A 56,790-nucleotide genomic window follows, 5' to 3' on the forward strand; every position below is an offset into this window, starting at 1 on the left:
TGGCACGCTGTTGAGTTCTCAAGGAACGGACGCTTCCTTTGTACTCACCCTCTCGGGCTTTCCTCCGGGCGCTTCCCTTCGGTGTTTCATTTTGTTTTGCTGTGTTTCGCTGTCTTGCGTTTCCGACTCTATCAGACTCTTTCGTGTCCGATTTCCTCGGTGCCTTTCCGGTTCCCGCTCCGGCCTTTCGGCTTTCGCGTTTCCCTTTCCGGCGAGTCCGACTTTATCAGAAGTTTTCGGCCGGTCTTACCGGCTGGAGTTTCCGATTTATCGGGTGCGGCTTCTTGGCTTATGAGAATCAAGAAGCAGGCAGATATTAACTGCCGCCGCTGGACTTGTCCAGCTCTAGGCAACTGTTCGAATCTACCTCCCCAGTCCTTCCGTGTCAACGGTTTTTCTGGGGCGTCGAGGACACTAGCAGCTCAGCAGGGCCGGACGCACATCAGGCTGCGACGGGGACCGTGGCGCTGCGTTCGGCGGGGTCCAGGTCGCCCGTGGCGCCGGCGCGGGCCGCCCTGCCGCCCAGTACGTAGACGTAGGCCAGGAAGGCCAGTTCAGCGGCTATGCCGATGCTGATGCGGGCCCAGGTCGGCAGGCCCGAGGGCGTGACGAAGCCTTCGATGGCGCCGGAGATGAACAGGACCAAGGCCAGACCCACCGCCATGCCGAGGGCGGCTCTTCCCTCTTCCGCGAGAGCGGTTCGGCGTGAGCGCGGGCCCGGGTCGATGACGGTCCAGCCGAGGCGCAGGCCCGTACCGGCGGCCACGAAGACCGCCGTCAGCTCCAGGAGACCGTGCGGGAGGACCAGGCCGAGGAAGGTGTCGAGGCGGCCGGCGTCGGACATCAGGCCGATGCCCACTCCCAGGTTCAGCATGTTCTGGAAGAGGATCCAGATGACGGGGAAGCAGAGGAAGGCGCCCAGGACCAGGCACATGGCGGCTGCCTGTGCGTTGTTCGTCCACACCTGGGCCGCGAATGATGCTGCTGGGTGGCTCGAGTAGTACGTCTCGTACTCGCCGCCGGGGCGGGTGAGCTCGCGCAGCTCTCCGGGGGCCGCGATGGATGCCTGGACCTCGGGGTGCGTGGCGATCCACCAGCCGATGACGGCCGCGAGGACCGTCGAGAGGAGGGCCGTGGGGACCCACCAGTGGCGGGAGCGGTAGACCGCTGCCGGGAAACCGTGACTCAGGAAGTGTGTGGCGTCGCGCCAGGAAGCTCGGCGGGTGCCTGTCACCGCACTACGCGCGCGTGCCACGAGGTGGGTGAGGCGGCCGGTGAGCTGTGGGTCCGGGGCGCTGGACTGGATGAGGGAGAGGTGGGTGGCGGTGCGCTGGTAGAGCGCGACGAGTTCGTCGGCCTCTGCTCCGTCGAGGCGGCGCCGGCGGCGCAGCAGGGCGTCGAGTCGGTCCCACTCTGCTCGGTGGGCGGAGACGAAGACGTCGAGGTCCATCAGGTGGCTGCTCCTCGTACTGCGGCGCGATGCTGCCTCAGCTTGGCAGACTGGCGGTTCCGACGGCAGGGCAGGGAAGGGCGGCTGGCGTGAGTGAGCTGGTGACGGGCGAGGCGGTGGCGCTTGAGCTGCGCCCGGCGAAGCTGCCGAGTCGTGGGCTCGCCGTACTGATCGACCTGGTGGTGGCCTGGGCGGTCTACCTGGCGGTGACGTTGGCGATTGTGGCCTCCACGTCCTCGTTGGACGACGCCGCGGCCGCTGCGGTCGCCGTGGCGAGCTTCGTGCTGATCCTGGTCGGCGGGCCGATCGCGGTCGAGACGCTCAGCCATGGGCGGTCGCTGGGGAAGATGGCGTGCGGGCTGCGGGTGGTGCGGGACGACGGGGGGCCGATTCGTTTCCGGCACGCGCTGGTGCGGGGTGCGGTGGGGGTCGTCGAGATTCTGCTGACGTTCGGGGTCGTCGCCTGCATTGCTTCGCTGGTGTCGGCGCGGGGGCGGCGGCTGGGGGATGTGTTCGCGGGGACGCTCGTCGTGCGGGAGCGGGTGCCGACCGGCCGGGCGCCCTTCATCCCTCCGCCGCCGCCTTGGCTCGCGGGGCGCTTTTCCGGGCTCGATCTGTCCGGGGTGCCTGAGGGGCTGTGGCTCGCCATCAGGCAGTACCTGACGCGCATGGGGCAGTTGGACCCGCAGGTGGGCTGGTCGATGGCTGAGCGGCTTGCCGGGGATCTCGCGGAACGTACGGGGGCGCCGGCTCCGCAGGGTGTGCCGCCGGCGGCGTACCTGGCGGCGGTCGTGCAGGAGCGGCAGGCGCGGGATGCCCGGCGGGCGTTCGGTGGTGGCATCGGGGGCGGGGGTGGAGTGCCTGCTGCCGAGTCTGCGTACGTGACGCCGCCCGCCCCGATTTCCCCTGCCCACCCGGCGTACCTGGACGTCGGTCCGCCGGTCCAGCCGGGGGCGCGTGATGTGCCGCCGGCCGTGCGGCAGGAGGGGGCGGAGGGCGCGCCTTCCGGCACCGGGTTCGTGCCGCCCGCGTAGGGCCGCCAGGGTCAGGCGAAGGTCGAGGGCGGGGATTCGAGGTTCTCGAGTTCTGTGCCGGGGGCGGAGAGGACTACGTCGCCGGCGATGTGGATGGCGTGCTGCTCGCCGGTGTCCAAGGCTGTGACCTGGTATTCGTCCACGATCAGCGGGCCGTTGTCAGTGGCGTGTGCTTCGCTTTTCAGCAGGGCCCAGGACTGGTCGAGGGTGCGGGGGGCGAGGACCGGGTCGGTGAAGGCGACGAGGCGGACGCGGGTCGCGGGGGAACCGGGGGTGAGGCGCAGCAGGCGTGTGGTGGCGACGAGGAAAGCGGGGGATGTGCCGGTGAAGGCGTGGGCGGGGGCGTTGTCTTCCGTGGCGTGGGTTCCGGTGGGGTCGGTGCGTACCCACGTGACGCCGTCGATCGCCGCGGCACGGATCTGCCAGTCCCCCGCGTGCAGTTCGAGGCGGATGGGCCGGCCCAGTTCGTCGAGGGCGAGGTCGACGGAGCCGGTGGGCTCGCCCGAGGGCGCGGTCCGCTGGGAGACGTAGCGCCAGCCGGAGGGGCCGGGGGCGCAGTGGAAGTGTTCTTCACCGAGGGGGGTGTGGTCGTGCGGATCGTGAAGCGAATAGTGGCCGCGGGGCATGGGGCTCGGTCCTTGTAGGGGGCGGGTGCTTGTCCCGGAGCCGGGGCAACTGTGGGTCAGTGCTGGGCCGGGTGGGCTGCTGTCGGCGGACTGCGGGCCGTGCCCCGTCGTCCGCAGGGAGAGTCTCTCGGCTCGCTCCGAGCCCCACGGTAGGTCAGTCGCGATGCTTGGCCCGCGGGTGCCGGGCGTCTGGGTGGCTTCGCCGACTACTCGAGGGGCGGCGCGAGGGGGGGCTAACGGTGGACAGACGTAATGCGCGTGCGCGTCATGAGGCGTTGGCGGAGCAAGGGGCAGGGGGGCGTTCAGGGGTGATGTCGAGTGGGGGCGCGAGGGCAGGAGGCCGCGGACGGTCGTCGCGAGCGGCACCTCGTTCCACGATGACCTGCTGATCCGGACGGATGGCGTTTGGGGGGGGCGCCTGTTTGCGAACCTGCCTTCCGCAGCTTCAAGACGCGAGCCTGACTGTCCCGTCGTAGGGGGGCGACGGCCGCCCCACGCGGCCCCCGCGTCCTGCGCGGTGCCGGTCCAAGGAGCCGTGCCCGGCCCGGTGGGAGGGCAGTGCTGAGCCGCGGCTGGTCTCCGTGACCTCTGCGGTGCCGGTTCCGGCGGCCGAGCTCAACCCCAGTGGGAGAGCAGAGGCCGGGCCTTGGACGGCCTCCGCGGCCTCCGCGGTGCCGGTTAGCCGTGCTCGGCCCGGTGGGATAGCAGAGCTGAGCTGCGGCTGGTGGCTGGCGCGGCTTCGGGGCATGGGGTCGGGACCGGCGCCGTGAGAGGGGTGGGGGCTGGGCTTGGTGGGCTCTGGGGGCCGACTTGGCTGGCTTATGGGCGCAGGCCCCCGCCGGGAGGGCGGGGGCCTGCGGTTGAGCGGGGGCCGGGGGTGTGGGCCGGCGGGGTGCTCAGTAGCGGTAGTGGTCCGGCTTGTACGGGCCCTCTACCTCTACGCCGATGTACGCGGCCTGCTCGGGGCGCAGCGTCGTGAGCTTGACGCCGAGCGAGTCCAGGTGGAGGCGGGCGACCTTCTCGTCGAGGTGCTTGGGGAGCACGTAGACGTCGGTCGGGTACTCCTCCTGCTTGGTGAACAGCTCGATCTGGGCCAGGGTCTGGTCCGCGAAGGAGTTGGACATCACGAAGGACGGGTGGCCCGTCGCGTTGCCCAGGTTCAGCAGGCGGCCCTCGGACAGGACGATGAGGACCTTGCCGTCGGGGAACGTCCACGTGTGGACCTGCGGCTTGACCTCGTCCTTGACGATGCCGGGGATCTTGGCGAGGCCGGCCATGTCGATCTCGTTGTCGAAGTGGCCGATGTTGCCGACGATCGCCTGGTGCTTCATCTTGGCCATGTCCGAGGCCATGATGATGTCCTTGTTGCCGGTCGTGGTGACGAAGATGTCGACCTTGTCGACGACCTCGTCCAGCGTCGTGACCTGGAAGCCGTCCATCGCCGCCTGCAGGGCGCAGATGGGGTCGACCTCGGTGATGATCACGCGCGCGCCCTGGCCGCGCAGGGACTCCGCGCAGCCCTTGCCGACATCGCCGTAACCGCAGACGAGGGCGGTCTTGCCGCCGATCAGGACGTCCGTGGCGCGGTTGATGCCGTCGATCAGGGAGTGGCGGCAGCCGTACTTGTTGTCGAACTTCGACTTCGTGACGGCGTCGTTCACGTTGATCGCCGGGAAGAGGAGGGTGCCGTCGCGGTGCATCTCGTACAGGCGGTGGACGCCCGTCGTGGTCTCCTCGGTCACGCCGCGGATCTCCGAGGCGAGCTGGGTCCACTTCTGCGAGCCCTCGGTGATGGTGCGGTTGAGGAGCTGCAGGATGACGCGGTGCTCGTCCGACTCGGCGGTGTCCTCGGAGGGGACCTTGCCGGCCTTCTCGTACTCGACGCCCTTGTGGACCAGGAGCGTGGCGTCGCCGCCGTCGTCCAGGATCATGTTCGGGCCGCCGGTGGGGGTGTTCGGCCAGGTCAGCGCCTGCTCCGTGCACCACCAGTACTCCTCCAGGGTCTCGCCCTTCCAGGCGAAGACCGGGATGCCCTGGGGGTCGTCCGGGGTGCCGTTCGGGCCGACGGCGATGGCCGCGGCCGCGTGGTCCTGGGTCGAGAAGATGTTGCAGGAGACCCAGCGGACCTCGGCGCCGAGGGCGACCAGGGTCTCGATGAGGACGGCGGTCTGCACGGTCATGTGCAGCGAGCCCATGATGCGGGCGCCGGCCAGCGGCTGAGTGGCGGCGAATTCCTTGCGGATCGACATCAGGCCGGGCATCTCGTGCTCGGCGAGGGTGATCTCCTTGCGGCCGAACTCGGCCAGGGAGAGATCGGCGACCTTGAAGTCCTGGCCGTTGATGAGAGTCGTCATGTGCGAGCTGCTCCTCGTGGGTTGATCGAGGGTGGGTGGGCATGGCTGGCTGACCTGCGACGACGGCACAGAGGTGTACCGGTGCGCAGCAGCGCAGTCCGTCGGAGGCCCTCTCTCCCTCGGACGGCGCCCGCAGAGGCACCGCCCGACCGCCATCAGCAGCGACGTCTGGCTCGGTCACAAAGCTACACCGATTGGCCCAGCGAGCCCCAGCCCGCCTCCCCGGGCGTCGGAGTGGGCGGGCCACCGCAGGCCGGGGCGTGAACAGGGCGACAGACCTGCGCATTCGGGACCTTTGCGCTTTTGACCCTGCGCGCATGTGTTGCAGGATGCCTTGAGATCGGGAACATTTGCGCGATCTTGTTTGACGAAGCCGTTGAAGCCGTTGAAGGCACTGAAGGCGCTGAAGGCGTTAGGAGATCCACGTGACCCACCCGGCCGATCCCCCCATAGGTGGTGACAGCGGCGAGCAGAGGAAGCTCAAGTTGCTCGCCGTGACCGCCTGTCCGACCGGTATCGCCCACACGTACATGGCGGCGGAGAAGCTCTCGCAGGCGGCGGAGAGCCTCGGCATCGACATGAAGGTGGAGACGCAAGGCTCCATCGGGGCCGAGAACGTCTTGACTGACAACGATGTCAGAGATGCTGACGGCATCATCATCGCCGCCGACAAGGACGTCGACCGCAGCCGTTTCGCGGGCAAGCGCGTACTGTCCGTCGGTGTTTCCGAGGGCATCAGCCACCCGGAGCGGCTGATCGAGCAGGTGCGGAGCGCGCCCGTGCACGGTGGTGGCGCCGGCGGTGGGACCGCCGATGCGACCTCCACCGGAGGCGGCGGGGGCGGGGGCGGGGGCGGCAAGGAGCGGAGTCTCGCGTACAAGGCGCTGATGAACGGCGTCTCGTACATGATTCCGTTCGTCGTGGTCGGCGGGCTGCTGATCGCGATCTCGCTGTCCCTCGGCGGGCACACCGACCCGCAGGGCGGGCTCGTCATCCCCGACGGCTCGTTCTGGAAGCACGTCAACGACATCGGTGTCATCGGCTTCACGCTGATGGTGCCGATCCTCTCCGGCTATATCGCGTACGCGATCGGGGACCGGCCCGCGCTGGTGCCGGGCATGATCGGCGGCTTCATCGCCAACACCGGCGAGCTGTACGACTCCAAGGCGGGCGCGGGCTTCATCGGCGCCATCGTGACCGGCTTCCTCGCCGGTTATCTGGTGCTGTGGATCAAGAAGGTCAAGGTCCCCAAGTTCGCCCAGCCGATCATGCCGATCATCGTGATCCCCATCGTCGCGACGACGGCACTCGGTCTTTTCTTCATCTACGTCATCGGCAAGCCGATCTCGTGGGTCTTCGAGCATCTGACCAGCTGGCTCAGCGGTATGACGGGAACCAGCGCGATCCTGCTCGGCGCAATTCTCGGGCTCATGATCGCGTTCGATATGGGCGGTCCCGTCAACAAGACGGCCTTCCTGTTCGGCACCGGTCTCATCGCGACCGGCAACCAGACCGTCATGGGCATGTGCGCCGCCGCGATCCCGGTCATGCCGCTCGGCCAAGGCCTCGCGACACTGATCCGCAAGCGGCTCTACAACGAGCAGGAGCGGGAGACCGGTCTCGCCGCCCTGTTCATGGGCTTCTTCGGGATCTCCGAGGGTGCGATTCCGTTCGCCGCGGCACGCCCCGCGCAGGTCATTCCCGCGAACATGCTCGGCGGTGCCGTCGCCGGTGCGATCGCCGGTCAGGCGGGCGTCGAGGACGCCGTGCCGCACGGCGGGCCGATCGTGGCGGTTCTGGGCGCCGTCGGCGGCGTACCGATGTTCTTCATCGCCATCGTCATCGGTGCCGTGGTCACCGCCCTCACGACGGTCACGCTCGTCGACATCAGCGAGCGCAAGCGCCGTGGGGCGCCCGTCGTCGATGTGCCGGGCGGTCCTGAGCCGGTGCTCGCCGGTGTGGGCGCGGGAGCCGTCGCCGCGGGCGGGACGAGCACCCCGCAGAAGGTGCCTGCGCCCGCCCCCACAGCGACAGCCGCCTCGGAGGAACCCGAAGTCCTCTCCGGCTATCTCACCGAGCAGACCGTGAAGGTCCGTCTCGACTCCGCCGACAAGGATTCCGCGATCCGCGAGATGGCGAACCTCCTCGCCGCCACCGGCAAGGTCAACGACGTCGAGGAGCTCGTGCAGACCGCCCTGCGCCGCGAGGCCCAGGGCACGACCGGGCTCGGCGAGGAGATCGCCATTCCGCACGCCAAGACCGATGCGGTGACCTCGCCGGTCGTCGGGTTCGCGCGGTCGGCCGAGGGCATCGAGTGGGGCGCGCTCGACGGTACGAAGGCCAAGCTGATCTTCATGATCTCCGTGCCGCAGGCCGCCGCGGGCGACGAGCACCTGCGGATTCTCGCGCTCCTCTCGCGCAAGCTGATGGACACCGGCTTCCGGGAGCGGCTCGAGGCCGCGCCCGACGAGGCGGCGGTCCTCGAGGTGCTGCGCGAGGTGCGGTGACCCATGGGTGAGTTACGCGATCGGGGCCCCGCACCTGCACGGTGCGGGGCCCCGACTGCGTACGGGAGTGGCGGAAGGTCAGTGGCCGCCGGGCGACTTCGCCGGGTTGGTGCCCTCGGCGGCCGCCGTCTCGCTGTAGATGTCCGGCTCCAGGTAGATCACGCGGGCGATCGGGACCGCGGCGCGGATGCGCTCCTCGGCGGCGTTGATCGCGTGGGCCACCTCGGTCGCCGTTTCGTCGTGGCGCACGGCGATCTTGGCGGCGACGAGCAGCTCCTCGGGGCCGAGGTGCAGGGTGCGCATGTGGATGACGCGGGTCACCGTGTCGCCGTCGACCAGGACCTTCTCGATCTTCTGGACCTCTTCCGTGCCCGCGGCCTCACCCAGGAGCAGGGACTTGGTCTCCGCGGCGAGGATGATCGCGATCAGGATGAGCAGGACGCCGATGCAGAGCGTGCCGATGCCGTCCCAGACGCCGTCGCCCGTCGCGAGGGCGAGGCTGACGCCGCCCAGGGCCAGGATCAGGCCGACCAGCGCGCCGAGGTCCTCCAGGAGCACGACCGGCAGCTCGGGGGCCTTCGCGCGGCGCACGAACTGCGTCCACGTGAGGTTGCCGCGCGTGAGGTTCGACTCCTTGATCGCCGTACGGAACGAGAAGGCCTCGGCGATGATCGCGAACACCAGGACGCCGACCGGCCAGTACCAGTGCTCGATCTCGTGCGGGTGCTTGATCTTCTCGTAGCCCTCGTAGATCGCGAACATGCCGCCGACCGAGAAGAGCACGATGGAGACCAGGAAGGCGTAGATGTAGCGCTCGCGCCCGTACCCGAAGGGGTGTTGGGGGGTCGCCTCGCGCTGCGCCTTCTTGCCGCCGAGGAGCAGGAGCCCCTGGTTGCCCGAGTCCGCGAGCGAGTGCACGCTCTCGGCGAGCATCGACGACGAACCACTGAAGATGAACGCGACGAACTTCGCCACCGCGATCGCGAGGTTCGCGGCGAGTGCCGCGACAATCGCCTTTGTTCCGCCTGACGCGCTCATGTGTGCCCGTTGTCCCTTCGCCTGCGTACGTACTTGTCCGTTGCCGCTTTGCCCGGCCTTTGCGGTGGGTCATTGTTGCAGCACGAGGCGCTGGTGGTGAGTCAGGCCACCACAGTGGCACGGAAGACCGTGCCGACTCCGGACACTTCGGCCTTTTCGTCCGCGGGGACGAACACGGACTGTCCGGGCGTGAGTTCCCCGGCGTCGCCCACGTGCACGGAGCCCGCGACGCAGAGCAGGATCTGCGGGGTGGCCGCGGTGAGGTCGTGCGGAGCCGCGCCCTCGGGCAGGACGAAGCGGGAGAGGCGGAACTCGTCGATCGGGGTGTCGTAGACCTCTTCGCCGTCGGGCGATGCCTCGGGGCGCAGGATGCCCGGGACGGTCGGCTCGAAGCGGACGATGCGCAGGAGTTCGGGGACGTCCACGTGCTTGGGCGTCAGGCCGCAGCGCAGCACGTTGTCCGAGTTGGCCATGATCTCGACGCCGAGACCGTCGAGGTAGGCGTGCGGGACGCCGGCGCCGAGGAACAGGGCCTCGCCGGGCTGCAGTCGGACGTGGTTGAGGAGCATCGCCGCGATGACGCCGGGGTCGCCGGGGTAGTGCCGCGCGATGCCCGCGTACGGGGCGTAGGCGCCGCCGAGCCGCTGGGCCGCCTCGGTGACCTCGGTGACCGTCGCCCGCATCTCGTCGGGGTCCGCGGTCAGGACGGCCGTCAGGACCTCGCGCAGCGCGCCGTCCTCGGGCTTGGCGTGCAGCAGGTCGACGTACGGCTTCAGGGAGTCGACACCGAGGCCGGCCAGCAGGTCGGCGGCCTCGACGGGGTCGCGGAAGCCGCAGAGGCCGTCGAACTCCGTGAGGGCGCAGATCAGTTCGGGCTTGTGGTTGGCGTCCTTGTAGTTGCGGTGCGGGGCGTCGATCGGGACGCCCCGCTTCTCCTCGTCCTCGTACCCCTCCCTCGCCTGCTGCAGGTCGGGGTGGACCTGGAGGGAGAGCGGGGCGCCCGCGGCGAGGAGCTTGAGGAGGAAGGGCAGGCGTGGGCCGAACCTGGCGACGGCCGCCCGGCCGAGCTCCCGTCCCGGGTTCTCGTCGATCACCTCGTCGAGCGGACCGCGCCCGGTGCGCGAGGGCGCGCCGGGGTGCGCGCCCATCCACATCTCGGCCTGCGGTTCACCGGTCGGCTCGACGCCGATGAGTTCCGCGATGGCGGTGGTGGAACCCCAGGCGTAGGGGCGGATGGTGTTGCTGAGGCGGTCCACGGAGGGGTTCTCCCTTACGTACGTACGCGGTGCGGGCGAGGCGGGGCCATGCGGTGTCGTGCTGCGTCCAGGGTCATGACCGGGCTGTGGTCATGATCGGTCCCTCGGGGCGAGCGCCAGGTAAACGGCGGCGAAATCCGTGACGGCGATCAGCTCCGCGAGGGTCTCCAGGTCGTCGCCGTCCTCCGGTTCGAGCTCGCTGATCGCGATGTCGTGGCCGTGGGCGAGTTCGCGGGCCGCGGGCGCCGCGCTGAGGCCTCCGGCGTCCACCGGGCGGTCGCGGAGCAGGACGACGCGGGCGCGCAGCTGCTGGGGTTCCTCGACGCGGTCGCGGAAGAAGTCGTCGCCGTCGTCCCCGCCGCCCGCTGCGAGGGTGCCCGCGAGCAGGGCGCCGTGCGCGGGCAGGGACTCGGGCAGCTCGCCCGCGACCGCGGGGTGCCCGGCGAGCTCGGCGAGGCCCGCGGCGAAGCGGCGGCCCACGGGGCCGGCGAGAGCGCCCTCGGTCCAGATCACCGGGAGGGTCTCGTCGAGCTCCGCGGCGAGCGTCTTGGCGGGGTTGCTGTATGTCGCCACGACCGGGCCGCAGCGTTCGGCGACGTGGTCGAGGCGGTCGGCGATCTTCTCCAGGGTCTCGGCCGGTGCGGTGATCAGGCCGGTGCGGTCCAGGAGGATGAGGAGCGGGGTGAGCAGGGCCCAGAGGGTGGCGGGGGCGGAGGCCGCGGCCTCGTCGTCCACGCGGCGTGCCTCGTAGGCCTCGGAGGCCCGCTCTCCGTCGTGCGGGGTCTCGTACTCCCCGTACGGGGAGGTGGCCATCGGGACCGTGAGGCCGTGCGAGCCCTCCACGCCCTCCGCGAGCGGGGAGCGGGCGGGGGCGACGGCGACGACCGTGCAGCCGCGTCGGTAGGCCTGGCCCGCGAGGAGTTCGAGGCCCGGTTCGGTGCCGTCCGGGGTGGCGATGAGCAGCAGGTCGAGCGGGCCCGCCCAGCCGGGGAGCGCCCAGCGCAGGGCGCCTGCCGCGGGGGCCACGCCGGTGGGGGCGAGGCGGACCACGGGACAGCCGGCGCCGGCGAGGGTGCCGAGCAGATCGGCCACGCAGGTGGCGGCCGTGCCGGGCCCGGCGATCAGGATGGCGCGGGGGCGGCCGTCCGGCTTGAGCTGGGTGAGCCCGGCCTCCGTCGCGTGCCGCACCGCCGTGCGGACGCGGGCGCCTGCCTCCGCGGCGCCGCGGAGGAGGCCGCGGCGGTCGGCCACGGCGAGGGCCTCGGGCGCGTCAAGGAGCGATTCGTCCAGCATGGGGTCGGGCCTCCGATTCGCCGGGCGGCGGGGCGGGGGCGCCGCCGCTCGCACTTCTTGTCGTTACGCGGGGCCGGGCGGGGCCTTGCGGGGCGCTGGCCCCGGACGGCCTTGCGGGGCCTTACGCGGGGCGGCGGGCCTCGTCGACGAGGAGTACGGGGATGCCGTCGCGGACGGGGTAGGCAAGGCCGCAGTCCTTCGCGGGCGCCGTGCAGACCAGCTCTGTGTCCGCCTCCTTGAGGGGGGCGTGGCAGGCCGGGCAGGCGAGGATCTCCAGGAGGCCGGCTTCGAGCGGCATGGGGTGGGTCCCTTCGAGCGGTGGGCGAGGAATGTCGCCTGGTCAGCCTACCGCCGGCCCCTGGGCCTGTGCTGGCCCCCGGGCCTTGCTGCGCGTGTACTGCCGGGGCTGCGCCCCAGGCCCCCTGGGTGGGGCCTGGGGCGAAGCCCGTGGCTCGACTGCGGGCCGGTGGGAGGGCAGGCGGGCGGGAGGCGCCTCAGCCTCGGATGATTCCCAGGGCCTCGTCGCGGGTCCGCGTCATCGTCGCCTCGTCGCGGGCCTCCACGTTCAGGCGCAGGAGCGGCTCCGTGTTGGAGGCGCGGACGTTGAACCACCAGTCCGCGGACGTCACCGTGAGGCCGTCCAGCTCGTCGAGGGTGACGCCCTCCTGGCCGGTGTACCTCGCCTTGATGGCGGCGAGGCGGGCCGTCTGGTCGTCGACCGTGGAGTTGATCTCGCCGGAGCCCGCATAGCGGTCGTACTGCGCGACGAGCGCCGAAAGGGGGCCGTCCTGGCCGCCGAGCGCCGCGAGGACGTGGAGCGCGGCCAGCATGCCCGTGTCCGCGTTCCAGAAGTCGCGGAAGTAGTAGTGCGCCGAGTGCTCGCCGCCGAAGATCGCGCCCGTCTTGGCCATCTCCTCCTTGATGAAGGAGTGCCCCACGCGGGTGCGGACCGGCGTGCCGCCGTTCTCCTTGACGACCTCGGGGACCGACCAGGAGGTGATGAGGTTGTGGATGACCGTGCCCTTGCCGCCGTTGCGCGCGAGCTCGCGCGAGGCGACCAGGGCGGTGATCGCCGACGGGGAGACCGGGGCGCCGTCCTGGTCGACGACGAAGCAGCGGTCCGCGTCGCCGTCGAAGGCGATGCCGAGGTCGGCGCCCTCCTCGCGCACCCGCTCCTGGAGGTCCACGATGTTCTTCGGGTCGAGGGGGTTGGCCTCGTGGTTGGGGAAGGTGCCGTCCAGCTCGAAGTACATCGGTACGAGCGTGAGGGGCAGGCCCTCGAAGACGGTCGGGACGGTGTGCCCGCCCATGCCGTTGCCCGCGTCGACGACGACCTTGAGGGGGCGGATGGACGTCAGGTCCACCAGGCCGCGCAGGTGCGCCGCGTAGTCCTTGAGGGTGTCCCGCTCGGTGAGCGTGCCGGGCGTGGCCGCCGGCTGCGGGGCGCCGGTCTTCGACCAGCCCTCCACGAGGGCGCGGATGTCGGCGAGGCCGGTGTCCTGGCCGACCGGGGCCGCGCCCGCACGGCACATCTTGATGCCGTTGTACTGCGCGGGGTTGTGCGAGGCCGTGAACATCGCGCCCGGCAGGTTCAACGCCCCCGACGCGTAGTAGAGCTGGTCCGTCGAGCAGAGGCCGATCTCCGTGACGTCGACGCCGAGCGCCGCGGCACCGCGCGCGAAGGCGCGGGAGAGGCCGGGCGACGAGGGCCGCATGTCGTGTCCGGTCACGATCGCGTCCGCGCCCGTCACCTTCGCGAAGGCCGCGCCGAACAGCTCGGCGAGCGACTCGTCCCACTGGTCCGGGACCACCCCGCGCACGTCGTACGCCTTCACGATCTGGGACAGATCAGCAGTCACGGCCAACCCTCTCTGCAGGTTCTGCGAGTTCAGCGGTCTCGGAAAACACCCGGTCGAGTGCTCGCCGGTGACCCCAAACTACCCGCAACAACTGACAACAGGCTGTGAGCGGCGTCAAGCTCCGTCAGTCGGAGGTCAGGCTCTCGTCACGGCAGCATCCAGCCGAGCACCACCGTGCTCTGTCCGACGACGATCAGGCACATCACCAGGAGCAGGCCGAGGCTCCAGGGCAGCACCTTGCGCAGCAGATCGCCCTCCTTGCCCGCGAGTCCGACCGCCGCGCACGCGATCGTCAGGTTCTGCGGGGAGATCATCTTGCCGAGCACGCCGCCGGAACTGTTGGCGGCCGCGAGCAGTTCGGGCGAGAGCCCGGACTGCTGAGCCGCCGTCACCTGGAGCGCGCCGAAGAGCGCGTTGGCCGAGGTGTCCGAGCCGGAGACCGCGACGCCGAACCAGCCGAGCACCGGCGACAGGAAGGCGAGCCCCGCGCCCGCCGCTGCCACGAAGTGGCCGATGGTGGCGGCCTGCCCGGACAGGTTCATCACGTACGCGAGGGCGAGCACGGACGTCACGGTGAGGATCGCGAACCGCAGTTCGTGCACGGTGGCGAGCCACTCCCGCACCGCCACGCGCGCGTGCACCCCGATGACGGCGGCCGTGCCGACGCCGGCGAGCAGCACGAGCGTCCCGCCCGTCGCCACGAGCGGCAGCGAGAAGAGGTTGCCGCTCACCGGGTCCCCGTCGGGTCCCGCGACGTTCAGGAAGGGCCAGTCGAAGGTCTGCGTCGCCTTGGCGAGAAGGTCCTTGACCGGCGGGATCTGGGCGACCGAGAAGATGGCGACGATCAGGGCGTACGGGGCGTAGGCGCGCAGGATCTCGGGGCGCGGGTCGTCCTGGTCCAGGTCCTCGCTGCGCGCGCCGGTCAGGACGGCGACCCGTACGGGCTCCGTGGCGGGCTTGCGCGCGCCGGGCACCGCCATCAGGGCGCCCGCGCCGGCCAGGGCCGCCCCGATGTCGGCCAGCTGGGCCGAGACGTAGTTGGACGCGGCGAACTGCGCGGCGGCGAAGGCGAATCCGCATACCAGGGCGGGCACCCAGGTCTCGCGCAGCCCGCGACGCCCGTCCACGAGGAAGACCAGGAGCAGCGGCACGACGAGGGCGAGCAGCGGCGTCTGGCGCCCGACGACCGTGGCGACGGTGTCCAGCGGGAGCCCGGTGACCTGCGCGAGCGTCACCACGGGGGTGCCCATGGCGCCGAAGGCGACGGGCGCGGTGTTGGCCACGAGGGCGACGACGGCGGCCTTGACGGGGTCGAAGCCGAGCGCCACCAGCATCACCGCGGAGATCGCGACGGGTGCCCCGAAGCCGGCGAGCGCCTCCAGGAGCGCCCCGAAGCAGAAGGCCACGACGAGCGCCTGGATGCGCGGATCGTCCGAGAGCCGTCCGAAGGAGCGGCGCAGGATGTCGAAGTGCCGGGTGCGGACCGTCATCCGGTACACCCACAGGGCGTTGACGACGATCCACAGGATGGGGAAAAGCCCGAAGAGGGCACCCTGTGCGGCGCCGGAGGCCGTCTGGCCGAGCGGCATCCCGTACGCGATCCAGGCGACGAGGGCGGCGACGGCGAGGCCGATGAGGCCCGCGTGGTGGGCCTTCATGCGGACGGCGCCGAGCAGGACGAGGACGGTCAGGAGGGGCAGGGTCGCGACGAGGGCGGACAGGCCGAGCGAATCGGCCACGGGCTCCAGTTGCTGCACGTACACGGGCGGCTCCCCGGTTCCATTTCCGTATTCCGCGATGCGGAACGTGATCTCTCACGGCTGGGGGAATGGTCGAGTCGCCGACATGGGCACGTCAATGGGTCGTGCAGGAGAACTTGTTCAGCGATGAACGACTGGGGTCTCCGGAGAGGGGCGGTTCAGCAAGGAGAGGGGCGGTTCAGGAATCCGGTGAGCGCAGCACCCGCAGATGGCCGCGGCGCGCGACCTCCATCGGGTCCGCCCTGCGCGCGCCGCCACCGGCCTCCGCGGCGCGCTCCTGGGGGCGGGCCGCCTCGCGCACCGCGTTGGCGAGCGCCTCGAGGTCGTCACCGCTGGGGCGGGCCGGACCGGAGGAGTCGGCGAGCCGGACGACCTCCCAGCCGCGGGGCGCGGTGAGGCGCTCGGAGTGCTCGGCACAGAGGTCGTAGCAGTGGGGTTCGGCGTAGGTGGCGAGGGGGCCGAGGACCGCGGTCGAGTCGGCGTAGACGTACGTCAGCGTCGCGACGGCGGGACGGCCGCAAGCGGTGCGCGAACAGCGACGTACAGGGCTCACGATGTTGGACGGTACCGCACTCTTGAGCGGGCCGCGACGACTCTCCGCGAGGTCACCCCACCGTGTCGTGCCGTGACCCCCGTCACCGCACGCTCCCATGGCGCGTCGCTGACCTGCGGTGACGCGAGGGGCCCAAGTGGCCGGTGGTGTCAGATCCGGTCACTGCTTGGCGCAAATACCGTCATTCATCGCGAGGCCGACGGTCCCGGAGAGATACGGAATCGGGCGCAACCCTGGCCGGAATGGTCATCGGGCGACATGCCGCGTGCCGGACGGAAGCCGGACGGGGGCAGTACGCAAGCACCGCGAAAGCAGCACGGAAGCAGTGTGGAAGCCCGGTGGAAGCTGTGCGGAAACGCCGATCTCGAGGACTACGCTTCGTCAGTGATGGACGACCCCGTACAGCCCCGCGCCGCAGACCCGAGGCCCCGCCGCCGCGACCGCCACGGCAGGGGCATGCGCGGACCCGTGGCGCCGCCCCAGGTGCCGCTGTCCGCCAGCCGCGCGGAGGTCTTCACCGACCTGGTGCAGGACTCCGTGGAGCGCCTGGAGCGGCGCTGGCCGCAGCTGAGCGAGATCGACTTCCTGGTGCTCGAGGTTCCCGCGCTGGGGCGGGGCGGGGGCGCGGGCGAGGACGACTGGAGCGATGACGTCGTGCCGTTGGGCGGCACGATCGAGGCGGCCGGTGACCGCCCCGCGCGGGTGGTCATCTACCGGCGTCCGGTGGAGATCCGCACCAAGGGGCGGGACGAGCGGGCCGCGCTCGTCCACGAGGTGGTGGTCGAGCAGGTCGCCGAGCTCCTCGGCCTCTCGCCCGAGTCGGTCGACCCGAGGTACGGGGAAGACTCCTGACGGCTCCCCCGCCCCCGTGGACGGGCCACTGAGGCCTACTTCTGCAGCACCTTCAGATCCTGTTCCGCGTGCGGCACCGACACCATGCCCCGGTCGTCCGGCAGGGTCTGGACGGTGAACATGGGGACGCCGTCCTCCGGGTCCTCCAGCATGCGGGAGGCATGGACCTCGCCCCCCGACACCGGCTCCACCGTGAGCGCGTACGTGCCCTTGAGACCGCTCGGGACGGGCGCCTTGATCCCCAGCGTCGTGCCGCCCTTGACCGTGTACGTCTTGGTCGTCGGCGAGCCGCCTTCGCTGCCCTCCGACGCCGTGACCTTCACCTTGCCGGTCTCGCCAGGGGCCACGAGCGACAGCGTGGAGCCCTTGGCCCGGTTGTCGGCCGCCGTCGCGCGCGCGCCGATCGCGCTCGTCGCGGGGATGAACGCCGTCTCCTGGTCGGCGCCCTTGCCCCGGGTGACGCGCAGGGCCGCCACCACGGGCGTCGCCTCCTCCGTCGGCGTCAGGATCAGCGAGCCCGCCTCGCCCTTGGTGACGTCACCGAGGTCCACGGCTGTCGTCATGCCGGACTTGACGTGCAGGTTCGCGTGCCCGGCCGGGCTGATCGACCCGGTGGGCGAGGCCAGTTGCACCTTCAGGTCGGCGTCGTCGGTGCCGGGGGCGAAGGCGACCAGGCGTACCGAGGTGGCGTCCTTGGGGATGCCGGGCAGGACCAGGCGGCTCGCGGGATCGGCGGACGCGGGCAGCCAGTCGCCGCCGAGCTTGTCGTCCGACGACTGCACGGCGGCCGCGACCCGGCCGCTGCGCGCGGTCACGTGCATCGTGAGGTTGGTCTGTTCCTTGGCCGCGAGCGTGGACAGCAGGACCGGGACGCTGGAGTGCGGCTGGACCTGGATCGCCTCGCCCACCTCGGTCTTGAGGGCGCCGTCCTTGCCGTACAGCTCGACGTCGACGACGGCCGCCGAGTCGTCCGGGTTGGTCAGGTGGACGTAGTCACTGCGGCCCTTGGCGGTGCTCGCGCCCGGGAACCAGAAGTCCGTGTCGGGCGCCGTGCAGTTGGCGCCCTGGAGGCCGCGTCCGCTGCCCACCGCGTACTTGGTGGTCTGCTGGACGGTCCAGCCGGGGGCCTGGCGGCCGTCCGCGGTGCCCAGGAGCGCGGGTGACTCGCCCCCGGTCTCCTCGCCGGTGACCGGCTTGCCCGGTGCCTTCGAGGTCAGGAAGGGCTTGTCGTCCTCTTCCTTCTTCTTCCTGGCCTCGTCCTCCGGTGTGACCTTCAGAGCCCTGGTGGCGGGCATCAGTTCCGCCTTGCCCGTCCTGCCGGAACCCTCGCCCTTGGGCGTGAACGCCGTGTACGAGGTCTCGGCGAGGTCGGAGGAGCTGGGCACCGGGCAGAGCAGGCTGGTGCGCTCCACGGGCAGCCGCTCGGCGGCCTTGGCGCCGTCGTCGCCGCCGCCGTCGGGCGCGTTGGTCACGGCGAACCCGGTGACCGCGGCGAGCGCGGCCGCGGCGGCGATCAGGGACTGGGTCGTGCGGTTCACTGCTGGCTCCCGTCGGGGCGCTCACTGTCGGTGCCGTGCGGCGGCTGCGGGGGCTGGGGCGGCATCGGGGGCTGCTGACCGTACGTGGCGTCGAACGCCTGGCCGTACTGCTCGGCGCCGCCCGGTACGCCCTGTGCGCCTCCGTAGGCGTACGGGTCGTACTGGCCGCCCTGGTAGGGGTCCTGGTACGCGGGCTGGTCGTACGCACCCGCGGGGTACTGGGCGTCCTGATACTGCTGCTCGCCCTGGTATGTGCCGTAGTCGGCGCCCGCGTCGGCGGCCTGCCACTCGTCGTGCGACTGCGACTGCTGCTGGGGCACCGCGGCGTAGGCACCCTCATCCTTCGGAGGAGGCGGCGGAGTGCCGGCGTCGTCCTGCCCGGCGCCTGCCTGCGCGGCGTCCTGCTCGGCCTGTGCGGCCCGCAGCCTGCGGGCCCTGCGTCCCTCGCCCTCGACGGGCTCCGCCGGGACGACGGCCTCCTCGGGAAGGTCGTCGTCCACGTCACGGCGGCGGCCGGGAAGGGCGAGGACCACCAGGACCACGGCGAGCGCGCCCTGGGCCCACAGCCATCCCGTGTGCCCCACGGGAGTCGTGTGCGTGACGTCCAGGCGGCCGCCCGACGCGGGCAGTTCGAAGCCCTGCGCCCAGCCGTCAAGGGTGGTCGGGGACAGCGTGCGGCCGTCCAGGGTCGCCGTCCAGCCCTCGTCGACGGCGTCGGCGAGCCGCAGGGTGCGGCCCTCGTCACCCGCGGGGATGTTCGTGTGCAGTTCCACGGGGCCTGCGGCCACCGGCAGCGGATCGCCCGCCTCGGGGACGATCGCGGCGCGCGAGACCTGCCGGTCCACGCGCCACAGGGCGCTGCCGTCCTCCTGGCTGAGCCGGGTCAGGCCGGGGGTGGAGTCCAGGGTGCGGCTCATCTGGCGGGGCGCGCCCTCGCGTACGAGGACGTAGCGCACGGCGAAGCCGCCGAGCTGGTCGGCCTGGTCGGCGCCGGAGCCCGCGAGGAGCCGGGCGACGATCTTGTCCAGGTGGCCGTTCGAGCCGCCCGCGTCGGCGAGTTCGGCGTCGCCGAGGCGGGCGCCCGAGCCGCGGACGAGGGTGTACGACACCTGGGCGGCCAACTCGCTGTCCAGGACGAGCGTGCGGGCCTGGTCCTGCGTGCCGCTCTCCTCGGCGACGAACGCGGGCACCTGGACCGGGTCGCGCCGCTCCAGGGGGCCGTCGGCGCCGCGGATCATCCACCCGGCGGCGACGAGCAGCGGCCCGGCGGCCGCCGCGAAGGCGATGAGGACGGCGACCGGCTGACGCCAGCCGAAGCTCTGCTCGGCGACACGCGTGCGTGCGCCGTCGGCGCCGAGCGCGGCGGCGGCCAGGAGCGCGATGCCGTACCCGAGGGTCGCGGGGCCCGCCCACGCCGAGCTGTTCGAGAGCGCGGCGAAGGCCAGGGAGACCAGCGCGACGATCCAGGCGGTGCGGACGGCGAGCTGCCGCTCCGTACGCAGGAGCGCGGCGAGGGCGGCGAACACGATGCCGATGAGCAGCAGCCCGTCCACGGTGCCGGGACCGCCGGGGCTGCCCCCGAGCAGGTCGAGCCCGGTCGCGGAGCCGACGCCGAAGTCGAGCCCCGCCTCACCGAAGAAGCCGAAGGGCAGCAGCGAGAGCGACCAGGGCGCGAGGATCAGGAGCGGCGTGCCGAGCGCCGCGAGGAAGCGCGGGCCGTACGCCGTGATGTCGCCCCTGCGCACCACGAGGAGCGCGAGGCCGAGCACCAGGGCGATCGGCCACACGATCGGCGTGAAGGCGGTGGTGAGTGTCAGGAGCAGGGCGAACGCCCACGAGGCGCGCCAGCTTCCGCGCGTGCCCCCCGGGGAGGCGAGGCCGCTCGCCGCGATGCCCGCGCGCGCCATGAGCGGCAGCAGGACCGCGAGGACGGCGGTACCGATGCGGCCACCCGCGAGCGCGCCCGTGGCGGCCGGCAGGAAGGCGTACGCGACCGAGGCCCAGGCGCGCAGCAGACGCGACTCGACCAGGGGCCGTGAGGCGAAGTAGGCGGCGAAGCCGGCCAGCGGCACCGAGCCCACCAGGAGCACCGTGACCGCGAGCCCGGTGGACCCGAACAGTAGGCTGCTGAGCCCCGCGACGAGTGCCAGGTAGGGCGGCGCCGACTGCGTGCCGCCGGTGCCGACCGGGTGCCAGGCATCGAGATAGCGCGCCCAGAGGGCCGAGGAGTCACCGGGGGCGGGCAGCAGCGCGCCGCCCGCGAGCGCACCGCTGCCGAGGAGTTCGCGGCAGGCGATGAGCGAGGCGAAAAGCAGCACCACGAAGAGCATCGGTCCCGGCTTGCGGGCCAGGCGCTTGAGGCGGGCGAACTGCTCGACCTGGAGGAAGTCCGCGTCGTCCCCGCCGGGTCCGGTCTCGACGGCCCCGTGCCGCCCCGCGCCGGTGACGGCCTCGGGGTCGGAGCGGCCGACAATGTTGCCCGCCACCTGTTCGACGGTGGCGCGGACAGTGGCACCCGGCGGCGGGAAGAGCGGCCGCATCTCGGACGGCTCGAGCACCGACTTGCCGCGCTCCTTGCGGGCGCTGACGATCCGTCCGGGCCGCAGCAGTGTCCCCAGGAGACCGGCGACCTCGTCGACCGCCTGGCCCGGGACCTTGCCGACCAGATACGCCACGGTGCGCAGCAGGGTGCCGACGACGAGCCGCAGGAGCACCCAGGGCAGCACGGCCGTACGGGCGTTGACGAGCAGGGTGTAGGCGGCGCCCGCCTTGTCCACGCGGTGCGGCGACGTCGACGTACGCCCGACGCAGTCGACGGTGCGGCGCTCGCGCGAGGAGGCCTCGGCGTGCCGGACGACGGCTTCGGGGGCGATCAGGACGCGGTGGCCCGCGTTCTGCGCGCGCCAGCACAGGTCGAGGTCGTCCCGCATGAGCGGCAGGCGCCGGTCGAATCCGCCGAGTTCGTCGAAGACGTCCCGCCGGATCAGCATGCCCGCGGTGGACACCGAGAGCACGGGCCGTACGTGGTCGTGCTGGCCCTGGTCCTGCTCGCGCCGGTCGATGCCGGTCCAGCGGCGGCCGCTGTTGGCGACGGAGACGCCGACCTCGAGGAGCTGGCGGCGGTCGTACCAGCCGCGCAGCTTGGGGCCGACGATCGCGACGTCCTTGCCGACCTCGCGTTCGTTCTCCACGACACGGAGCAGTTCGGCGAGAGCGCCGGGCTCGGGCGCGCAGTCGTCGTGCAGCAGCCAGAGCCACTGTTCGGGCTCGCCGTGGGGCAGTTCGGGGAGGTCGTAGGCGTCGTCGCGCCAGGTCCGGCTGACCGGGTCCCAGCCGCTGGGGCGCTTCAGGTAGGGCAGCTCTTCCGGGGTCAGCACGCCGGCGACGCGGTTCGCCTCGTCGACGGCGGTGCCGAAGCCGGAGCGCCGGGCCAGGTGCAGGACGCGGTCGGGGCCGAGTGCCTCGGTGACCAGGCGGGCGGAGTCGTCCGCGCTGCCGGTGTCCGCGGCCACGGCGTTCTGCACCGGGCGCTCCTGGCCGAGCAGCCCTGCGAGGGCGTCGGGCAGCCAGCGGGCGCCGTCGTGGGAGACGATCACGGCGGTGACTACGTGCCGCGGGAACTCAGGAGCGGCAGCGGCGTCTTGAGGACTGGCTGCTGAATGGCTGTGCACGGACATCGAGGTACGGGCCCCGGTTCGATGGACTGCGGTGGACGCCTGCGCTTCATGGGGGCGCCGGGGCGTCTCGGACGGGGCCCCACACTAACGGCTGGCATCACAACAGCCCGCCGCCTGTGGATAACCCACGGGCGACGGGCTGTTCCTTACGTAGGGGTGTGTGCCGTTTGGTCGGGCGGATCCAGCTGGTGTTCAGACGGCGGCCTTCTTCAGACGGCGGCGTTCCCGCTCCGAAAGACCGCCCCAGATTCCGAACCGCTCGTCGTTCGCCAGTGCGTACTCAAGGCATTCCGAGCGAACCTCACAGGCGAGGCAGACCTTCTTGGCCTCTCGCGTGGAGCCGCCCTTCTCGGGGAAGAAGGACTCGGGATCGGTCTGGGCGCACAGCGCGCGCTCCTGCCAGCCGAGTTCCTCGTCCGCGTCCTCGACCAGCAGTTCCTGAACCAGCTCGGTCATGTGCGCCCCTCGTCTGTCTGTGCGTCCCCGTGGTGCTTGCCGTTACCGATTTCGGCTGAACGACACGAGTGAAATTACAAGTGTGCCGATCCGGGCCAGTCAAGCCGAGATCTGCTATTGGGCCCCTTATTCACCCTGCGGAACCAAGGTAATGCGGAAAGTGTTCAAATCGGCATAAACCCCGTCACTTGCCGGTGGCCCATCCCGAGGCACCCCGCGACCGCCTTCACCAGGGAAGGACGTCACGGGGAACGATCCCGTTGCGACCGGTCCACCGAAGCGAAGGGGATCACATTCGGGTCACGGGAGTGCGCCGGGGTTTACGTGCCGGTTGAAGCGCGATGTGACCCTGGGTGTCCCGTGAACCGCATGCACAAACCTTTCACCTGACAGAACAACCGGATGAGGTGAAACATATTCCACATACCGGACATAGAGTTGACAGAGAAGGTGTGAGCCGCTGTTCTAGTGGGCATGCTCGCAAACTTGGCACTCCCGACGACCCGCACCCGCGGGCTCCTCGGCGCTGCCCACGCGCGCTGTCTCTGTTCCTGCTCCAGCTGTTGAGCCATCCCGCTTCCAGCCGTTGAGCCGCTCCACCCCTCCCTCGCGACACCCCAGCACTCACGTTGAGGAACCACCGCACCATGAACAGCGACAGCGACCTCCAGATCGCCGGCGACATCCTCGAAGTCACCCACCTCCTGCAGCCCGCCCGCGAGCACCCGGCCACCGTGGCCGAGTTCGTCGGCCTGGCCCGCACCATCGCGGCCGACCGCGCCCAGTGGTCCCACCTCGTCGAGTACGACGCGACGAGCCGCTGGTACCACCGCCTGCGCACCGGGCCCGGATACGAGGTCTGGCTGCTCTCCTGGGTGCCCGGCCAGGGCAGCGGAACGCACGACCACGGCCTCTCCTCCGGCGTACTGACGGTCCTGGAGGGCGAACTGACGGAGCGTACGGAGCGCGGACAGCGCGCGCTCGGCGCCGGGTCCCAGCGCGTGTTCGCGCCCGGATACGTCCACGACGTCGTCAACGACTCCCTGGAGCCGGCCGTCAGCCTGCACATCTACTACCCCGGCCTGACCGACATGCCGATGCACGCGGCGCAGTGCGGCGTGCGGGCCACCGCTCCCTCGGCCGGAGATGTCGTAACCGCCTGACGCGCTGTCGTACCTGCCTGACATGCTTGGCCCCATGCGCATTGTGGTCCTGGCCGGCGGTATCGGCGGCGCCCGTTTCCTCCGCGGGCTCAAGAAAACCGCGCCTGACGCGGACATCACCGTCATCGGCAACACCGGTGACGACATCCACCTGTTCGGGCTGAAGGTCTGCCCCGACCTCGACACCGTGATGTACACGCTCGGCGGCGGCATCAACGAAGAGCAGGGCTGGGGACGTACGGACGAGACGTTCAAGGTCAAGGAAGAGCTCGCGGCGTACGGGGTCGGGCCCGAGTGGTTCGGGCTCGGCGACCGGGACTTCGCCACGCACATCGTGCGGACCCAGATGCTGGCCGCCGGATTCCCCCTCAGCGCGGTGACCCAAGCGCTGTGCGAGCGCTGGCAGCCCGGCGTGCGGCTCATCCCCATGTCGGACGACCGCGTCGAGACGCATGTCGCCGTCACGGTCGACGGCGAGCAGAAAGCCATCCACTTCCAGGAGTACTGGGTGCGCCTGCGGGCGTCCGTGGCCGCGCACGCCGTGGTGCCGGTCGGCGCGGACCAGGCCAAGCCCGCGCCCGGTGTCCTGGAGGCGATCGCCGAGGCGGACGTCGTGCTCTTCCCGCCGTCCAACCCCGTCGTCAGCGTCGGGACGATCCTCGCCGTGCCGGGCATCCGCGAGGCCATCGCCGACGCGGGCGTGCCCGTCGTCGGGCTCTCGCCCATCGTCGGGGACGCGCCCGTACGCGGCATGGCCGACAAGGTGCTCGCCGCGGTGGGCGTGGAGTCGAACGCCGCCGCGGTCGCCGAGCACTACGGAAGCGGGCTGCTCGACGGCTGGCTCGTCGACACCGTGGACGCCGGGGTCGTGGAACGGGTCGAGTCGGCGGGCATCCGGTGCCGGGCGATCCCGCTGATGATGAGCGACGACGACGCGACCGCCGAAATGGCGCGTGCGGCGCTCGCCCTCGCGGAGGAGGTACGGGCGTGAGCTTCTCCGAGGCCGGATCAGGGGCCGTGGCCTCGCCGTCGTTCCGGGTCTGGGCCGTGCCCGGCCTGCCCGAGGTGCGGCAGGGGGACGACCTCGCCAAGCTGATCGCCGCCGCCGAACCGGGGCTCGCCGACGGGGACGTGCTCCTCGTCACCTCGAAGATCGTCAGCAAGGCCGAGGGGCGGATCGTCGCGGCGAGCGACCGCGAGGCGGCCATCGACTCCGAGACCGTACGGGTCGTGGCGCGGCGCGGGACTCTGCGCATCGTCGAGAACCGGCAGGGCCTCGTGATGGCCGCCGCCGGTGTCGACGCCTCCAACACGCCTGCCGGGACCGTGCTGTTGCTGCCCGAGGACGCCGACGCCTCGGCGCGTGCGGTGCGGGACGGGCTGCGGGACGCGCTGGGCGTGGACGTCGGCGTCGTGGTCACCGACACCTTCGGGCGCCCCTGGCGCAACGGCCTGACGGACGTCGCCATCGGGGCGGCGGGCGTGCGGGTCCTCGACGATCTGCGGGGCGGCGTCGACGCGTACGGCAATCCGCTCAGCGCGACGGTCGTCGCCACCGCGGACGAGCTGGCCGCCGCGGGCGATCTGGTCAAGGGGAAGGCCGGCGGGCTGCCGGTCGCGGTGGTCCGCGGGCTGCCGCACGTCGTCGGGGAGACCGGCGGGGCCGACGAGGGTGCTCGCGTCATGGTGCGGAGCTCGCGTGACGACATGTTCCGGCTCGGCACGTCCGAGGCCGTGCGGGAAGCGGTGACGCAGCGGCGTACCGTGCGGGAGTTCACCGACGAGCCGGTGGACCCCGGGGCCGTGCGGCGGGCCGTGGCCGCCGCGGTGACCGCGCCCGCGCCGCATCACACGACGCCGTGGCGGTTCGTCCTCCTGGAGTCCGAGGGCTCCAGGGTGCGGCTGCTCGACGCGATGCGGGACGCGTGGGTCGCCGATCTGGAGCGGGACGGCAAGTCCGCCGAGTCCATCGCCAAGCGCGTACGCCGGGGGGATGTCCTGCGCAAGGCCCCCTATCTGGTGGTGCCCTGCCTCGTCATGGACGGCTCGCACACGTACGGGGACGAGCGGCGGGACACGGCCGAGCGGGAGATGTTCGTGGTCGCGGCCGGTGCCGGCGTGCAGAACTTCCTCGTGGCCCTCGCCGGGGAGCGTCTGGGGTCCGCGTGGGTCTCGTCGACGATGTTCTGCCGGGATGTCGTACGGGACGTGCTCGGGCTTCCGGAGTCGTGGGACCCGATGGGCGCGGTGGCTGTCGGGCACGGGGCGGTCGAGCCGGGCGCTCGGGGGGCGCGGGGTGCGGAGGACTTTGTCGCCGTGCGATGACTCGCCCCTGGGCGTTGGTCGCGACACTGCAGGGGCTCATTTTCGGGTGCGCGTCCGTGGGGGCTGGGCGCGCAGTTCCCCGCGCCCCTTGCGGGGCCCGCCCACCCCTTGCGGGGCGCTCTAGAGCAGCGCGATGTCCGTTTTTGGCATTTTTGGTTTTCTGCGGGACGGGGTGCGGCCGCTCAGGAGGATGAGGCGGGCCGCTCGGTGGCGTTGGCCCTCGTAGGGGGTCAGGAGGCGCAGCATCTCCTCGTCGTCCGCCTCGCGGTTGTCCGCCAGGGCGTGGCCGACGATGCCCGGCAGGTGGAGGTCGCCGACCGTGACCGCGTCCGGGGCGCCGTTGCTGCGCTGGATCGTCTCCGCGGAGGTCCACGGGCCGATGCCCGGGATCAGTTCCAGGCGGGCCTGGGCCTTGAGCGGCTCCATCGCCGCCGCCTCCTCCAGGCGTGCGGCCACGCGCGCCGCACGCAGGATCGTCGACGCCCGCTTGTTGTCCACGCCCGCCTTGTGCCACTCCCAGGACGGGATCAGGGTCCAGGTCCTCGGATCCGGCATGACGTACATGCGCAGCTGCTCGGGAACCGGGCCGGGTGCCGGTTCGCCGTACTTGCGGACCAAGAGGCGCCAGGCGCGGTACGCCTCGTCCGTCGTGACCTTCTGTTCCAGGATCGACGGGATCAGGGACTCCATGACCAGGCCCGTGCGGATCAGGCGGAGGCCGGGGCGGCGGTGCGCTGTCACCGCGAGGAGGCGGTGGCGGGGGACGAACGCCTCCGGGGCGTCCGCCTCGCCCAAGAGGTGCGGGAGTTGGTCCAGGAGCCAGGTCGCTCCCGGGCCCCAGGCCTCGGCCTCCACCGTGTCGGCGCGCAGGGCCACCCGGAGCGTGCCGGGGCCCTCCGGAGTGCGGCTCGCCCGCCAGGCCTCGCCGGCCGGCGTCGTACGGAACGTGGGGTCCGCGGGGCCCCTTCGCAGGGGGCCTACCGTCAGGCCCAGGTTCAGGGGGTAGGGCGGGGTCCAGGTGCGGGTCCGCCCTGCCGTGGCCTGGCGGGGTACGCCCTGGCTCGCCGCCCGGGGGATCGCCGTTTCGCCGCCGCGCACTGTGGTGCGGGTGGGGCGGGGGGCGAAACGGGATGACATCTGTACGAGGGTAAGGGCTTATTTGGCCCCTGCCCCGCCCCTTCCCGAAAACCTGCTCCGGCGCAGGGGCCTGCTTACCGCATCACCGGCTCCGCCGAGCTCGTCCTCAAGCGCCGGACGGGCTGAAAAACCACAGCCACCGGACGGGCTGCGAAGAGCGAAGCTCCTCTACTGGTCCGACGAGAACCTCACCGACCCCGCCGGCAAGCCCGCCCCGCACCACACCCGTACCCCGTCGCGCAGTTCGTTGTCGGCGCCGACGTCCGCGCCGTCGCCGATCACCGCGCCCGCCAGGACCGTGCGTGCGCCCACCCTCGCGCCCGCGCCGATCAGCGAGTCCGTGACGACCGCGTTCGGTTCGATGACCGCGCCCGCCAGGACCGTGCTGCCGTCCACCCGGGCGCCCTCGCCGATCACGGCGTGCTCGCCGACGACCGTGCCGCCGGTGAGCTTCGCGTCGGGGGCGACCGTGGCCGTCGGCAGGACCAGGCGGTCGCCGCAGCGGCCCGGGACCGCCGGGGACGGGGCGCGGCCGAGCACCAGGTCGGCCGAGCCGCGCACGAAGGCCTGGGGTGTGCCCAGGTCGAGCCAGTACGTCGAGTCGACCATGCCCTGGAGGTGGGCCCCGGAGGCGAGCAGGTCGGGGAACGTCTCGCGCTCGACCGAGACGGGGCGGCCCACCGGGATGGTGTCGATGACCGAGCGGCGGAACACGTACGCGCCCGCGTTGATCTGGTCGGTGACGATCTCCTCGGGCGTCTGCGGCTTCTCCAGGAAGGCCTGCACCCTGCCGGTCTCGTCCGTCGGCACGAGGCCGTACGCGCGCGGGTCCGTGACCTTCGTGAGGTGCAGGGAGACGTCCGCCCCGGACTCCTCGTGCGTGGAGACGAGGGCGCGGATGTCCAGGCCCGTGAGGATGTCGCCGTTGAAGATCAGGACCGGCTCGTCGGGTCCGGAGCGCAGGCGCGACGCCACGTTGCGGATCGCGCCGCCCGTGCCGAGGGGTTCGGTCTCCGTGACGTACTCGATGTGGAGGCCGAGGGCCGAGCCGTCCCCGAAGTACGGCTCGAAGACCTCGGCGAGGTACGAGGTCGCCAGGACGATGTGTTCCACGCCCGCCGCGCGGGCCCGCGCCAGCTGGTGGGTGAGGAACGGTACGCCCGCCGCCGGGACCATCGGCTTGGGCGTGTGCACCGTGAGCGGTCGAAGCCGGGTGCCCTTGCCGCCGACCAGGAGGATCGCTTCTGTCACCTGTCGTCTCTGCTTCCTGCTGGGGCCGGCCGAACTTGAGTCGCGGCCGGCCAGTGTATGCAGATGGCTTTGCAGATCGTGCAGTGCGCTGTGCGGGTCGTGCGGTGTGCTTCGTGGTACGGGTGCGTGCTCAGCGGCCCTGGTAGCGGGCCGAGGTGGAGCGGGCCTTGCCCAGCTTCTGGTACAGCCGGCTTCCGGGGCATTCCGTGGCGAAACCGTCGCGGTGTCCGGAGATCACATGGAGCCGGACGTTGCGGCCCTTCTTGTACAGGTTCCCTCCCCCGGACCTCAGGTATGTCTTTCCGCGCGGGTTGGCTCCGTACAGGCCGAGCTTCCACGCGGTCAGCCGGGCGATGGCCTTCACCGAGGCCGCGGGCGGCCTGGTCGACCCGAAGCTGCCGATGACGGCGATGCCCATGCTGTTGCTGTTGAAACCGAGAGTGTGGGCCCCGAGGACGGGCTTGGCCACACCTCCGGCACGTCCTTCGTAGATGTTTCCGCACTTGTCGACCGCGAAGTTGTAGCCGATGTCACGCCAGCCGCTGCTCTTGACGTGGTAGCGGTAGATGCTGCGCAGCACGGATCCGGCCTGTGAGCAGCGGTAGTTGTTGCCGGACGCGCTGTGGTGCACGAAGGCCGCCTTGACGGTCTTGGTGTACGCGAAGTTCTTCTCGCGGAGCCTCTCGTTCGCGCCCCAGCCCTTGCGCGTGGTGATCCGTGGCCGCGGCCCCACGTAGGGCCTGGCCTGGCCCGCGGCTTCCTCCGGGCCGCCGCGGGCCGCGATGAGGTCGGACTCCGTCTCCTTCTTGCCGAGCGCCGGGATGACGTCGGCGCCGAGCGGGGCGAGGTCGGCGTTGACCGCGGAGGAGGCGGCGGTTTCGGCGGTCAGGACCGTGGAGGCGGTGCCCTTGGGCGCCGGGCCCTGTGGGGGTGGCTCGGCTCCGGGGTCGACGAGTTCGAGGCGCAGGCCCGTGGGCAGGGCCTGTCCCCCGGAGGGGTGTGCGCCGCCGCGGTGCTGCGCCGCCTCGCCCCGCACCCGGATCTCGACCCCGTCCGAGTCGCCGACCCACAGCGGTGCCGTGGAGCCGCGGACCCGGCCCGAGGCCCGCTCGGGGTCGTTCGGGTCGGCGGCGTGCTCGTGGTTGTGCGTCTCCACGGGCTGCCAGCCGGACCAGGTGCTTATGCCGTTCGCCCGGGTGCGGACCTGGACGCTGCCGTGCAGTTCGTCGTCCGGGTCGTCCCAGACGACGCCCACCAGGGAGAAGGGGCGGACCTCGCGCTGGAGCAGGCCCTGTTCGGCGGAGGCTCCGCCGCCCGTCGAGCGGTCGGAGCCGAGTGGGGTGAGCGGGAGTGACTGGGTGCTGCCCGGCACCGATTCCGCGGAGGGCCCGGCGGGCGACTCCGCGGCCGGGGTCGCGGCGCGGGCGCCGGACGACGGCAGGGTCAGAGGGAGGGCCAGGGCGGCCGCGCACGTGACGCCGATCGAGGAAGCTAGAAATCCACGCATACAACTGATAGTTGGCATAGCGGGACAGATCTGTCCATTGGGGAATTGACGGTCCGTCGGTTCAGGTCCGCCGAACCGGTGGCCGCCGCTCCCCCGCCGCGCCCGGGGCCGTAGGGCACGCGCGTACCCTTGCGCCCGTGAACGCCACCGACCGCACCCCTGCCGACCTGCTGCGATCCGCGCTCGCCGCGGACCCGGGCCGCCCGCTCATCACCTTCTACGACGACGCCACGGGCGAGCGCGTCGAATTGTCCGTGGCCACCTTCGCCAATTGGGTGGCCAAGACCGCCAATCTGCTCCAGGACGATCTCGCCGCCCAGCCCGGCGACCGGCTCGCCCTGCTGCTGCCCGCGCACTGGCAGACGGCGGTCTGGCTGCTCGCCTGTTCGTCCGTCGGCGTCGTCGCGGACGTGGGCGGCGACCCCGCCGGCGCCGACCTCGTCGTCAGCGGGCCCGACTCCCTGGACGTGGCGCGCACCTGCTCCGGGGAGCGGGTCGCGCTCGCGCTCCGGCCGCTCGGCGGCCGCTTCCCGCAGACCCCCGAGGGCTTCGTGGACTACGCGGTCGAGGTGCCGAGCCAGGGCGACCGCTTCGTGCCGTACGCGCCCGTGGACCCGGCGGAGCCCGCCATCGCCGTCGGCGGGGCCGGGGAGCTGACGGGTGCGGAGCTGGTGGAGCGGGCGCGCGCCGACGCCGACGCGCTGGGGCTCACGCCCGGCTCGCGGCTCCTCTCCGGGCTGTCGTACGACACCTGGGAGGGCCTCAGCTCCGGCCTGTACGCCCCGCTGGCGGCGGGCGGCTCCGTGGTGCTCTGCCGCCACCTCGACCAGCTCGCGGAGGCGGGCCTTGCGAAGCGGATCGAGGACGAGCGGGTCACGGCCACCGCCAAGTAGCCCACCCTGCCGGGCGCCCCCTCCCCTCCCCCGTTCGGCCCACCCACGCCCCTGGCCCGCAGGCCACCGGCGTCGCGTCGGTCCATGGTCATAAGAGCGCACCATGCACCGACGTCGCGATGAGGGGTGGCCGTACACGTGTCCGACACCGCAGGCACGCCCGCCGGACCGGAGCGCCCGGACGCCGACGGCGGCCCGCTTGAGCCGTCGGCGACGTACGCACCCGGCGCGGGCTCGAGCCCGACCGGTGAGGGTGTCGCCCGGCGCAGGCGGCGCTGGCTGCGCTGGACGGCCGTGGGGGCCGCCGGGCTCGTCCTGGCGGCCGGGGGTGCGGGCTGGGCGGTCTACAAGAAGCTCGACGGCAACATCACCAAGGACACCGACGCCGCGGCGGAGCTCGCCCGCTACGAGAAGGAGCGCCCGACGGCGCTGGTGAACGGCGCGCAGAACATCCTCCTGATCGGCTCGGACACCCGCTCCGGACGGGGCAACAAGAAGTACGGCCGCGACCCGGGCACCCAGCGCTCGGACACCACGATCCTGCTGCACCTCGCGGCCGACCGGCGCAGCGCCACCGCGGTGTCGATCCCGCGGGACGTGATGGTGGACATACCCCGCTGCCGCACGAGCGACGGTTCGCGGACGCAGGCCCAGTTCGCCCAGTTCAACTGGGCCTTCCAGTTCGGCGGGACGGCCTGCACGATTCGTACGGTCGAGAAGATGACGAAGATCCGCGTCGACCACCACATGGTGGTGGACTTCGCCGGGTTCAAAGACATGGTCGACGCGGTCGACGGCGTACAGGTGTGCCTCAAGGCGCCGATCAACGACCGCGACGCCCATCTGAAGATCGCCGCGGGCAGGCAGACCCTGAACGGCGAGCAGGCGCTCGGCTACGTCCGGGCGCGCAAAAGCATCGGCAACGGCAGCGACACCGACCGGATGGACCGCCAGCAGCAGTTCCTCGCGGCACTCGTCAACAAGGTGCAGAGCAATGACGTCCTGCTGAATCCGGCGAAGCTCTATCCCGTTCTCGACGCGGCCACTTCTTCGCTGACGACCGACCCTGGACTCGCGAGTTTGCGTGGTTTGTACGAACTGGTGCGCGGCATGCGCAACATCCCCACAGAACAGGTGCAGTTCCTCACGGTGCCCCGGCGGTCGTATGCCTACGACGCCAATCGGGATGAACTCGTCGAGCCGGCGGCGGAGGAACTCTTCACCCGACTCCGAACGGACGCACCCCTCCAAGTGACGCGCGAGGAGCCGGAGACCGATCCCGGCGACGAGCAGGCGGCGGACCCTTCCCGAACGCCGAGCCCCGCCCCCACTTTCCGCGGAAACACGGCAGCCGGGACGACCTGCGAGTAAACACATCCTCAAGCGCAAGACCGCCCGCACTAAGAAATGGGGCGGATTGCCCAGTTGTAGGGGAGTGGAATTTGTCACCGGCGTCGTTCGACGCTGAACTGGCCGGATAGTGTGAGCGATCCGGTGCGCCGGGCCCTTCCTGGCCGCGCACCGCTGGACGACTGACCGAGCGCCTTTCTTGAGGGGGGAATGGCGCCGCGTGGCCCCGACGGAGGACGCAGACAACCGTGGACGCGCAAGGCCGTGGGCGGGCGGAGAACATCGACCCCGCAGACCAGTGGGTGCTCAACCCGAACACCGGCGATTACGAACTGCGACTGAGCCCTTCCGCTGGGCAGTCGCCAGTGCCTGGACCGCGCAGATCTCCGCGGTCCTCGCCCCGCGAGGGAACGCGCGGCCGCGATGGCCGACGCGACGAGCGCCGTGACGAGCAGCGGGACGTGCCGCCGCAGCGCAGGAGGCGGGCTCCGCAGCCGGAGGCCGCGGGCGGGCGGCGCAAGCAGAAGCCGAAGAAGTCCAAGGGCAAGAAGGCCCTGATGTGGACGGGCGGTTCGCTCGCCTTCGTCCTGGTCGCGGTGGGTGTCGGCGGGTACGTCTACTACCAGCACCTCAACGACAACATCAACTCGATCAATGACGACGGCGCGAGCACCGGCGGCTTCAGCAAGGACCGCGCCATCAACATCCTCGTGATGGGCACGGACAAGCGCAGCGGCGAGGGCAACGAGAAGTACGGCGACAAGGGAAGCGTCGGCCACGCCGACACGACGATCCTGCTGCACGTCTCCAAGGACCGCACGAACGCCACCGCGTTGAGCATCCCGCGCGACATGATCACGGACATTCCGGACTGCCCCACCACCATGGAGGACGGCAGCAAGAAGACGATCCCGGGATCGCAGGGTGCCCGCTTCAACGAGAGCCTCGGCCAGAGCGAGCGCACGCCCAGCTGCACCATGCGTACGGTCACGAAGATCACCGGGATAGTGCCGGACCACTTCATGGTGGCCGACTTCAACGCGGTCAAGACGCTCTCCAGCGCGGTCGGCGGTGTCGACGTATGTCTGGCCAAGGACATCGACGACCCGGACTCGCATCTGAACCTGCCCGCGGGCAAGCACACCATCGAGGGCGAGGAGGCGCTCGCCTTCGTCCGCACGCGCCACTCCGTGGGCACCGGCGGCGACTTGAGCCGCATCGAGCTGCAACAGCAGTTCCTCAGCTCGCTGATGCGCAAGCTCAAGTCGAACGACACGCTGACCAGCCCGTCGAAGATGATAAAGCTGGCCGAGGCGGGCACCGAGGCGCTCACCGTCGACTCCAAGATCGCGGACATCATGAAACTCCGCGACCTGGGCATGGAGCTCGGCAAGCTCGACATGAAGAACCTCAGCTTCGCGACCGTGCCCGTGGTCGACAACCCGGCGGAGAAGGTCCACACGACGGTCGTCGTGAACGAGGCCAAGGCCGACCCGCTGTTCGCCATGATGCGCGCGGACGAGTCGCTGACCGCGGTGAAGAAGAAGGAGAAGAAGGAGAAGGCAGCGGTCGCCGCCCGGCTCAAGGGCAGCAAGTCCGCCGCCTCCGATGTGCGGGTCAACATCTACAACGGCAGCGGGAAGACCGGCGCCGCTCAGGCAACTCTCACGTACTTGCAGAACACTGAGGGCATGTCCAAGGCCAGCCAGCTCGGCAACGCGCCGTCCGACCTGAAGAAGACGACGCTGGAGTACGCGCCCGACCAGGCCGACCAGGCCCGGCGGCTCGCCGACGTCATGGGGCTTTCCGGCTCCGCGATGAAGCCCGGGAAGAGCGAGAAGAACTCGCAGGGGCTCCCGGCCATCAAGCTGACGCTCGGCGGCGACTTCAAGGGGGCGGGGGTGCCGATCAGTGCCCCGTCGAAGGCGCCGGAGGGCATCCAGAAGGTCGAAGCGGACAAGACTGTGTGCGCCAAGTGACCTGAAGCGGTCGTTCTGCGTCTCATAAGACGCAGGACGGCCGAATTTCGGGGTGGCGCGGGGAGGGACAGGGGATGGGGAAAAGCAGCGTGCGTGGGGAGGGAGCGCGACCACGCGCTCCGCACGCAAGTGATCATGGCCAGGACGGAGGCCCGTCGCACGAGGGAGGGGAGCCCTCGGCGGACGGCGGGCACCGCAGGAGCGGCCGTGGGGGTGGTGGCCGGGCTCCGCGTCCCAGACGCCGGATACTCCGCTGGTCGGCGACGATCCTGTCGGTGCTGATCCTTGGCACGGCCGGCGCCGGATACCTCTGGTACCAGCACCTGAACAACAACCTGGAGACCGACGACCTGAACCTCGGCGAGCACCGGGCCCCCGAGCCCACGCCGAACGCGGCCGGCCAGACCCCGCTGAACATCCTGCTGATCGGTTCGGACGCGCGGGACTCCAAGGAGAACCAGAAGCTCGGCGGCGCCAAGGAGACCTTTGGGGGCACCCCGCTCGCCGACGTACAGATGCTGCTTCACCTGTCGGCGGACCGCACGAACATGTCGGTCATCAGCATGCCGCGCGACACCCTGCTTGACATCCCCAAGTGCACCGACCCGGACGACGGGAAGGTCTACGAGGCGTCGACGCAGCGGACGATGACGAATCAGACGCTCGGCCGCGGCGGCCCCGGCTGCACGGTCGCCACCTGGGAGAAGCTCACCAACATCCACGTCGACCACTTCATGGAGGTCGACTTCGCGGGTGTCGTCTCCATGGCCGACGCCATCGGCGGCGTGCCGGTCTGTGTGGACGCCAACATCCACTCGCGCGACAGCCAGGGCCACGGCTCCGGCCTGAAGCTGAAGAAGGGCACCACCGCCGTCAAGGGCGAGCAGGCCCTGCAGTGGCTGCGCACCCGCTACGGCTTCGACGGCGGCACCGACATCAGCCGCGCCAAGGCCCAGCACATGTACATGAACTCGCTGGTGCGCGAGTTGCGCGACAACGCCAATCTGAGCAGCCCCAACAAGCTGCGCAGGCTCGCCGAGACGGCCACCAGCGCGCTCAAGGTCGACGACGGCCTCGGCACCGTGAAGAAGCTCTACGACCTGAGCAACGAGCTCAAGAAGGTCTCACCGGAGCGCACCACGATGACGACCATGCCGTTCGAGTACGTGGGCGCGCGCGTCATCCCCAAGCCGGGCGACGCCGAGCAGCTCTTTCGCCTCGTGCGCGACGACATCGCCCTGGACGGCAAGGGCAAGAGGAAGCCCGCCGAGGAGAAGCTCTCGGACGACCCGGCGGCGGCGGACGACGAGATCGCCGTACAGGTGCAGAACGGCACCCGCACGGACGTCGAGCCGCCGGTCAGCGGGCGCGCCAACGCGGTCACGCAGATCCTCGCGGGCAAGGGCTTCGCCAAGGCGGCGGCCGACACGACGACGGTGCTCGCCCAGGCGAAGACGGTCGTCAGGTTCCCCAGCGCCGAGCTGGAGGGCGACGCCCAGCGGGTCGCCAAGTCCCTCGGGATGAAGCTGAGTTCGGTGAAGAAGTCGACGGACGTCTCCGGGGTCACCCTGGTCGTCGGCGCCGACTGGCGGGAGGGGAACAAGCCCCCCAAGGCGAAGCAGGACGACAAGACGCCGGACTCCGCCGACGCGCTCAACGGGTCCGACAAGAAGGCGTGCATGCACGTGGACCCGGACTTCACCTGGAAGTAAGACGCGATCCGGCCCACCGACGGTGGGCCGGATCCGCCCTCAGGCCTCGCTGAGGACTGCCGGGCGCCGGGAGGCGATGACCCTCTTGGCGAGGGAGCGCGGACTGGTCAGAAAGCCCCAGCCCCACGACATGTGCATGGTCGCGAGGGCCACCGGGATCTGCAGGCGCGCCTTCAGCGGCAGGCCCTTGCCCGCGGGCAGTGAGCCGGCTGTGATCGCCGCGAGGTAGCCCGCGGGGACGACGAAGCCCCAGGGCGTGACCAGGGCGCCCACCACGACGCCTGCCGCGATCGCGCAGACCGCGGTCGGCGGCGCCAGATACCGCAGGTTGATGGAGCCCTCGTGGTAGCGGGCGACGACGTGGCGCCAGCGGCCGTAGTCCTTGTACTGCTTGGCGAGTGCCTTCACGCTCGGCCGCGGGCGGTACTGCACCCTCAGCTCGGGCGAGAACCAGATGAGGCCGCCGGCCTCGCGGATGCGGAAGTTCAGCTCCCAGTCCTGGGCGCGGATGAACTCCTCGTTGTAGCCGCCCTGCTGTTCCAGGGCCTCGCGGCGGAAGACACCGAGGTAGACGGTCTCGGCCTGCTGGGCGGCGCCGCCGGTGTGGAAGGCCGCGTTGCCCACGCCGATCTTCGACGTCATGGCGGCGGCGACCGCGTGCTCCCAGTCGTTCTCGCCCTCGGCGTGCATGATGCCGCCGACGTTCTGCGCGCCGGTCTCCTCCAGGAGGCGTACGGCCGTCGCGATGTAGCCGGGCGACAGGATGCCGTGGCCGTCCACGCGCACCACGATCGGGTGGCTGGAGGCCTTGATGGCGGCGTTCAGGGCCGCGGGCGTGCGGCCCGTGGGGTTCGGGACGGTCTGCACCTTCGCGCGGTGGCCCGCGGTCTCGGCGACCAGTTCGGCGGCGATCTCGTCCGTGCGGTCCGTGGAGGGGCCGAGCGCGACGACGACCTCCATCTCACCCTCGTACTCCTGCTCGAGGATGGCGGAGACGGCAGCACGCAGATGCCGTTCCTCGTTGAGCACCGGCATGATCACGGATACGGCAGGAAGCTGCTCGTGGGGCGTCGCGTTCATCGGCGCCACGTTACCGCGAATGGGGGACACGGGCGCGCGCCGCCCGGCCTGCTGCCCCGGGTCGCAGATCGTATGGGCCTACGGTTCTCGCATTCCCCGGCCCCCCACGAGTCCCTCCACCTACCCGACCGGACAAGCCCGTCACCGCGGAGGTGTCCCCCCACGTGCCCACACCGCCCCGCCGCTACCCCACCCCGCCGCCGCGTGGCCAGCGTCCGCCCCGTGCGAGGCAGCCGGCGCAGCAGCCCGTGGGGCGGCCGGTCAAGCAGCGCAGGCGGCCGCGGTGGGTCATGCGGGTGGCGATGGGGTTCTCCGTGACGGTGCTCGCGGCGGCCGGGATCGGGCACGGCGTCGTCACCAGCCTCGACACCGAGATCGCACGGGTCGACGCCTTCAAGGACATGAAGAACCGGCCCAAGGGCGGCAACGGCATGAACGTCCTGCTCGTCGGCACCGACGGCCGGGACAAGATCACCCCCGCGGAGAAGGAGAAGTACCGCCTCGGCGGGGCGCCCTGTCACTGCACGGACACGGTCATGATCGTGCACATCTCGGAGGACCGGGACCGCGCCAGCGTCGTGAGCCTGCCCCGGGACAGTTACGCCGAGATGCCCGAGCACGTCGACCGGAACTCCGGCGACCGGCACAAGGCGCATCCGGTCAAGCTGAACGCGGCGTACGCGGAGGGCGGCCCCAACCTCACCGTGCGGACCGTCGAGAACATGACGAAGGTCAAGATCGACCACTATCTGGAGATCGACTTCACCAGCTTCATGAGGACCGTGGACGTGCTCGGCGGCGTCGACATCTGCACGACCCGCCCTCTGCGGGACTCCTACACCGGGCTCAACCTGCCCGTCGGCACCCACACGCTGAACGGCGGCGCGGCACTCCAGTACGTCCGCACGCGGCACGTCGACGGCACGTCCGACCTGGGGCGGATGCAGCGCCAGCAGCGGTTCCTCGCGGCGCTGATCTCGAAGGCGACCGGCAGCGGGGTGCTGCTCAACCCGCTGAAGTTCCGGGACGTGTCCAGGACGCTGCTCGGCTCGGTCCGGGCCGACAAGGGCTTCGGCACGAACGAGATGCTCGCCCTGGGGCGGGCGATGCGCGGCTTCTCGCCGAAGTCGTCGGAGTTCACCACCGTGCCGCTGCGCAGCAAGGGCGTGCTGGTGCCCGGCATCGGGTCGACGCTGAAGTGGGACCCGGTCAGGTCCGCGAAGCTCTTCCAGGCGCTGCGCGACGACCGTCCCCTGGCCGCGCACAACCTCGGGCGCAAGGCCATCGTCGACGTGTCGCCGCAGCAGATCCGGGTGCAGGTCGACAACGCCACGGGCGTGCCGGGCCTGGGCAAGCGGGTCGACAACGGGCTGCGGGCCACCGGCTTCCGTACGACGCGGACCCCCGGCAACGTGCCGGCCAATGTGCCGGGCATGCCGCTGAAGCGCACCATCGTCGCGTACGACCCGCGCTGGGACCGCTCGGCGAAGTCCCTGGCCACGGCGTTGCCCGGCTGCCAGATGAAGGCGATCAACGGGCAGGGCGCGACCCTGAAGGTGCTCGCGGGCCAGGACTTCAAGATGGTCAGGCCGGTGCGGGCGGAGGACGCCTATCAAGGCGAGTTCGGCGCCGTGACCGGTGACCAGGTGGTGTGCCAGAAGAGCTGACGGCCCGCGGGCCCGTCCGCGGGCGCCCGCGCCCCGCGCTCAGTCGTCCAGGCCCTCCGCGGCGCGCGCCCGGCGCAGGTCCTTGATGGCCCGGCGGCGCGCGAGGCGGTGCGTGCGCCGGATCTGCGCCTCCTGGTAGCGGCGGCGGTCCCGCTCGGTCTCCGGGAGCACCGGCGGGACGCCCCGGGGCTTGCCGTCGGCGTCGACGGCGGCGAAGACGAGGTAGGCCGAGCCCACCTGCTGCGCGGGCGTCGACTCGTTCCAGCGCTCGGCGAGGACCCGGACGCCGACCTCCATGGAGCTGCGGCCCGTCCAGTTCACCTGCGCCTTCACGTGGACGAGGTCGCCGACCCGCACCGGCTCCAGGAAGGCCATCTCGTCCATGGACGCGGTGACCGCGGGCCCGCCCGAGTGCCGTCCCGCGACCGCCCCCGCGGCGTCGTCCACCAGTTTCATGATCACACCGCCGTGCACCGTGCCGAGGAGGTTGGTGTCGTTGTGGGTCATGATGTGGCTGAGAGTCGTGCGGGACGCCGAAGTCGGCTTGCCCGGAATCTCCGATTCCGCGCCAGGGGCCAGGTCTGTCATGGGCTCCACCCTATGTCTGACGTATGCAGGCCCCGCGCCGGGCCGCTTTGCATCAGCTCTGCAACAGCCCTGAACCGAAATCACGCCTGCCCTGTGAGGCACGTGGGCGGAGACGGCACACTAAGCCACATGAGCGATTGGCCTGACGACCAGGGCAACGGCCGCGCGTACGGCCGTGGCAGCGGGAACACGCAGCCTGAGGGCGCCCGCAGGATGCGGCATGTCCAGCGCGGCGGCCCGTCCGGCCGACCGGGCCAGCAGCAGGCGGCAGGCGTGCCGCAGCAGCAGCCGTACGACGACGGGTACGGCCGGCCGTACGGCGACGCGCGCGACGACATGTTCGAGCCCCGCAACCCCCGCCAGGAGGGTTACGACAGCGGCTACAACACCGGACAGGTCTACGGCTCCCCGAACGGCCCGGGGCAGGGCCAGGGCGGCCGGGGCGGCGACGACGGGTACGGCACCCGCGCGCCCCGTCCCGCACCGAACTGGCGGCGCCGCATCAAGATCGGCTCGATCTCCCTCGTCGTGGTGCTGCTCGCCGTCTCGATCGGCACGTACTTCTGGGCCGACTCCAAGCTCAAGCGCGAGGTCGATCTCTCCAAGGTCATCGAGCGCCCCGACGGCGGCGACGGCACGAACTACCTGATCGTCGGCTCCGACAGCCGCGAGGGCATGTCCGACCAGGACAAGAAGGACCTGCACACGGGCTCGGCCGCGGGCAAGCGCACGGACTCGATGATGATCCTGCACGTCGCGGACGACGGCGGGAACACGATGATCTCGCTGCCCCGCGACTCGAACGTGACGATCCCCTCGTTCAAGGGCGCCGAGTCCGGCAAGCTCTACCCGAACCAGGGCCGCCAGACGAAGCTCAACGCGGCGTACGCGGAGGACGGCCCCGAGCTGCTTGTCCGCACCGTCGAGTACAACACCGGCCTGAGGATCGACCACTACGCCGAGATCGGCTTCGGCGGATTCGCCAAGATCGTGGACGCGGTCGGCGGCGTCGAGATGGACATCCCCAAGGGCTTCAAGGACGAGAAGTCCGGCGCCGACTTCGAGGCGGGCAAGCAGACCCTCGACGGCAAGCAGGCCCTGGCCTTCGTCCGTACGCGCTACGCCCTGCCGGGCAGCGACCTGGACCGCACGAAGAACCAGCAGAAGTTCCTCGCGGCCCTGGCCAACCAGGCGGCCACGCCGGGCACGGTCATGAACCCCTTCAAGCTCTACCCCACGATGGGCGCGGGCCTGGACACGCTGATCGTCGACAAGGACATGGGCCTGTTCGACGTGGCGTCCATGTTCTGGGCGATGAAGGGCGTGACGGGCGGCGACGGCAAGTCCATGAACATGCCGCTCGCGGGCTCCACCGGCGGCAACCTCCTGTGGGACAAGGCCAAGGTCAAGCAGATGGTCGAACAGCTGAACAACGACGAGAAGGTCACCGTCTCGGGCGGCTGAGCGGTCTCCAGGACCTGTCGAAGGGGCCCCGCCGGACACTCGGCGGGGCCCCTTCGCATGCCTCGGCGGCCCCCTCGTACCCCGAACGCTTCGCCCGCCGCGAAGCCGCGGCTCCGGCGTGTCACGGTGGACCGGACCCCCCTGAAGCCGGAGCACCGCCATGGCAGATTTGCAGGTCGAATTCGACACCACCGCCGAAGCCGGAGAGCTCGACCGGCCCGTCGAGCGACCCCCCGCGCCCCCGTCCATATCCGATCCCGGGCCGGAGCCGCCCTCCTCACAGGCGCCCGTCTCGGAACCCCCCGTCTCGGAACCCCCCGCGCCCGACCCGCTGCGGCGGGCCCGCGCGCTGCTCGCCGCGCATCCCGTCGCCGACGGCTACAGCGGACTGCCCTGGGCACTGCGCGCACTGCCCTGGTACGACCTGGAGCTGGGCGACAGCGCCGTGGACGCCGACGTGCCGCGGCTGCGGGCGGGCGGCGTCGGAGCGCAGTTCTGGTCGCTGCACGTCCCGGAGAGCATCACCGGCGACCGTGTCCTCGCCGCGACCCTCGAACAGCTCGACCTCGTCAAGCACGTCGTCGGACGCCACCGCGAGGGGCTGCGCCTTGCGCACACCGCGTCCGAGGTGGCCGACGCCCGGCACTGCGGGCGCATCGCCGCCCTGATCGGCCCGGCGCGCGCCGAGGCGATCGGTGACTCGCTCGCCACCCTGCGCGCCCTGCACACCCTCGGCCTGTGCGCGCTCACGCTCTCCGGCACGTCCTGGGCGGGCCCCGAGGGGCTCACCCCGTTCGGCGAGGAAGTGGTGCGCGAGCTCAACAGGCTCGGCGTCCTCGCCGAACTGACCGGCGCCTCCGAGGCCACGGCGCACCGGGTGCTCGCCATCTCCAGGGCGCCCGCCCTGTTCACCCGCTCGGGGGCCCGCGCGCTGCGGGACGCCCCGGCGAACCTCCCGGACGACCTGCTGGCCGCGCTCGGCGCCGCCAAGGGCCTGTGCCTGGTGCCCCTGGCGGCCGAGCAGACGGGTGCCTCGATCAGCGAGGTCGCGGACCATCTCGACCACGTACGCCGCGTCGCGGGCCCGGAGTGCGTGGGCCTCTCGGGGACGTACGACACCCCGGCCGCGCACCCCGAGGGCCTTGCCGACACCTCGCGCTATCCGCACCTCGTCGCCGAGCTCATGGAGCGCGACTGGTCCGACGAGGACCTCGCCCGCCTGACGTGGGGCAACGTCCAACGGGTGCTGCGCGGCGTGGACTTCGCGGCACGGGCGGCGCGGGAGAGGCGCCGGCGGCAGGCGGCCGACTGAGACCGCACGGGCCGCTCAGTCCACGGGGATCCGGCAGAGGCAGAAGGGATGCCCTGCCGGATCGGCGTAGACGCGGAAGTCGCGCCTGCCGTTGTCGTCGTCGAGGTCGAGCGGCTTGGCACCCAGGGCCAGTACGCGTTCCTGGGCGCGCTCCACGTCCTGGACGGTGGGGCCCACGTCGATGTCGAGGTGGGCCTGCTGGGAGCCGGCGTCCGCCTGCGGCCAGTCGGGCGGGCGGTGGCCGGGGGCTTCCTGGAAACAGAGGCGCAGGCCGCCGGGGACGACGAGGGTGACCCAGTCGTCCTCCTCCTCGGCATCGACCTCGATCTGACCGCCGAGCAAGTGGCCGTAGAACTCGGCGAGTTGATAGGGGTCCGGGCAGTCGAGGACGACGTTGCGCAGGCGTCCGACGGGTGCCATGAGCGTTCCTTTCTCCGGCGGGACTCAGCAGGCGCAGAGACAGAACGGGTGCCCGGCAGGGTCGGCGTACACACGGAAGCTGCGCTCGCGGTCCTGCGTGTCCAGCGCCGTGGCGCCTAGCGCGAGCACCTCCTTCTCGACGGCGTCCAGTTGCGCCCGCTCCACGTCGAGGTCCAGGTGGAACTGCTGCGAGCGCGTGGCCTCGGGCCACTGCGGCGGTACGTGGCCGGGGGCGGCCTGGAAGGCGAGCGGTGTGCCGCCGGGGACCTCGAGCTGCACCCAGCCGTCGCCGTCGTCCTTGGGGGTGCCGCCGAGTACGGCCGCGTAGAAGCCGGCGAGCGCGAGGGGGTCGGGACAGTCGAGTGCGACGACGCCGAGCTTGGCGAGGGGCATGGTGGTCTCCTCGGGTTGGTTACCGGTAGGTGAGTTCTAGCAGTAACGGTTACTGCATGGTGCCCTACTGGAGGTAACGTCGCAAGCATGAATGACAGAGCACCCGCTCCCGGGGGCCTCGCGCTGATCCAGGCGCTGGTGAACACCCTGGACGTGGAGTCGGGCGCGGACGCGCTGGACACGGCTCAGGGGCGCGCGCCGTTCGACCTCGCGCCGGGCGCGGAGGTGGCGGCGGCTCGGGAGCTGCGGGAGTCGCTGCGGGTGGCGTGCCTCGCCCACGCGGGGCACGGACCGCATGCGGTCACCCGGCCCCTGGGTCAACTCCTGGCGGGCGCACCGCTGTTGGTGGACGTCTCCGCCGCCGACGGGTCGGCGTCGCTCGTCCCGGCCGATCCGTCCCCGCTGGCGTCACGGGTGGCGGCGGCCATCGCCGAGGCGGCGGCCGCCGGTACGTGGAGCCGCCTCAAGGCGTGCGAGGCCGCGGACTGCCTCTGGGCGTACTACGACCGGAGCCCGGCCGGGCGGAGCCGGTGGTGCGACATGGGGGTGTGCGGGGCTCGCGCGAAGATGCGGGCCTACCGGGCGCGGAAGTCCCCGCGGGGCGGGCAGTAGAGGTCCAGAGCCTTCGTGCCCTCAGGCCGAAGGTCGCCCCATCGCTCGGTAAGTCCAGCCGGCGCCCCGCCACACGGCCGGGTCCAGCGCGTTGCGGCCGTCCAGGATCAGCCGCTCGGCGGCCACCTCGCCCAGCGCCGCCGGGTCCAGCTCGCGGAACTCGCGCCACTCGGTCAGGTGCAGCACGACGTCCGCGCCCCGCACCGCCTCCACGGCCGACTCCGCGTACGCCAGCGTCGGGAAGAGCCGGCCCGCGTTCTCCATCCCCTTGGGGTCGTACACGGTGACCTGGCCGCCCTGGAGGTGGATCTGCCCGGCGACGTTCAACGCGGGCGAGTCACGTACGTCGTCCGAGTCCGGCTTGAACGTGGCGCCGAGGACCGCGACCCGCTTGCCCAGGAAGGACCCGCCGCCCAGCGCCTCGCGCGCCATCTCCACCATCTGCCCGCGCCGGCGCATGTTGATGGAGTCGATCTCGCGCAGGAAGGTCAGGGCCTGGTCCGCGCCCAGCTCCCCCGCCCGCGCCATGAACGCCCGGATGTCCTTGGGCAGGCAGCCGCCCCCGAAGCCGATGCCGGCCCGCAGGAACTTCTTGCCGATCCGGTCGTCGTACCCGAGCGCCTCCGCCAGCTTCACGACGTCGCCGCCCGCGGCCTCGCACACCTCGGCCATCGCGTTGATGAACGAGATCTTCGTGGCGAGGAAGGAGTTGGCGGCGGTCTTCACCAGCTCGGCGGTCGGGAAGTCCGTCACGACGAAGGGCGAACCCTCGCCGACCGGACCCGCGTACACCTCGCGAAGAAGCTTCTCCGCGTGCGAGCTGCGGACGCCGACGACGATGCGGTCCGGGTGCAGCGTGTCCTTCACCGCGAAGCCCTCCCGCAGGAACTCCGGGTTCCAGGCGAGCTCGGCCTCCGCGCCCACCGGGGCGTTCGCGGCGAGCTCACGCGCGAGGCGGTCCGCCGAGCCGACCGGCACGGTCGACTTGCCGACGACCAGCGCGGGCTTGGTCAGATGCGGGGCCAGCTGCGCGAAGGCGCTGTCGACGTAGCTCATGTCGCAGGCGTACTCGCCGTGCTTCTGCGGGGTGTTCACGCAGACGAAGTGGACGTCGCCGAAGGCGGCGGCCTCGGCGAAGTCCATGGTGAAGCGCAGCCGCCCGCTGGAGCCCTCGATCCCGGCGACGTGCTTGCGCAGCAGCTCCTCGAGACCGGGCTCGTACATCGGGACCTCGCCCCGCTGGAGCATCTCGATCTTCTCGGGCACGACGTCGAGGCCGAGCACCTCGAAACCGAGCTCGGCCATGGCCGCGGCGTGCGTCGCACCGAGGTAGCCGGTGCCGATCACGGTGATCTTGAGGGCCATGCGGTGCTCCAGGGGTCTACGGCCGTCAGTGCGGTGCCCGAGCATAGTCGGGCCCTTGACCGGGCACGTTTCCGCCATCGCCACCCGTCGGCTGCCCGCTGTCGGCAAGCTCACGTATCCCTCGCGTGGGCCGCCCTCTAAAATTTGGGTTACTTAACGGTAATTAGCGTCCTTGGAGCGTGAGAGACCTTGGCCGGATCGGCTGATTTCGACCTGTACCGCCCGTCCGAGGAGCACGACATGCTCCGCGACGCGATCCGTTCGCTCTCCGAGGCGAAGATCGCGCCCTTCGCCGCGGCGGTGGACGAGGAGGCCCGCTTCCCACAGGAGGCGCTGGACGCCCTCGTCTCCTCCGACCTGCACGCCGTGCACGTACCGGAGAGCTACGGCGGCACGGGCGCCGACGCGCTCGCCACGGTCATCGTGATCGAGGAGGTGGCGCGCGTCTGCGCCTCGTCCTCGCTGATCCCGGCCGTGAACAAGCTGGGTTCGCTCCCCGTGATCCTCTCCGGGTCCGAGGAGCTGAAGAAGAAGTACATGACGCCGCTCGCCAAGGGCGAGGGCATGTTCTCGTACTGCCTCTCCGAGCCGGACGCCGGTTCGGACGCGGCGGGCATGAAGACGAAGGCCGTCCGTGACGGCGACTCCTGGGTCCTCAACGGCGTGAAGCGCTGGATCACGAACGCGGGCGTCTCCGAGTACTACACGGTCATGGCCGTGACGGACCCGACCAAGCGCTCGAAGGGCATCTCCGCCTTCGTCGTCGAGAAGTCGGACGAGGGCGTCTCCTTCGGCGCCCCGGAGAAGAAGCTCGGCATCAAGGGTTCGCCGACCCGCGAGGTCTACTTCGACAACGTTCGCATCCCCGCCGACCGCATGATCGGCGAGGAGGGCACGGGCTTCGCCACGGCGATGAAGACCCTGGACCACACCCGCATCACCATCGCGGCCCAGGCCCTCGGCATCGCGCAGGGCGCCCTGGACTACGCCAAGGGGTACGTCCAGGAGCGCAAGCAGTTCGGGAAGCCGATCGGCGACTTCCAGGGCGTGCAGTTCATGCTCGCGGACATGGCCATGAAGATCGAGGCCGCGCGTCAGCTGACGTACGCGGCAGCGGCCAAGTCGGAGCGCGGCGACGCGGACCTCACCTTCCAGGGCGCGGCCGCCAAGTGCTTCGCCTCGGACGTCGCGATGGAGGTCACCACGGACGCCGTCCAGCTGCTCGGCGGTTACGGCTACACCCGTGACTACCCCGTCGAGCGGATGATGCGCGACGCGAAGATCACGCAGATCTACGAGGGCACGAACCAGGTCCAGCGGATCGTGATGGCCCGCAACCTGCCGTAACCCCGCACCACACAGCCGCCCTTCCCCTGCCGCAGGGGGAGGGCGGCTGTGTTTTTACCGGGCCTGTTCCACGGGCGGCGGAAGCACCGGAGGTTCGCCCCACGGGAGTTCCAGCGCCGTTCGCAGCGCGTGCACCGTCCGGTCGCCGATCCGGGCGGCCAGTTCCTGCTCCACGTGGCGCAGGACCAGTTCGGCCCTGCGGTGCGTGCGCTCGCCCTCCGCGGTGCGGCGGATGAGCCGCCGGCGCCCCGACGAGGGGTCGGGGACCTGTTCCAGGAGGCCGGCCGCGACCAGGCCGTGCACCGCCTGGTGTGCGGTCTGCCGGGTGACGCCCATGCGGCGGGCCAGTTCGGACACCGTCGTGCCCTCGTCGTCGAGTACGGCGAAGAGGCCCGCCTGGGTCGGCGAGACATGGATCTCCCCCGCCTCCTCCAGGGACGCGAGGAGCGCGTCCTCGAACCAGCGCCGGGCGTCGCCGAGGAGCTGGGGGAGGTTACGGCCGGTGGTGGCGTGCATGGCGTGAGCCTATGGGTTCGAGGGGGCTTCGAGGGTCTCCGCTTGCCCGCATCGGATTCTCCCCTTGCCCGCATCGGATTTCTTATGTCAGGCTACCTGACATTCCCCTCCCTCCTCAGTCCCGGAGAGCTCATGACCATCGAGTACGCCACCCGCCACCGGCACTCCTCACGCATCCCCGCCGAGCCGGGCAAGCCCTACGTCATCGAGAAGGGCGAGGGCGACCGCGCCCATCTGTTCGGCGACCTGATCACCATCTACGCGGGCGGTGAGCAGACCGAGAACGGCTTCAACTTCTTCACCGTCGAGGGCCCCAGGGGCAACGTCATCCCGGCCCACCTGCACCCCGACACGTACGAGGTCTTCTACGTCACCCAGGGCGCCGTCCGCCTCTTCGTCGAGGACCTGGAGGGCGAGCAGCTGGAGAAGCTCCTCACCCCCGGCGACTTCGGCTTCGTACCCAAGAACTGTCCGCACGCCTACCGCATGGAGCGCCACCACAGCCAGGTCGTCGGCGTCGCCGCGGGGCCCGGCGGCACCTTCGAGCGGTTCTTCGAGACCCTCGGGGCGCCCGCCGAGGGTCTCGGCCTGCCGCGCGAGCCCGTCGTGCCCACGCCCGACAAGTTCGCCACCGTCCCCGAGCAGTACGACGTGCACTTCCTGCCCGAGCACCAGTGGCGCACCCGGTGAGCGAGTCCCTGCGCCGGCTGATCGCCGCGCCCCATCCGGACGTCGCACCCCTTCCGGCCCCGCATCCGCGGGTCCTGCGCGGCGTCCCGTACGGCGAGGTCGACGGCGCACGTCCGCTGGAGCTCGACCTGTGGCTCCCGGTGGACGCCGGGAACGGGCCCGCGCCTCTCGTGCTCTTCGTGCACGGCGGCGCCTGGCGGCGAGGGCGCCGTGACGACATGGGGCTGCGCACCCGGGACTGGAACCCGGGGCCGCTCGCCCGTATCGCCGCCGCGGGCTTCGCGGTGGCCTGCGCCGACTACCGGCTCAGCGGCGAGGCCACCTTCCCCGCGCCGCTCGACGACCTGCGGGCCGCGCTGCGCTGGCTCCGACTGCGCGCGCCGGAGCTCGGCGTCGACACCGCGCGAACCGTGGTGTGGGGCGAGTCCGCGGGCGGGCACCTGGCCTCGCTCCTGGCTCTCGACCCCGCGGTCGCGGCCTCCGGCGCCGTGATCTGGTACGCCCCGAGCGACCTCACCGTCCCCCGCGGCCCGTTCGACCCGCACAGCGCCGCGACCCCGGAGGCCCTGCTGCTCGGCGCCGCCCCCGCGGCCGTGCCCGAGGCCGCCCGCGCGGCGAGCCCCGTCACGCGGGTCCACCGCGACGCCCCGCCCTTCCTCCTGGTCCACGGCGAGCGGGACACGATGGTGCCGGTGACACACAGCGAGACACTCGCCGCCCGCCTGCGGGAGGCGGGAGCCCGCGTAGAACTGCGTACGGTGCCGGACGCGGACCACGGCTGGCACGGAGCGCCCGATGACACGGTGGCCAACCTCTTCACCCACTCGCTGCGATTCGCACAGCGACTCGTCAGCTGAAGCAACGCGAAGGGCGGGGGTGGCCGTTCGGCCGCCCCCGCCCTGATGCCCGTATCCCCGTATCCCCGTACGCCCTCAGCCGTCCAGCTGCTCGAGCGTCGCGTTCGACGGGCCGCGCCTGGACTGTTCGTCGCGGGCCACGTCCTCGGCTGCTCCGAGTACGCGCACCGCGTTCTGCCACGTCAGCTTGGCCAGGTCCGGCTTCGACCAGCCGCGGGTCAGGAGCTCCGCGATCAGGTTCGGGTAGCCCGCGACGTCGTCGAGGCCGTCCGGCGTGAACGCCGTGCCGTCGTAGTCCCCTCCGATGCCGATGTGGTCGACGCCCGCCACCTCACGCATGTGGTCGAGGTGGTCGGCGACCGTGGCCGCCGTGGCGACCGGGCGCGGGTGCGACTCCTCGAAGGCCGCGTGGACCTTCATCGCGTCCGGCTTCGTGTCCAGGTGATGGAAGCCGTGCGCCCGCATGTTCTCGTCGGCGGCCGCCGTCCAGTCGACCGCCGCCTGGAGGACGAACTTCGGGACGAACGTGGCCATCGCGACGCCGCCGTTCACCGAAAGGCGTTCCAGGACGTCGTCCGGGATGTTGCGCGGGTGGTCGCACACCGCCCGGGAGGAGGAGTGGGAGAAGATCACGGGCGCCACGGACGTGTCCAGGGCCGCCCGCATCGTCGTCGCCGCCACGTGGGAGAGGTCCACGAGCATGCCGCTGCGGTTCATCTCGCGGACCACCTCGTGGCCGAAGGCCGACAGGCCCCCGACGCCGGGCTCGTCCGTCGCCGAGTCCGCCCACGCGATGTTGTCGTTGTGCGTCAGCGTCATGTAGCGGACGCCGAGCGCGTGCAACGCCCGCAGGGTCGCGAGGGAGTTGTTGATGGAGTGGCCGCCCTCGGCGCCCATCAGGGACGCGATACGGCCCTCCGCCCGCGCCGCCTCCATGTCCGCGGCCGTCAGCGCGCGCCGCAGGTCCGCCGGGTAACGCGTGAGCAACTGGTCGACGCAGTCGATCTGTTCGAGCGTCGCGCTCACCGCCGCGTCACCCGTCAGGTCCGTGCGGACGTACACCGACCAGAACTGGGCGCCGACACCGCCCGCCCGCAGGCGCGCGATGTCCGTGTGGAGGTGGCCCGTCTGGTCGGACGCGATGTCCAGGCGGTCGATGTCGTACCCCGCCTTCTCGCGCAGCGCCCAGGGCAGGTCGTTGTGCCCGTCGACCACGGGGAACTCGGCGAGAAAGGCACGGGCCTCGTCGAGGGACGTCACGCCGCTCACTTCCCCGAGCCGAAGCCGAAGCCGGAGCCCGCGCCCTCGACCTTCGTACGGAGCCGCTTGCCCTTCTCCGTGGCCTGTTCGTACAGCTCCTGCTGGAACTCCCGCATACGGCCGAGGAGTTCGGGGTCGTGCGCGGCCAGGATGCGCGCCGCGAGGAGGCCCGCGTTGCGCGCGCCGCCCACCGAGACCGTCGCCACCGGCACGCCCGCGGGCATCTGCACGATGGACAGGAGGGAGTCCATGCCGTCGAGGTACTTCAGCGGTACGGGCACGCCGATGACCGGCAGCGGGGTCACCGAGGCCAGCATGCCCGGCAGGTGCGCGGCGCCGCCGGCCCCCGCGATGATCGCCTTGAGGCCGCGGTCCGCCGCTTCCTCGCCGTACGCGACCATCTCGCGGGGCATGCGGTGCGCCGAGACGACGTCGACCTCGTAGGGGATCTCGAACTCGTCGAGGGCCTTGGCCGCGGCCTCCATGACGGGCCAGTCGGAGTCCGAGCCCATGACGATGCCGACCACAGGTCCTGCGGGTTCTACGGATGCCGTCATTCGGTGATCGTTCCTCTGAGATAGCCGGCCGCGTGACGGGCGCGCTCCAGCACGTCGTCCAGGTCGTCGCCGTAGGTGTTGACGTGGCCGACCTTGCGGCCGGGCTTCACGTCCTTGCCGTACATGTGGATCTTCAACTGCGGGTCGCGCGCCATGCAGTGCAGGTACGCCTGGTACATGTCCGGGTAGTCGCCGCCCAGGACATTGGCCATGACCGTCCACTTCGCCCGCGGGCGCGGGTCGCCGAGGGGCAGGTCGAGCACCGCGCGCACGTGGTTGGCGAACTGGGACGTGATCGCCCCGTCCTGCGTCCAGTGGCCGGAGTTGTGCGGGCGCATCGCCAGTTCGTTCACCAGGATGCGGCCGTCGCGCGTCTCGAAGAGCTCGACCGCCAGGTGGCCGACCACGCCGAGTTCCTTCGCGACGCGAAGGGCCAGTTCCTGCGCCTGGCCCGCGAGGTCCTCCGAGAGGCCGGGGGCCGGCGCGATCACCGTGTCGCAGACGCCGTCGACCTGCTGCGACTCGACGACGGGGTAGGCCACGGCCTGGCCGTGCGGCGAGCGCACGACGTTCGCCGCGAGCTCTCGCGCGAAGTCGACCTTCTCCTCGGCGAGCACGGGGACACCGGCCCGGAAGGGGTCTTCGGCGTCCTCGACGGAACGTACGAACCACACCCCCTTTCCGTCATAGCCGCCACGCACCGTCTTGAGGATCACGGGGAAGCCGTCGCCCTCGGCCGCGAAGGCCGCCACGTCGGCCGGATCGCGCACGATCCGGTGGCGTGGACAGGGCACGCCGATCTCCGTGAGCTTCTCGCGCATGACGCCCTTGTCCTGGGCGTGCACCAGCGCGTCGGGCCCCGGACGCACGGGGATGCCGTCCGCCTCCAGGGCCCGTAGATGCTCGGTGGGTACGTGTTCGTGATCGAAAGTGATCACGTCGCAGCCCCTCGCGAACGCGCGCAGCGTGTCGAGGTCGCGATAGTCGCCGATGACGACATCGCCGACGACCTGCGCCGCGGAGTCCTGAGGGGTGTCACTGAGGAGCTTGAATTTCAGGCCGAGGGGGATACCCGCCTCGTGGGTCATGCGGGCGAGCTGACCGCCGCCGACCATGCCGACTACCGGGAACGTCACACCCCCAGGGTATCGGCCTGTATCGGCCACCTCGGAACGGCCGGTTTCCGTGCACCGTACGGGCTCTCCCGTCACAGAGGCGCCACAGTGTGGAGGCGCCCCCGAGCGACGGGCGGGGTCGCTGGTTAGCATGGCTGGGTTGACGCGACCGAATCACCACATACGTCGACGAGGACGAGACCGAACGAATCGACGACGGGGGTTGGGGCGACCACCATGACGGAACGTGGCGCACTACGGGTGCGACTGGAGCAGCTCGCGCGCGAAGTGGCCAAGTTCGGAGCCGTGGGGGCGCTGGGCACGCTGGTGAACTTCAGCGTGTCGAACCTGCTGTGGCACACCACCGACCTGCAGGCCGTGCGGGCGAACGTGATCGCCACCGTCGTGGCCATCGCCTTCAACTACGTGGGGTTCCGCTACTTCACGTACAAAGACCGCGACAAGAGTTCCCGCACCAAGGAGCTCACGCTGTTCCTGGTCTTCAGCGCGGTCGGCCTGGTGATCGAGAACGGCGTCCTGTACGCGGCGATCTACGGCTTCGACTGGGACAGCCCGCTGCAGCGCAACATCTTCAAGTTCGTGGGCATCGGCATCGCCACCTGCTTCCGCTTCTGGTCCTACCGCACCTGGGTCTTCAAGGCGCTGCCCGCGCGGGAGACGGTCGCCCGTGCGGAATCGTTCCTGGACGGCGGCTCCACGGCCGTGGCGCCCAAGGAGAAGCGCCCGGCCGGGCGGGGCACGCGCTAGCGCACCGTCTCCTCGTCGTGCCACCGGTCGCGCTTCTGCGGCGGCGTACGCGACAGGAACAGGCCGAAGACCGGCGGCTTGGTCTGCAGCATCTCCAGGCGGCCGCCGTCCGCCTCGGCCAGGTCCCGGGCGACCGCGAGGCCGATGCCGGTCGAGTTGCGGCCGCTGATGGTGCGCTCGAAGATCCGCGCGCCGAGGTCGGCGGGGACGCCGGGGCCGTCGTCGGTGACCTCGATGACCGTCTGGTTTCCCGTGACGCGGGTCCGCAGCGCCACGGTGCCGCCGCCGTGCATGAGCGAGTTCTCGATGAGGGCGGCCAGGACCTGCGCGACCGCCCCGGGGGTGCCCACGGCCCGCAGGTGCCGCTTGCCCGAGCTGACGATGGCGCGGCCCGCGCTGCGGTAGGCCGGGCGCCACTCCTCCAGCTGCTGCTTGACGACCTCGTCCAGGTCGAAGGAGACGGCGGAGCCGGTGCGCGGGTCGCGTGAGTTCGTGAGCAGCCGCTGCACGACGTCGGTGAGGCGCTCGACCTGCGCGAGCGCGATCGTGGCCTCCTCCTTCACCGTGTCCAGGTCATCGGTGACGGTGATCTCCTCCAGGCGCATGGAGAGGGCCGTCAGGGGCGTACGCAGCTGGTGCGAGGCGTCCGCGGCGAGGCGGCGCTCGGCGGTCAGCATCCGGGCGATGCGCTCGGCGCTGCCGTCCAGGACGTCCGCGACGCGGTCGAGCTCCGGCACCCCGTACCGCTTGTGGCGGGGCCTCGGGTCGCCGGAGCCGAGGCGCTCGGCGGTCTCCGCGAGGTCGGTGAGGGGCGAGGCGAGGCGGTTGGCCTGGCGTACGGCGAGGAGTACGGCGGCGATGATCGCGAGGAGGGCGACGGCGCCGATGATCAGCAGGGTGCGGCCGACCTCCTGGGTGACGGCGGTGCGCGGCTCCTCGACGGTGACCTTCTCGCCCTCCTCGCCCGTGGCCGTGTCGCGGATGACGTCGCCGGTGGGGCGGGAGCCGATCTTGATGGGGGCGCGGCCGGGGATCTCGATGAGGGCGTAGCGGTCGGCGTCGACCGCGGCCACGTCCCGCAGGATCTCGGCGCTGATCCGCTCGTCGCTGATGAGCCTGCTGTCCACGACGCTGGCCAGGCGGAGCGCCTCACTCGTCACCCGCTCCTGGGCGCTGCTGCTGATGGTCCTCGTCTCGACGATGACGAGGCTGACGCCGAAGACGGCGATGACCACGAGGACTACGGCGAGGGTGGAGCTGATCAGTCTGCGGCGCATTTACTCAGTGTGGCCGATCGGAGCCCCCGTCAGGGGCGCGGGGAACTGCGCGAGCACCCCGGAACGACCCGCACCCCTGGCGGGGCGCCCAGCCCCTAGCTTTTCTCGAAGCGGAAGCCCACGCCCCGCACAGTGGCGATGTACCGCGGGTTCGCCGCATCGTCGCCCAGCTTCTTGCGCAGCCAGGAGATGTGCATGTCCAGGGTCTTGGTGGACGACCACCACGTCGTGTCCCAGACCTCGCGCATCAGCTGGTCCCGGGTCACGACCCGGCCCGCGTCGCGCACCAGGACCCGGAGCAGGTCGAACTCCTTGGCCGTGAGCTGGAGCTCCTCCTCGCCCATCCAGGCGCGGTGCGACTCGACGTCGATCCGCACGCCGTGCGTGGCCGGAGCCTGCTGCGGCTCGGCCGCGCCACGCCGGAGCAGGGCCCGGACCCGGGCGAGCAGTTCGGCGAGGCGGAAGGGCTTGGTGACGTAGTCGTCGGCGCCCGCGTCCAGGCCGACGACGGTGTCCACCTCGTCGGCACGGGCGGTGAGGATGAGGATCGGCGCCGTGTGCCCCCCGGCGCGGAGGCGGCGGGCCACCTCCAGGCCGTCCATCCCGGGCAGCCCCAGGTCGAGTACGACGAGGTCGACGCTGCCCTGCAGCCCGGCGTCGAGGGCGGTCGGGCCGTCCTCACGCACTTCGACCTCGTACCCCTCCCTGCGCAGGGCACGGGCCAGCGGCTCCGAGATGGACGCGTCGTCCTCGGCGAGCAGTACACGGGTCATGGGGTGATGGTAGTCCGCACCGGAGGACCACCGTGGGGTGATCGACAGCTGCCGGTCGGCCCCTGCGGCTCTGGGGTGCGATCCTGGGGATCACCTTGGAATGTGGGCAGGCGGTTCCACCGTAACCTGTGATCCATCTCTCAAGTCCTTCCATATGCCGCACTGTCGTGGCGTATGGTGACCCAACGCCTGATGCACTATGCAAGGACCTTTGGCCCACTGTGCGGCCTTAGGTCTCTTTTATGTGCGGGCTGGTTTCTGCCAGCCTTGAAAGGAATGACCTGTGGTCGGGCCCTGCGCGTGAAGATGCGCCCAGGGCGTGGATCTCGGAGTCGCCGTCCTGCGCCTTCCCCGAAAAGGGGCGCGAACACTCCCCGGGCGTGGGGGTGAGGCCGGTAAGACCCCGGTGCCGACCGCCCCCCACCGGGCGCGCACACGCTCTTGCCGCGCGTCCCGAACCACGAGGATCGACCCATGGCGTCCAGCCTGACGAAGGACTCCGCCGGTACCCCTGGCTCTGAGAAGACCTTCTTCGGCCACCCCCGCGGACTGGCCACACTCTTCATGACCGAGATGTGGGAGCGCTTCTCCTACTACGGCATGCGTGCTCTGCTCGTGCTCTACCTGGTCTCCGGCGGCGCAGACGCGGCCACCGGCAGCCAGGGCGGCGGCCTGGCGTACACCGCGGCGACCGCCACGGCCATCTACTCCGTCTACGTGGCCATGGTCTACCTCATGGCCATGCCCGGCGGCTGGATCGGCGACCGTGTCTGGGGCGCCCGCAAGACCGTGGCCATCGCGAGCATCGTGATCGTCGCCGGTCACCTGTGCCTGGCCCTGCCGAGCTCGGCGATGTTCTTCGTCGGCCTGGCCCTGGTCGCGGTCGGCTCGGGTCTGCTGAAGGCCAACATCTCGACGATGGTCGGCCAGCTCTACAGCGACCCGAAGGACCTGCGCCGCGACGGCGGCTTCACGATCTTCTACATGGGCATCAACCTCGGTGCCTTCGCCGCTCCCTTCGCCATCGGCATTCTCGGCGAGAAGGTCAACTGGCACCTGGGCTTCGGCCTGGCCGCGGTCGGCATGGCGCTCGGCGCGATCCAGTTCATGATCGGTTCCCGCCACCTGTCCGCGGAGAGCAGCAAGGTCCCCAACCCGCTGTCGGCCGAGGAGAAGCGCGGCGTCATCGTCAAGACGCTGGCGGCCGTCGCCGTGATCGCGGCGTTCTACGCCCTGGTGGCCTTCACCGACGTCTACCGGCTCACGCTCAACTGGGCGCTGCTCCCGATCACCGTGGCCGGTCTGCTGATCCCGATCGCGGTGCTGGTCAAGATCAAGCGGGACCGGGACCTCAACGCCGAAGAGCAGACCAAGATGACGGCGTTCATCTGGTTCTTCGTGGCCGCCGCGATCTTCTGGATGATCTTCGACCAGGGCGCGTCGACGCTGTCCCTCTTCGGTGACTCCCACACCTCGCGGGACATCTTCGGCTGGGAGATGCCGAACACCCTGTTCCAGTCGCTGAACCCGGGCTTCATCATGCTGCTCGCCCCGGTTTTCGCCGCCCTGTGGATCAAGATGGCCCGCAGCAACCGCGAGCCCAGCACCATCGTGAAGTTCTCCTTCGCCCTGGTGATGGCCGGCGCCTCGTTCTTCGTGTTCCTCGTCCCGATGGGCATGGCCACCGGTGACACGAAGGTCACCATGTGGTGGCTGGTGCTGATCTTCCTCATGCACACCGTCGCCGAGCTGTGCCTGTCCCCGGTGGGTCTGTCGCTGACCACGAAGATGGCGCCCGCGAAGTACGCCTCGCAGATGATGGGTGTCTTCTTCCTCGCCGTCACCGCGGGTGACAGCGTGACCGGCATGCTCGCCATCGCCGGGGTCGACCTCAACGGCCGGGGCATGGTGGCCCTGGAGGCCACGGCCGCGGTGCTCGCCGGCTTCTCGGTCTACATGGCCCGCAACAAGGTGAGCTCGCTCATGGGCGACGTGCGCTGACCCGCACACCTGCACGTTCGAACTGAGGGCCGCCGCACCACCCGGTGCGGCGGCCTTTGGTGTTTCTGCGGGTGTGGGGCCGCGGGACGGTGGAGCATCTGGCCATGCGTCGTACGTTGCCCACCCTCGCCGTCTGTGTGGCGTTGCTGTCGTCGTCCACCGCCGCCGTCGAGGCCGCACCCCAGCCGCCGCCCGTCCGGACCTTCTCGTACGGGGAGCACGCGCGGCAGAAGATCACCGTGTACGGCGACGGGTCCGGACGCCCGGCGCTGATGATCCTGCACGGCGGTTCCTGGGTGCGGGACACCGACTGGAGCGGGCGGGCACGGTGGTTCGCGGCGCGCGGGTTCACCGTGTACGACACCGACTACCGGCTCGCCACCGACGCCGCCTGGCCCGCGCAGCGCGACGACGTGCTCGCCGCCCTGCGGTGGGTGAAGCGGCGCGGCGGCGCCGCTCCCGTGGTCCTCGGGTCCTCCGCGGGCGGGCATCTCGCCGTCAGCGCGGGGACGTACGGCGCCGGGCGGGGGCGGGTGCGCGGCGTGGTGGCCCTCTCCCCCGTCGCCTCGCCCTACCGCGCCTGGAAGGACGGCGGGATGACGGCCGCCTCTCCGGCACAGCGCAAGCTGCGGGGCACGGCGGAGCTGCTCGCGGGGTGCGTGCCGGACCGGGCCTCCGGGCGGTGCTGGAAGAAGTGGGTCGACCTGGTGGCCAAGTCGCACGCCTCCGGCAAGGACGACGCGCCCCTCTACCTCACGCACTCGGCGGCGGACTTCGTCCCGGTCGCCCACTCCACGGACCTCGCGCACGCGCAGACGGTGGCGGGGCTGCGGGACGTGACCGTACGGATCGAGCCGGGTACGGCGCACGGGGGCGAGCTCCTCAGGGACCCTGCGGTCGCGCAGGCCGTCCTGAGGTGGCTCAGGGCGCACGTCTGAGGGGCGCGCCCCGTCAGGGGCGCGGGGAACTTCGCGAGCAACCACGATGGTCCGCACCCGCCGACCAGCCGCCGTAGGCAGACGCGTCTGCGTCGACCGCGGGCCGTCGACGGCTGGTCGCGCAGTTCCCCGCGCCCCTAAAGGGCGCTTCAGCGCAGGCCGCTCCTTCGCCTCGGGAGGAACGTGAACACCGCACCGCCCAAAAGGATCACCGTGCCGG

At 71.2% G+C, this 56,790-nt stretch carries 48 protein-coding genes (1 of these 48 only partly in view); 20 read left to right on the forward strand and 28 right to left on the reverse strand.

Annotated features, from left to right (window positions below; all coding sequences use genetic code 11):
• Positions 1–442: 442 nt before the first annotated feature.
• Complete coding sequence (locus AB0M70_RS19175; RefSeq protein ID WP_365821155.1) at positions 443–1,450, reverse strand: stage II sporulation protein M; 1,008 nt, start codon at positions 1,448–1,450, stop codon at positions 443–445.
• An 89-nt stretch (positions 1,451–1,539) separates the two neighbouring features.
• On the opposite strand from AB0M70_RS19175, the gene AB0M70_RS19180 reads away from it, so the two are divergent.
• Positions 1,540–2,484 (forward strand): RDD family protein, encoded by a 945-nt coding sequence (locus AB0M70_RS19180; protein WP_365821156.1) that lies wholly within the window; start codon positions 1,540–1,542, stop codon positions 2,482–2,484.
• An 11-nt stretch (positions 2,485–2,495) separates the two neighbouring features.
• Here AB0M70_RS19180 and AB0M70_RS19185 read toward each other — a convergent pair whose 3' ends face one another.
• Positions 2,496–3,110: a hypothetical protein gene (locus AB0M70_RS19185; protein ID WP_365821157.1), complete on the reverse strand. Its 615-nt coding sequence runs from the start codon at positions 3,108–3,110 to the stop codon at positions 2,496–2,498.
• Between the two features lie 896 nt (positions 3,111–4,006).
• Positions 4,007–5,464 carry an adenosylhomocysteinase gene (gene ahcY, locus AB0M70_RS19190; protein ID WP_365821158.1) on the reverse strand — a complete coding sequence of 486 codons (1,458 nt, stop codon included), beginning with the start codon at positions 5,462–5,464 and terminating at the stop codon, positions 4,007–4,009.
• A 425-nt stretch (positions 5,465–5,889) separates the two neighbouring features.
• Here ahcY and AB0M70_RS19195 point away from each other — a divergent pair, with 425 nt between their 5' ends.
• Positions 5,890–7,971 (forward strand): fructose-specific PTS transporter subunit EIIC, encoded by a 2,082-nt coding sequence (locus AB0M70_RS19195; protein ID WP_365821159.1) that lies wholly within the window; start codon positions 5,890–5,892, stop codon positions 7,969–7,971.
• Between the two features lie 78 nt (positions 7,972–8,049).
• Here the strand turns inward: AB0M70_RS19195 and AB0M70_RS19200 are convergent, their stop codons facing one another.
• The 7 genes from AB0M70_RS19200 to AB0M70_RS19230 form a co-directional block, all read right to left on the reverse strand.
• On the reverse strand, positions 8,050–9,009 hold the full coding sequence (locus tag AB0M70_RS19200; RefSeq protein ID WP_365821160.1) for a cation diffusion facilitator family transporter: 960 nt from the start codon (positions 9,007–9,009) through the stop codon (positions 8,050–8,052).
• Between the two features lie 101 nt (positions 9,010–9,110).
• The gene (gene manA, locus AB0M70_RS19205; protein WP_365821161.1) at positions 9,111–10,265 is read right to left on the reverse strand and encodes a mannose-6-phosphate isomerase, class I; all 1,155 of its coding nucleotides are present in this window, start codon (positions 10,263–10,265) and stop codon (positions 9,111–9,113) included.
• Between the two features lie 90 nt (positions 10,266–10,355).
• Positions 10,356–11,558, reverse strand: coding sequence for an SIS domain-containing protein (locus AB0M70_RS19210; protein ID WP_365821162.1), 1,203 nt, complete (start codon positions 11,556–11,558; stop codon positions 10,356–10,358).
• Between the two features lie 121 nt (positions 11,559–11,679).
• Positions 11,680–11,856, reverse strand: coding sequence for a Trm112 family protein (locus tag AB0M70_RS19215; protein ID WP_363211587.1), 177 nt, complete (start codon positions 11,854–11,856; stop codon positions 11,680–11,682).
• A gap of 196 nt (positions 11,857–12,052) precedes the next feature.
• Positions 12,053–13,417: a phosphomannomutase/phosphoglucomutase gene (locus AB0M70_RS19220; protein ID WP_365821163.1), complete on the reverse strand. Its 1,365-nt coding sequence runs from the start codon at positions 13,415–13,417 to the stop codon at positions 12,053–12,055.
• A gap of 146 nt (positions 13,418–13,563) precedes the next feature.
• On the reverse strand, positions 13,564–15,180 hold the full coding sequence (locus tag AB0M70_RS19225) for an L-lactate permease (RefSeq protein ID WP_365821164.1): 1,617 nt from the start codon (positions 15,178–15,180) through the stop codon (positions 13,564–13,566).
• A gap of 175 nt (positions 15,181–15,355) precedes the next feature.
• Positions 15,356–15,829, reverse strand: coding sequence for a DUF3499 domain-containing protein (locus AB0M70_RS19230; protein ID WP_365821166.1), 474 nt, complete (start codon positions 15,827–15,829; stop codon positions 15,356–15,358).
• 288 nt (positions 15,830–16,117) lie between these two features.
• On the opposite strand from AB0M70_RS19230, the gene AB0M70_RS19235 reads away from it, so the two are divergent.
• On the forward strand, positions 16,118–16,582 hold the full coding sequence (locus AB0M70_RS19235; protein WP_365821167.1) for a metallopeptidase family protein: 465 nt from the start codon (positions 16,118–16,120) through the stop codon (positions 16,580–16,582).
• A 35-nt stretch (positions 16,583–16,617) separates the two neighbouring features.
• Here the strand turns inward: AB0M70_RS19235 and AB0M70_RS19240 are convergent, their stop codons facing one another.
• The 3 genes from AB0M70_RS19240 to AB0M70_RS19250 form a co-directional block, all read right to left on the reverse strand.
• Positions 16,618–18,120, reverse strand: a complete 1,503-nt coding sequence (locus tag AB0M70_RS19240) for a DUF5719 family protein (RefSeq protein ID WP_365821168.1) — start codon at positions 18,118–18,120, stop codon at positions 16,618–16,620.
• Positions 18,117–21,797 carry a glycosyltransferase family 2 protein gene (locus tag AB0M70_RS19245; protein WP_365821169.1) on the reverse strand — a complete coding sequence of 1,227 codons (3,681 nt, stop codon included), beginning with the start codon at positions 21,795–21,797 and terminating at the stop codon, positions 18,117–18,119. The genes AB0M70_RS19240 and AB0M70_RS19245 overlap by 4 nt, the downstream gene beginning before the upstream one ends.
• Before the next feature lie 192 nt (positions 21,798–21,989).
• On the reverse strand, positions 21,990–22,253 hold the full coding sequence (locus tag AB0M70_RS19250; protein ID WP_016642094.1) for a WhiB family transcriptional regulator: 264 nt from the start codon (positions 22,251–22,253) through the stop codon (positions 21,990–21,992).
• Positions 22,254–22,900: 647 nt separating this feature from the next.
• Here AB0M70_RS19250 and AB0M70_RS19255 point away from each other — a divergent pair.
• Genes AB0M70_RS19255 through AB0M70_RS19265 form a run of 3 tightly spaced genes read left to right on the forward strand, consistent with a single transcriptional unit; the run spans position 22,901 to position 25,741 of the window.
• A complete protein-coding gene (locus tag AB0M70_RS19255) occupies positions 22,901–23,416 on the forward strand; it encodes a cysteine dioxygenase family protein (protein ID WP_365821170.1) in 516 nt (171 codons plus the stop codon).
• A gap of 34 nt (positions 23,417–23,450) precedes the next feature.
• Positions 23,451–24,407, forward strand: coding sequence for a 2-phospho-L-lactate transferase (gene cofD / locus AB0M70_RS19260; RefSeq protein WP_365821171.1), 957 nt, complete (start codon positions 23,451–23,453; stop codon positions 24,405–24,407).
• Complete coding sequence (locus AB0M70_RS19265) at positions 24,404–25,741, forward strand: coenzyme F420-0:L-glutamate ligase (protein WP_365821172.1); 1,338 nt, start codon at positions 24,404–24,406, stop codon at positions 25,739–25,741. Before cofD ends, AB0M70_RS19265 begins: the two co-directional genes overlap by 4 nt.
• A 120-nt stretch (positions 25,742–25,861) precedes the next feature.
• Here the strand turns inward: AB0M70_RS19265 and AB0M70_RS19270 are convergent, their stop codons facing one another.
• From AB0M70_RS19270 to AB0M70_RS19280, 3 genes are all read right to left on the reverse strand, one after another.
• Complete coding sequence (locus tag AB0M70_RS19270) at positions 25,862–26,878, reverse strand: DNA-3-methyladenine glycosylase 2 family protein (RefSeq protein WP_365821173.1); 1,017 nt, start codon at positions 26,876–26,878, stop codon at positions 25,862–25,864.
• 168 nt (positions 26,879–27,046) lie between these two features.
• Positions 27,047–28,129 (reverse strand): NDP-sugar synthase, encoded by a 1,083-nt coding sequence (locus AB0M70_RS19275; RefSeq protein ID WP_365821174.1) that lies wholly within the window; start codon positions 28,127–28,129, stop codon positions 27,047–27,049.
• A 130-nt stretch (positions 28,130–28,259) separates the two neighbouring features.
• Positions 28,260–29,636, reverse strand: a complete 1,377-nt coding sequence (locus tag AB0M70_RS19280) for an N-acetylmuramoyl-L-alanine amidase (protein ID WP_365821175.1) — start codon at positions 29,634–29,636, stop codon at positions 28,260–28,262.
• A gap of 137 nt (positions 29,637–29,773) precedes the next feature.
• Here AB0M70_RS19280 and AB0M70_RS19285 point away from each other — a divergent pair, with 137 nt between their 5' ends.
• The 4 genes from AB0M70_RS19285 (at position 29,774) to AB0M70_RS19300 (ending at position 35,570) form a co-directional block, all read left to right on the forward strand.
• The gene (locus tag AB0M70_RS19285) at positions 29,774–30,529 is read left to right on the forward strand and encodes a TIGR03089 family protein (RefSeq protein WP_365821176.1); all 756 of its coding nucleotides are present in this window, start codon (positions 29,774–29,776) and stop codon (positions 30,527–30,529) included.
• Positions 30,530–30,667: 138 nt separating this feature from the next.
• Positions 30,668–31,900 (forward strand): LCP family protein, encoded by a 1,233-nt coding sequence (locus tag AB0M70_RS19290; protein WP_365821177.1) that lies wholly within the window; start codon positions 30,668–30,670, stop codon positions 31,898–31,900.
• A gap of 227 nt (positions 31,901–32,127) precedes the next feature.
• On the forward strand, positions 32,128–33,858 hold the full coding sequence (locus AB0M70_RS19295) for an LCP family protein (protein WP_365821178.1): 1,731 nt from the start codon (positions 32,128–32,130) through the stop codon (positions 33,856–33,858).
• Between the two features lie 74 nt (positions 33,859–33,932).
• Positions 33,933–35,570: an LCP family protein gene (locus AB0M70_RS19300; protein ID WP_365821179.1), complete on the forward strand. Its 1,638-nt coding sequence runs from the start codon at positions 33,933–33,935 to the stop codon at positions 35,568–35,570.
• 39 nt (positions 35,571–35,609) lie between these two features.
• On the opposite strand, the gene AB0M70_RS19305 is transcribed toward AB0M70_RS19300, so the two are convergent.
• Positions 35,610–36,650, reverse strand: coding sequence for a glycosyltransferase family 2 protein (locus AB0M70_RS19305; protein ID WP_365821180.1), 1,041 nt, complete (start codon positions 36,648–36,650; stop codon positions 35,610–35,612).
• 290 nt (positions 36,651–36,940) lie between these two features.
• On the opposite strand from AB0M70_RS19305, the gene AB0M70_RS19310 reads away from it, so the two are divergent.
• On the forward strand, positions 36,941–38,317 hold the full coding sequence (locus tag AB0M70_RS19310) for an LCP family protein (RefSeq protein ID WP_365821540.1): 1,377 nt from the start codon (positions 36,941–36,943) through the stop codon (positions 38,315–38,317).
• 39 nt (positions 38,318–38,356) lie between these two features.
• Here AB0M70_RS19310 and AB0M70_RS19315 read toward each other — a convergent pair whose 3' ends face one another.
• Positions 38,357–38,905 carry an acyl-CoA thioesterase gene (locus AB0M70_RS19315; RefSeq protein ID WP_363211602.1) on the reverse strand — a complete coding sequence of 183 codons (549 nt, stop codon included), beginning with the start codon at positions 38,903–38,905 and terminating at the stop codon, positions 38,357–38,359.
• Positions 38,906–39,034: 129 nt separating this feature from the next.
• On the opposite strand from AB0M70_RS19315, the gene AB0M70_RS19320 reads away from it, so the two are divergent.
• Entirely contained in the window at positions 39,035–40,369 is a 1,335-nt protein-coding gene (locus tag AB0M70_RS19320; protein WP_365821181.1) for an LCP family protein, read from the forward strand.
• A 160-nt stretch (positions 40,370–40,529) separates the two neighbouring features.
• Positions 40,530–41,681, forward strand: a complete 1,152-nt coding sequence (locus AB0M70_RS19325) for a membrane dipeptidase (protein ID WP_365821182.1) — start codon at positions 40,530–40,532, stop codon at positions 41,679–41,681.
• 15 nt (positions 41,682–41,696) lie between these two features.
• Here the strand turns inward: AB0M70_RS19325 and AB0M70_RS19330 are convergent, their stop codons facing one another.
• The gene (locus AB0M70_RS19330) at positions 41,697–42,101 is read right to left on the reverse strand and encodes a VOC family protein (RefSeq protein WP_365821183.1); all 405 of its coding nucleotides are present in this window, start codon (positions 42,099–42,101) and stop codon (positions 41,697–41,699) included.
• A gap of 24 nt (positions 42,102–42,125) precedes the next feature.
• Positions 42,126–42,494, reverse strand: a complete 369-nt coding sequence (locus AB0M70_RS19335) for a VOC family protein (protein WP_365821184.1) — start codon at positions 42,492–42,494, stop codon at positions 42,126–42,128.
• A gap of 87 nt (positions 42,495–42,581) precedes the next feature.
• Here AB0M70_RS19335 and AB0M70_RS19340 point away from each other — a divergent pair, with 87 nt between their 5' ends.
• The gene (locus AB0M70_RS19340) at positions 42,582–43,106 is read left to right on the forward strand and encodes a CGNR zinc finger domain-containing protein (protein WP_365821185.1); all 525 of its coding nucleotides are present in this window, start codon (positions 42,582–42,584) and stop codon (positions 43,104–43,106) included.
• A 21-nt stretch (positions 43,107–43,127) separates the two neighbouring features.
• Here AB0M70_RS19340 and AB0M70_RS19345 read toward each other — a convergent pair whose 3' ends face one another.
• Complete coding sequence (locus AB0M70_RS19345) at positions 43,128–44,471, reverse strand: UDP-glucose/GDP-mannose dehydrogenase family protein (RefSeq protein WP_365821186.1); 1,344 nt, start codon at positions 44,469–44,471, stop codon at positions 43,128–43,130.
• 189 nt (positions 44,472–44,660) lie between these two features.
• Here AB0M70_RS19345 and AB0M70_RS19350 point away from each other — a divergent pair, with 189 nt between their 5' ends.
• Positions 44,661–45,818 carry an acyl-CoA dehydrogenase gene (locus AB0M70_RS19350; protein WP_190083453.1) on the forward strand — a complete coding sequence of 386 codons (1,158 nt, stop codon included), beginning with the start codon at positions 44,661–44,663 and terminating at the stop codon, positions 45,816–45,818.
• 54 nt (positions 45,819–45,872) lie between these two features.
• On the opposite strand, the gene AB0M70_RS19355 is transcribed toward AB0M70_RS19350, so the two are convergent.
• Entirely contained in the window at positions 45,873–46,334 is a 462-nt protein-coding gene (locus AB0M70_RS19355) for a MarR family transcriptional regulator (protein ID WP_365821187.1), read from the reverse strand.
• A 132-nt stretch (positions 46,335–46,466) separates the two neighbouring features.
• On the opposite strand from AB0M70_RS19355, the gene AB0M70_RS19360 reads away from it, so the two are divergent.
• Entirely contained in the window at positions 46,467–47,024 is a 558-nt protein-coding gene (locus AB0M70_RS19360) for a quercetin 2,3-dioxygenase (protein ID WP_365821188.1), read from the forward strand.
• A complete protein-coding gene (locus AB0M70_RS19365; protein WP_365821189.1) occupies positions 47,021–47,881 on the forward strand; it encodes an alpha/beta hydrolase in 861 nt (286 codons plus the stop codon). The genes AB0M70_RS19360 and AB0M70_RS19365 overlap by 4 nt, the downstream gene beginning before the upstream one ends.
• Before the next feature lie 75 nt (positions 47,882–47,956).
• On the opposite strand, the gene AB0M70_RS19370 is transcribed toward AB0M70_RS19365, so the two are convergent.
• From AB0M70_RS19370 to AB0M70_RS19380, 3 genes are read right to left on the reverse strand one after another with little or no spacing between them, the layout of a single operon-like run.
• A complete protein-coding gene (locus AB0M70_RS19370; RefSeq protein ID WP_365821541.1) occupies positions 47,957–49,141 on the reverse strand; it encodes a dipeptidase in 1,185 nt (394 codons plus the stop codon).
• Positions 49,142–49,146: 5 nt separating this feature from the next.
• Positions 49,147–49,698 (reverse strand): 5-(carboxyamino)imidazole ribonucleotide mutase, encoded by a 552-nt coding sequence (gene purE / locus AB0M70_RS19375; RefSeq protein ID WP_365821190.1) that lies wholly within the window; start codon positions 49,696–49,698, stop codon positions 49,147–49,149.
• On the reverse strand, positions 49,695–50,813 hold the full coding sequence (locus AB0M70_RS19380) for a 5-(carboxyamino)imidazole ribonucleotide synthase (RefSeq protein ID WP_365821542.1): 1,119 nt from the start codon (positions 50,811–50,813) through the stop codon (positions 49,695–49,697). The genes purE and AB0M70_RS19380 overlap by 4 nt, the downstream gene beginning before the upstream one ends.
• Before the next feature lie 237 nt (positions 50,814–51,050).
• On the opposite strand from AB0M70_RS19380, the gene AB0M70_RS19385 reads away from it, so the two are divergent.
• Entirely contained in the window at positions 51,051–51,581 is a 531-nt protein-coding gene (locus AB0M70_RS19385; protein ID WP_365821191.1) for a GtrA family protein, read from the forward strand.
• Here the strand turns inward: AB0M70_RS19385 and AB0M70_RS19390 are convergent.
• Positions 51,578–52,858 carry an ATP-binding protein gene (locus AB0M70_RS19390; RefSeq protein ID WP_365821192.1) on the reverse strand — a complete coding sequence of 427 codons (1,281 nt, stop codon included), beginning with the start codon at positions 52,856–52,858 and terminating at the stop codon, positions 51,578–51,580. The two genes, AB0M70_RS19385 and AB0M70_RS19390, sit on opposite strands and share 4 nt — an antisense overlap.
• 95 nt (positions 52,859–52,953) lie before the next feature.
• Positions 52,954–53,631 carry a response regulator transcription factor gene (locus tag AB0M70_RS19395; RefSeq protein WP_363211617.1) on the reverse strand — a complete coding sequence of 226 codons (678 nt, stop codon included), beginning with the start codon at positions 53,629–53,631 and terminating at the stop codon, positions 52,954–52,956.
• A 474-nt stretch (positions 53,632–54,105) separates the two neighbouring features.
• Here AB0M70_RS19395 and AB0M70_RS19400 point away from each other — a divergent pair, with 474 nt between their 5' ends.
• Positions 54,106–55,632 carry an oligopeptide:H+ symporter gene (locus AB0M70_RS19400; RefSeq protein WP_365821193.1) on the forward strand — a complete coding sequence of 509 codons (1,527 nt, stop codon included), beginning with the start codon at positions 54,106–54,108 and terminating at the stop codon, positions 55,630–55,632.
• A gap of 104 nt (positions 55,633–55,736) precedes the next feature.
• A complete protein-coding gene (locus AB0M70_RS19405) occupies positions 55,737–56,570 on the forward strand; it encodes an alpha/beta hydrolase (RefSeq protein ID WP_365821194.1) in 834 nt (277 codons plus the stop codon).
• Positions 56,571–56,719: 149 nt separating this feature from the next.
• Here AB0M70_RS19405 and AB0M70_RS19410 read toward each other — a convergent pair whose 3' ends face one another.
• Positions 56,720–56,790: the final stretch of a hypothetical protein gene (locus tag AB0M70_RS19410; RefSeq protein WP_365821543.1), read on the reverse strand. It continues 1,273 nt past the right edge of the window; 71 of the gene's 1,344 nt are visible here — the last part of the coding sequence; the start codon falls outside the window, past its right edge; it ends in the stop codon at positions 56,720–56,722.

This window comes from Streptomyces sp. NPDC051214, assembly GCF_040682375.1.
Classification (GTDB): Bacteria; Actinomycetota; Actinomycetes; order Streptomycetales; family Streptomycetaceae; genus Streptomyces.

Bases quoted from the DNA above. Each gene is read 5' to 3' on its own strand.
- AB0M70_RS19270 (WP_365821173.1), bottom strand. From the start codon at position 26,878: ATGTCATCCCGTTTCGCCCCCCGCCCCACCCGCACCACAGTGCGCGGC.
- AB0M70_RS19255 (WP_365821170.1), top strand. From the start codon at position 22,901: ATGAACAGCGACAGCGACCTCCAGATCGCCGGCGACATCCTCGAAGTC.
- AB0M70_RS19210 (WP_365821162.1), bottom strand. From the start codon at position 11,558: ATGCTGGACGAATCGCTCCTTGACGCGCCCGAGGCCCTCGCCGTGGCC.
- cofD (WP_365821171.1), top strand. From the start codon at position 23,451: ATGCGCATTGTGGTCCTGGCCGGCGGTATCGGCGGCGCCCGTTTCCTC.
- AB0M70_RS19230 (WP_365821166.1), bottom strand. From the start codon at position 15,829: ATGGGAGCGTGCGGTGACGGGGGTCACGGCACGACACGGTGGGGTGAC.
- AB0M70_RS19315 (WP_363211602.1), bottom strand. From the start codon at position 38,905: ATGACAGACCTGGCCCCTGGCGCGGAATCGGAGATTCCGGGCAAGCCG.
- AB0M70_RS19385 (WP_365821191.1), top strand. From the start codon at position 51,051: ATGACGGAACGTGGCGCACTACGGGTGCGACTGGAGCAGCTCGCGCGC.
- AB0M70_RS19330 (WP_365821183.1), bottom strand. From the start codon at position 42,101: ATGGCACCCGTCGGACGCCTGCGCAACGTCGTCCTCGACTGCCCGGAC.
- AB0M70_RS19390 (WP_365821192.1), bottom strand. From the start codon at position 52,858: ATGCGCCGCAGACTGATCAGCTCCACCCTCGCCGTAGTCCTCGTGGTC.
- AB0M70_RS19355 (WP_365821187.1), bottom strand. From the start codon at position 46,334: ATGCACGCCACCACCGGCCGTAACCTCCCCCAGCTCCTCGGCGACGCC.
- purE (WP_365821190.1), bottom strand. From the start codon at position 49,698: ATGACGGCATCCGTAGAACCCGCAGGACCTGTGGTCGGCATCGTCATG.
- AB0M70_RS19380 (WP_365821542.1), bottom strand. From the start codon at position 50,813: ATGGTCGGCGGCGGTCAGCTCGCCCGCATGACCCACGAGGCGGGTATC.
- AB0M70_RS19280 (WP_365821175.1), bottom strand. From the start codon at position 29,636: ATGCGTGGATTTCTAGCTTCCTCGATCGGCGTCACGTGCGCGGCCGCC.
- AB0M70_RS19335 (WP_365821184.1), bottom strand. From the start codon at position 42,494: ATGCCCCTCGCCAAGCTCGGCGTCGTCGCACTCGACTGTCCCGACCCC.
- AB0M70_RS19320 (WP_365821181.1), top strand. From the start codon at position 39,035: ATGAGCGATTGGCCTGACGACCAGGGCAACGGCCGCGCGTACGGCCGT.
- AB0M70_RS19215 (WP_363211587.1), bottom strand. From the start codon at position 11,856: ATGCCGCTCGAAGCCGGCCTCCTGGAGATCCTCGCCTGCCCGGCCTGC.
- AB0M70_RS19340 (WP_365821185.1), top strand. From the start codon at position 42,582: ATGAATGACAGAGCACCCGCTCCCGGGGGCCTCGCGCTGATCCAGGCG.
- AB0M70_RS19200 (WP_365821160.1), bottom strand. From the start codon at position 9,009: ATGAGCGCGTCAGGCGGAACAAAGGCGATTGTCGCGGCACTCGCCGCG.
- ahcY (WP_365821158.1), bottom strand. From the start codon at position 5,464: ATGACGACTCTCATCAACGGCCAGGACTTCAAGGTCGCCGATCTCTCC.
- AB0M70_RS19395 (WP_363211617.1), bottom strand. From the start codon at position 53,631: ATGACCCGTGTACTGCTCGCCGAGGACGACGCGTCCATCTCGGAGCCG.
- AB0M70_RS19300 (WP_365821179.1), top strand. From the start codon at position 33,933: ATGGGGAAAAGCAGCGTGCGTGGGGAGGGAGCGCGACCACGCGCTCCG.
- AB0M70_RS19405 (WP_365821194.1), top strand. From the start codon at position 55,737: ATGCGTCGTACGTTGCCCACCCTCGCCGTCTGTGTGGCGTTGCTGTCG.
- AB0M70_RS19245 (WP_365821169.1), bottom strand. From the start codon at position 21,797: ATGTCCGTGCACAGCCATTCAGCAGCCAGTCCTCAAGACGCCGCTGCC.
- AB0M70_RS19400 (WP_365821193.1), top strand. From the start codon at position 54,106: ATGGCGTCCAGCCTGACGAAGGACTCCGCCGGTACCCCTGGCTCTGAG.
- AB0M70_RS19360 (WP_365821188.1), top strand. From the start codon at position 46,467: ATGACCATCGAGTACGCCACCCGCCACCGGCACTCCTCACGCATCCCC.
- AB0M70_RS19345 (WP_365821186.1), bottom strand. From the start codon at position 44,471: ATGGCCCTCAAGATCACCGTGATCGGCACCGGCTACCTCGGTGCGACG.
- AB0M70_RS19310 (WP_365821540.1), top strand. From the start codon at position 36,941: ATGCGGGTGGCGATGGGGTTCTCCGTGACGGTGCTCGCGGCGGCCGGG.
- AB0M70_RS19250 (WP_016642094.1), bottom strand. From the start codon at position 22,253: ATGACCGAGCTGGTTCAGGAACTGCTGGTCGAGGACGCGGACGAGGAA.
- AB0M70_RS19305 (WP_365821180.1), bottom strand. From the start codon at position 36,650: ATGAACGCGACGCCCCACGAGCAGCTTCCTGCCGTATCCGTGATCATG.
- AB0M70_RS19235 (WP_365821167.1), top strand. From the start codon at position 16,118: ATGGACGACCCCGTACAGCCCCGCGCCGCAGACCCGAGGCCCCGCCGC.
- AB0M70_RS19175 (WP_365821155.1), bottom strand. From the start codon at position 1,450: ATGGACCTCGACGTCTTCGTCTCCGCCCACCGAGCAGAGTGGGACCGA.
- AB0M70_RS19185 (WP_365821157.1), bottom strand. From the start codon at position 3,110: ATGCCCCGCGGCCACTATTCGCTTCACGATCCGCACGACCACACCCCC.
- AB0M70_RS19325 (WP_365821182.1), top strand. From the start codon at position 40,530: ATGGCAGATTTGCAGGTCGAATTCGACACCACCGCCGAAGCCGGAGAG.